Annotated in this window: 56 protein-coding genes, 4 tRNA genes and 1 pseudogene (1 of these 61 running past the window's edge); 21 read left to right on the top strand and 40 right to left on the bottom strand. The window is 67.8% G+C overall.

From position 1 onward, the window contains the following. The 7 genes from ACXDF8_RS03010 to yajC form a co-directional block, all read right to left on the bottom strand. Window positions 1–167 carry the beginning of a wax ester/triacylglycerol synthase domain-containing protein gene (locus ACXDF8_RS03010; RefSeq protein ID WP_457221768.1) on the bottom strand. 1,039 nt of this gene lie to the left of the window's left edge, so only the first 167 of its 1,206 coding nucleotides appear in the window; its start codon is at window positions 165–167; its stop codon lies beyond the left edge, outside the window. 445 nt (window positions 168–612) lie between these two features. Continuing rightward, window positions 613–2,961: a RelA/SpoT family protein gene (locus tag ACXDF8_RS03005; protein WP_457221767.1), complete on the bottom strand. Its 2,349-nt coding sequence runs from the start codon at window positions 2,959–2,961 to the stop codon at window positions 613–615. A 34-nt stretch (window positions 2,962–2,995) separates the two neighbouring features. Then, the gene (locus ACXDF8_RS03000) at window positions 2,996–3,511 is read right to left on the bottom strand and encodes an adenine phosphoribosyltransferase (RefSeq protein ID WP_457222045.1); all 516 of its coding nucleotides are present in this window, start codon (window positions 3,509–3,511) and stop codon (window positions 2,996–2,998) included. Window positions 3,512–3,552: 41 nt separating this feature from the next. Further along, entirely contained in the window at window positions 3,553–5,214 is a 1,662-nt protein-coding gene (locus tag ACXDF8_RS02995) for an ABC transporter substrate-binding protein (protein ID WP_457221766.1), read from the bottom strand. Window positions 5,215–5,220: 6 nt separating this feature from the next. Beyond that, window positions 5,221–6,501, bottom strand: coding sequence for a protein translocase subunit SecF (gene secF, locus ACXDF8_RS02990; RefSeq protein WP_457221765.1), 1,281 nt, complete (start codon window positions 6,499–6,501; stop codon window positions 5,221–5,223). A 4-nt stretch (window positions 6,502–6,505) separates the two neighbouring features. After that, on the bottom strand, window positions 6,506–8,341 hold the full coding sequence (gene secD / locus ACXDF8_RS02985; RefSeq protein ID WP_457221764.1) for a protein translocase subunit SecD: 1,836 nt from the start codon (window positions 8,339–8,341) through the stop codon (window positions 6,506–6,508). Window positions 8,342–8,425: 84 nt separating this feature from the next. Further along, entirely contained in the window at window positions 8,426–8,782 is a 357-nt protein-coding gene (gene yajC / locus ACXDF8_RS02980) for a preprotein translocase subunit YajC (protein WP_457221763.1), read from the bottom strand. Between the two features lie 164 nt (window positions 8,783–8,946). Between yajC and ACXDF8_RS02975 the strand changes: the two genes are divergently transcribed. The 3 genes from ACXDF8_RS02975 to ACXDF8_RS02965 all read left to right on the top strand — a co-directional run bounded on the left by ACXDF8_RS02975 (window position 8,947) and on the right by ACXDF8_RS02965 (window position 12,582). Continuing rightward, window positions 8,947–9,630 (top strand): nitroreductase family protein, encoded by a 684-nt coding sequence (locus tag ACXDF8_RS02975; RefSeq protein WP_457221762.1) that lies wholly within the window; start codon window positions 8,947–8,949, stop codon window positions 9,628–9,630. 161 nt (window positions 9,631–9,791) lie between these two features. Continuing rightward, window positions 9,792–11,132, top strand: coding sequence for a 4-aminobutyrate--2-oxoglutarate transaminase (gene gabT / locus ACXDF8_RS02970; RefSeq protein ID WP_457221761.1), 1,341 nt, complete (start codon window positions 9,792–9,794; stop codon window positions 11,130–11,132). Between the two features lie 13 nt (window positions 11,133–11,145). After that, window positions 11,146–12,582, top strand: coding sequence for a gamma-aminobutyraldehyde dehydrogenase (locus ACXDF8_RS02965; RefSeq protein ID WP_457221760.1), 1,437 nt, complete (start codon window positions 11,146–11,148; stop codon window positions 12,580–12,582). 8 nt (window positions 12,583–12,590) lie between these two features. Here the strand turns inward: ACXDF8_RS02965 and ACXDF8_RS02960 are convergent, their stop codons facing one another. Continuing rightward, window positions 12,591–13,502: a TIGR03564 family F420-dependent LLM class oxidoreductase gene (locus ACXDF8_RS02960; RefSeq protein ID WP_457222044.1), complete on the bottom strand. Its 912-nt coding sequence runs from the start codon at window positions 13,500–13,502 to the stop codon at window positions 12,591–12,593. 138 nt (window positions 13,503–13,640) lie between these two features. After that, window positions 13,641–14,339 carry a hypothetical protein gene (locus tag ACXDF8_RS02955; RefSeq protein WP_457221759.1) on the bottom strand — a complete coding sequence of 233 codons (699 nt, stop codon included), beginning with the start codon at window positions 14,337–14,339 and terminating at the stop codon, window positions 13,641–13,643. A 234-nt stretch (window positions 14,340–14,573) separates the two neighbouring features. On the opposite strand from ACXDF8_RS02955, the gene car reads away from it, so the two are divergent. Together car and ACXDF8_RS02945 are read left to right on the top strand one after the other, a co-directional pair. Then, window positions 14,574–18,092 (top strand): carboxylic acid reductase, encoded by a 3,519-nt coding sequence (car, locus tag ACXDF8_RS02950; RefSeq protein ID WP_457221758.1) that lies wholly within the window; start codon window positions 14,574–14,576, stop codon window positions 18,090–18,092. A gap of 92 nt (window positions 18,093–18,184) precedes the next feature. Then, window positions 18,185–19,285: a GGDEF domain-containing protein gene (locus ACXDF8_RS02945; protein ID WP_457221757.1), complete on the top strand. Its 1,101-nt coding sequence runs from the start codon at window positions 18,185–18,187 to the stop codon at window positions 19,283–19,285. A 9-nt stretch (window positions 19,286–19,294) separates the two neighbouring features. Here the strand turns inward: ACXDF8_RS02945 and ACXDF8_RS02940 are convergent, their stop codons facing one another. The 5 genes from ACXDF8_RS02940 to ACXDF8_RS02920 all read right to left on the bottom strand — a co-directional run bounded on the left by ACXDF8_RS02940 (window position 19,295) and on the right by ACXDF8_RS02920 (window position 22,357). Beyond that, complete coding sequence (locus ACXDF8_RS02940) at window positions 19,295–19,678, bottom strand: DUF1304 domain-containing protein (protein WP_457221756.1); 384 nt, start codon at window positions 19,676–19,678, stop codon at window positions 19,295–19,297. A 10-nt stretch (window positions 19,679–19,688) separates the two neighbouring features. After that, a complete protein-coding gene (gene ruvB, locus ACXDF8_RS02935) occupies window positions 19,689–20,765 on the bottom strand; it encodes a Holliday junction branch migration DNA helicase RuvB (protein WP_457221755.1) in 1,077 nt (358 codons plus the stop codon). Next, window positions 20,762–21,355 (bottom strand): Holliday junction branch migration protein RuvA, encoded by a 594-nt coding sequence (ruvA, locus tag ACXDF8_RS02930; RefSeq protein ID WP_457221754.1) that lies wholly within the window; start codon window positions 21,353–21,355, stop codon window positions 20,762–20,764. Before ruvA ends, ruvB begins: the two co-directional genes overlap by 4 nt. Further along, on the bottom strand, window positions 21,352–21,927 hold the full coding sequence (gene ruvC / locus ACXDF8_RS02925; protein WP_457221753.1) for a crossover junction endodeoxyribonuclease RuvC: 576 nt from the start codon (window positions 21,925–21,927) through the stop codon (window positions 21,352–21,354). The genes ruvA and ruvC overlap by 4 nt, the downstream gene beginning before the upstream one ends. Before the next feature lie 115 nt (window positions 21,928–22,042). Then, entirely contained in the window at window positions 22,043–22,357 is a 315-nt protein-coding gene (locus tag ACXDF8_RS02920; RefSeq protein WP_457221752.1) for a hypothetical protein, read from the bottom strand. Window positions 22,358–22,399: 42 nt separating this feature from the next. Here ACXDF8_RS02920 and ACXDF8_RS02915 point away from each other — a divergent pair, with 42 nt between their 5' ends. After that, window positions 22,400–24,388: a molybdopterin-containing oxidoreductase family protein gene (locus tag ACXDF8_RS02915; protein WP_457221751.1), complete on the top strand. Its 1,989-nt coding sequence runs from the start codon at window positions 22,400–22,402 to the stop codon at window positions 24,386–24,388. Between the two features lie 2 nt (window positions 24,389–24,390). On the opposite strand, the gene ACXDF8_RS02910 is transcribed toward ACXDF8_RS02915, so the two are convergent. From ACXDF8_RS02910 to ACXDF8_RS02845, 14 genes are all read right to left on the bottom strand, one after another. After that, window positions 24,391–25,143 carry a YebC/PmpR family DNA-binding transcriptional regulator gene (locus ACXDF8_RS02910; protein WP_457221750.1) on the bottom strand — a complete coding sequence of 251 codons (753 nt, stop codon included), beginning with the start codon at window positions 25,141–25,143 and terminating at the stop codon, window positions 24,391–24,393. 43 nt (window positions 25,144–25,186) lie between these two features. After that, on the bottom strand, window positions 25,187–25,393 hold the full coding sequence (locus ACXDF8_RS02905) for a hypothetical protein (RefSeq protein WP_457221749.1): 207 nt from the start codon (window positions 25,391–25,393) through the stop codon (window positions 25,187–25,189). Between the two features lie 52 nt (window positions 25,394–25,445). Further along, window positions 25,446–25,589, bottom strand: a complete 144-nt coding sequence (locus ACXDF8_RS02900; protein ID WP_457221748.1) for a hypothetical protein — start codon at window positions 25,587–25,589, stop codon at window positions 25,446–25,448. A 248-nt stretch (window positions 25,590–25,837) separates the two neighbouring features. Then, window positions 25,838–26,431 (bottom strand): pyridoxal 5'-phosphate synthase glutaminase subunit PdxT, encoded by a 594-nt coding sequence (pdxT, locus tag ACXDF8_RS02895; RefSeq protein ID WP_457221747.1) that lies wholly within the window; start codon window positions 26,429–26,431, stop codon window positions 25,838–25,840. Beyond that, a complete protein-coding gene (gene tesB / locus ACXDF8_RS02890; RefSeq protein ID WP_457221746.1) occupies window positions 26,428–27,273 on the bottom strand; it encodes an acyl-CoA thioesterase II in 846 nt (281 codons plus the stop codon). The genes pdxT and tesB overlap by 4 nt, the downstream gene beginning before the upstream one ends. Beyond that, window positions 27,274–28,203 (bottom strand): pyridoxal 5'-phosphate synthase lyase subunit PdxS, encoded by a 930-nt coding sequence (gene pdxS / locus ACXDF8_RS02885; RefSeq protein WP_457221745.1) that lies wholly within the window; start codon window positions 28,201–28,203, stop codon window positions 27,274–27,276. A gap of 99 nt (window positions 28,204–28,302) precedes the next feature. Then, a complete protein-coding gene (locus ACXDF8_RS02880; protein WP_457221744.1) occupies window positions 28,303–29,343 on the bottom strand; it encodes an NUDIX hydrolase in 1,041 nt (346 codons plus the stop codon). Beyond that, window positions 29,340–30,476: a glycosyltransferase family 4 protein gene (locus ACXDF8_RS02875; RefSeq protein WP_457221743.1), complete on the bottom strand. Its 1,137-nt coding sequence runs from the start codon at window positions 30,474–30,476 to the stop codon at window positions 29,340–29,342. The genes ACXDF8_RS02880 and ACXDF8_RS02875 overlap by 4 nt, the downstream gene beginning before the upstream one ends. Next, window positions 30,476–31,408 (bottom strand): phosphatidylinositol mannoside acyltransferase, encoded by a 933-nt coding sequence (locus ACXDF8_RS02870; protein WP_457222043.1) that lies wholly within the window; start codon window positions 31,406–31,408, stop codon window positions 30,476–30,478. The genes ACXDF8_RS02875 and ACXDF8_RS02870 overlap by 1 nt, the downstream gene beginning before the upstream one ends. Window positions 31,409–31,425: 17 nt before the next feature. After that, window positions 31,426–32,106 (bottom strand): phosphatidylinositol phosphate synthase, encoded by a 681-nt coding sequence (gene pgsA / locus ACXDF8_RS02865; protein WP_457221742.1) that lies wholly within the window; start codon window positions 32,104–32,106, stop codon window positions 31,426–31,428. After that, the gene (locus ACXDF8_RS02860; protein WP_457221741.1) at window positions 32,103–32,660 is read right to left on the bottom strand and encodes an ATP adenylyltransferase; all 558 of its coding nucleotides are present in this window, start codon (window positions 32,658–32,660) and stop codon (window positions 32,103–32,105) included. Before ACXDF8_RS02860 ends, pgsA begins: the two co-directional genes overlap by 4 nt. Next, the gene (gene thrS, locus ACXDF8_RS02855) at window positions 32,653–34,716 is read right to left on the bottom strand and encodes a threonine--tRNA ligase (RefSeq protein WP_457221740.1); all 2,064 of its coding nucleotides are present in this window, start codon (window positions 34,714–34,716) and stop codon (window positions 32,653–32,655) included. Before thrS ends, ACXDF8_RS02860 begins: the two co-directional genes overlap by 8 nt. Window positions 34,717–34,800: 84 nt before the next feature. Beyond that, window positions 34,801–35,247, bottom strand: a complete 447-nt coding sequence (locus tag ACXDF8_RS02850; protein ID WP_457221739.1) for a TIGR02611 family protein — start codon at window positions 35,245–35,247, stop codon at window positions 34,801–34,803. Then, window positions 35,244–35,876, bottom strand: coding sequence for a PaaI family thioesterase (locus ACXDF8_RS02845; RefSeq protein WP_457222042.1), 633 nt, complete (start codon window positions 35,874–35,876; stop codon window positions 35,244–35,246). Before ACXDF8_RS02845 ends, ACXDF8_RS02850 begins: the two co-directional genes overlap by 4 nt. A gap of 199 nt (window positions 35,877–36,075) precedes the next feature. Between ACXDF8_RS02845 and ACXDF8_RS02840 the strand changes: the two genes are divergently transcribed. Then, window positions 36,076–36,573: a DUF1990 domain-containing protein gene (locus ACXDF8_RS02840; protein ID WP_457221738.1), complete on the top strand. Its 498-nt coding sequence runs from the start codon at window positions 36,076–36,078 to the stop codon at window positions 36,571–36,573. Here ACXDF8_RS02840 and ACXDF8_RS02835 read toward each other — a convergent pair. After that, entirely contained in the window at window positions 36,545–37,633 is a 1,089-nt protein-coding gene (locus ACXDF8_RS02835; RefSeq protein ID WP_457221737.1) for a hypothetical protein, read from the bottom strand. The two genes, ACXDF8_RS02840 and ACXDF8_RS02835, sit on opposite strands and share 29 nt — an antisense overlap. A 56-nt stretch (window positions 37,634–37,689) precedes the next feature. On the opposite strand from ACXDF8_RS02835, the gene ACXDF8_RS02830 reads away from it, so the two are divergent. From ACXDF8_RS02830 to ACXDF8_RS02810, 5 genes are all read left to right on the top strand, one after another. Further along, the gene (locus tag ACXDF8_RS02830) at window positions 37,690–38,400 is read left to right on the top strand and encodes a GAF and ANTAR domain-containing protein (RefSeq protein WP_457221736.1); all 711 of its coding nucleotides are present in this window, start codon (window positions 37,690–37,692) and stop codon (window positions 38,398–38,400) included. Window positions 38,401–38,575: 175 nt separating this feature from the next. Beyond that, entirely contained in the window at window positions 38,576–39,301 is a 726-nt protein-coding gene (locus ACXDF8_RS02825) for a glycosyltransferase family 2 protein (RefSeq protein ID WP_457221735.1), read from the top strand. Next, a complete protein-coding gene (locus ACXDF8_RS02820; RefSeq protein ID WP_457221734.1) occupies window positions 39,298–40,233 on the top strand; it encodes an acyl-CoA dehydrogenase middle domain-containing protein in 936 nt (311 codons plus the stop codon). Before ACXDF8_RS02825 ends, ACXDF8_RS02820 begins: the two co-directional genes overlap by 4 nt. Continuing rightward, window positions 40,230–40,997: a PIG-L deacetylase family protein gene (locus ACXDF8_RS02815; RefSeq protein ID WP_457221733.1), complete on the top strand. Its 768-nt coding sequence runs from the start codon at window positions 40,230–40,232 to the stop codon at window positions 40,995–40,997. Before ACXDF8_RS02820 ends, ACXDF8_RS02815 begins: the two co-directional genes overlap by 4 nt. Further along, a complete protein-coding gene (locus ACXDF8_RS02810) occupies window positions 40,994–41,617 on the top strand; it encodes an SAM-dependent methyltransferase (RefSeq protein ID WP_457221732.1) in 624 nt (207 codons plus the stop codon). Before ACXDF8_RS02815 ends, ACXDF8_RS02810 begins: the two co-directional genes overlap by 4 nt. Window positions 41,618–41,626: 9 nt before the next feature. On the opposite strand, the gene ACXDF8_RS02805 is transcribed toward ACXDF8_RS02810, so the two are convergent. Next, on the bottom strand, window positions 41,627–43,339 hold the full coding sequence (locus ACXDF8_RS02805; RefSeq protein ID WP_457221731.1) for an Hsp70 family protein: 1,713 nt from the start codon (window positions 43,337–43,339) through the stop codon (window positions 41,627–41,629). A 68-nt stretch (window positions 43,340–43,407) separates the two neighbouring features. Beyond that, a complete protein-coding gene (locus tag ACXDF8_RS02800; RefSeq protein ID WP_457221730.1) occupies window positions 43,408–44,091 on the bottom strand; it encodes a TetR/AcrR family transcriptional regulator in 684 nt (227 codons plus the stop codon). Window positions 44,092–44,272: 181 nt separating this feature from the next. On the opposite strand from ACXDF8_RS02800, the gene ACXDF8_RS02795 reads away from it, so the two are divergent. Further along, the gene (locus ACXDF8_RS02795; protein WP_457222041.1) at window positions 44,273–45,478 is read left to right on the top strand and encodes a thiolase family protein; all 1,206 of its coding nucleotides are present in this window, start codon (window positions 44,273–44,275) and stop codon (window positions 45,476–45,478) included. A gap of 2 nt (window positions 45,479–45,480) precedes the next feature. Further along, window positions 45,481–45,891 (top strand): Zn-ribbon domain-containing OB-fold protein, encoded by a 411-nt coding sequence (locus ACXDF8_RS02790; RefSeq protein ID WP_457221729.1) that lies wholly within the window; start codon window positions 45,481–45,483, stop codon window positions 45,889–45,891. A gap of 12 nt (window positions 45,892–45,903) precedes the next feature. Here ACXDF8_RS02790 and ACXDF8_RS02785 read toward each other — a convergent pair whose 3' ends face one another. The 4 genes from ACXDF8_RS02785 to ACXDF8_RS02770 all read right to left on the bottom strand — a co-directional run bounded on the left by ACXDF8_RS02785 (window position 45,904) and on the right by ACXDF8_RS02770 (window position 47,695). After that, window positions 45,904–46,374 carry an ATP-binding protein gene (locus tag ACXDF8_RS02785; RefSeq protein ID WP_457221728.1) on the bottom strand — a complete coding sequence of 157 codons (471 nt, stop codon included), beginning with the start codon at window positions 46,372–46,374 and terminating at the stop codon, window positions 45,904–45,906. A gap of 31 nt (window positions 46,375–46,405) precedes the next feature. Continuing rightward, the gene (locus ACXDF8_RS02780; RefSeq protein WP_457221727.1) at window positions 46,406–46,795 is read right to left on the bottom strand and encodes an STAS domain-containing protein; all 390 of its coding nucleotides are present in this window, start codon (window positions 46,793–46,795) and stop codon (window positions 46,406–46,408) included. 157 nt (window positions 46,796–46,952) lie between these two features. Next, entirely contained in the window at window positions 46,953–47,498 is a 546-nt protein-coding gene (locus ACXDF8_RS02775) for a PP2C family protein-serine/threonine phosphatase (protein ID WP_457221726.1), read from the bottom strand. Beyond that, entirely contained in the window at window positions 47,495–47,695 is a 201-nt protein-coding gene (locus ACXDF8_RS02770; protein ID WP_457221725.1) for a hypothetical protein, read from the bottom strand. The genes ACXDF8_RS02775 and ACXDF8_RS02770 overlap by 4 nt, the downstream gene beginning before the upstream one ends. A gap of 277 nt (window positions 47,696–47,972) precedes the next feature. Here ACXDF8_RS02770 and ACXDF8_RS02765 point away from each other — a divergent pair. Continuing rightward, window positions 47,973–48,518 (top strand): annotated as a pseudogene (locus tag ACXDF8_RS02765) (cytochrome P450). On the opposite strand, the gene ACXDF8_RS02760 reads toward ACXDF8_RS02765, so the two are convergent. The 3 genes from ACXDF8_RS02760 to ACXDF8_RS02750 all read right to left on the bottom strand — a co-directional run bounded on the left by ACXDF8_RS02760 (window position 48,512) and on the right by ACXDF8_RS02750 (window position 50,622). Continuing rightward, the gene (locus tag ACXDF8_RS02760) at window positions 48,512–49,657 is read right to left on the bottom strand and encodes a GTP-binding protein (RefSeq protein WP_457221724.1); all 1,146 of its coding nucleotides are present in this window, start codon (window positions 49,655–49,657) and stop codon (window positions 48,512–48,514) included. The pseudogene ACXDF8_RS02765 and the gene ACXDF8_RS02760 overlap by 7 nt on opposite strands. A gap of 43 nt (window positions 49,658–49,700) precedes the next feature. Further along, window positions 49,701–50,453, bottom strand: a complete 753-nt coding sequence (locus tag ACXDF8_RS02755) for a 5'-methylthioadenosine/adenosylhomocysteine nucleosidase (protein ID WP_457221723.1) — start codon at window positions 50,451–50,453, stop codon at window positions 49,701–49,703. A 94-nt stretch (window positions 50,454–50,547) separates the two neighbouring features. Next, window positions 50,548–50,622, bottom strand: a tRNA-Val gene (locus ACXDF8_RS02750). Between the two features lie 171 nt (window positions 50,623–50,793). Here ACXDF8_RS02750 and ACXDF8_RS02745 point away from each other — a divergent pair. The 3 genes from ACXDF8_RS02745 to ACXDF8_RS02735 all read left to right on the top strand — a co-directional run bounded on the left by ACXDF8_RS02745 (window position 50,794) and on the right by ACXDF8_RS02735 (window position 51,054). Beyond that, window positions 50,794–50,866, top strand: a tRNA-Gly gene (locus ACXDF8_RS02745). A 28-nt stretch (window positions 50,867–50,894) separates the two neighbouring features. Continuing rightward, window positions 50,895–50,965 (top strand) — tRNA-Cys (locus tag ACXDF8_RS02740). 14 nt (window positions 50,966–50,979) lie between these two features. Next, window positions 50,980–51,054: transfer RNA gene (locus ACXDF8_RS02735), tRNA-Val, on the top strand. A 131-nt stretch (window positions 51,055–51,185) separates the two neighbouring features. Here ACXDF8_RS02735 and ACXDF8_RS02730 read toward each other — a convergent pair. Further along, a complete protein-coding gene (locus ACXDF8_RS02730) occupies window positions 51,186–51,737 on the bottom strand; it encodes a hypothetical protein (protein WP_457221722.1) in 552 nt (183 codons plus the stop codon). Between the two features lie 134 nt (window positions 51,738–51,871). Here ACXDF8_RS02730 and ACXDF8_RS02725 point away from each other — a divergent pair, with 134 nt between their 5' ends. The 3 genes from ACXDF8_RS02725 to ACXDF8_RS02715 all read left to right on the top strand — a co-directional run bounded on the left by ACXDF8_RS02725 (window position 51,872) and on the right by ACXDF8_RS02715 (window position 54,548). Continuing rightward, window positions 51,872–52,264 (top strand): hypothetical protein, encoded by a 393-nt coding sequence (locus ACXDF8_RS02725; RefSeq protein ID WP_457221721.1) that lies wholly within the window; start codon window positions 51,872–51,874, stop codon window positions 52,262–52,264. Between the two features lie 1,037 nt (window positions 52,265–53,301). Continuing rightward, window positions 53,302–54,231 carry a hypothetical protein gene (locus ACXDF8_RS02720; protein WP_457221720.1) on the top strand — a complete coding sequence of 310 codons (930 nt, stop codon included), beginning with the start codon at window positions 53,302–53,304 and terminating at the stop codon, window positions 54,229–54,231. Window positions 54,232–54,275: 44 nt separating this feature from the next. Next, window positions 54,276–54,548, top strand: a complete 273-nt coding sequence (locus tag ACXDF8_RS02715) for a hypothetical protein (protein ID WP_457221719.1) — start codon at window positions 54,276–54,278, stop codon at window positions 54,546–54,548. 549 nt (window positions 54,549–55,097) lie between these two features. Here ACXDF8_RS02715 and ACXDF8_RS02710 read toward each other — a convergent pair. Then, a protein-coding gene (locus tag ACXDF8_RS02710) for an IS3 family transposase (RefSeq protein WP_457221718.1) occupies window positions 55,098–56,236 on the bottom strand; the annotation gives its coding sequence in 2 pieces (ribosomal slippage) (window positions 55,098–55,966 and window positions 55,966–56,236; 1,140 coding nt in all). Window positions 56,237–56,276: the final 40 nt, after the last annotated feature.

Raw genomic sequence — 56,276 nt, 5'->3', positions numbered from 1 at the left:
AGCGCCTTGAGGACGTCAACGGCTTCGCGAACCTCTCCGGTGGTCAGCGGACCGTCGAGGACGAGGACGTAAGACAACGCAACGTTACGGCCCCCATGCGTCTCCAAGTCGAGAAACATCTGCGAGGGGGGCGCAATGGCACTCTCGCCCGCGGCCATACTGGTCATCGGCTTCGCCGCCTTTCGAATATGGGAACCCGGGGTTCTGCGGTGTTTGGACACACGACAGCGGTCTGCAAATAAGCATTCCGGGTGAGAATATCATCGCGACCTGACATCGGAATGCCCTCAGGCACAGGTTGTTTGGAGTCCGCCAAAGCGGGAGAATCGGATAAATTTGGACGATTATTCCGGTTTTGATACCGCCACGCGGCTGAAGCCCGATTGCCGCGCTCCTCCCCCGGACTCGTCCCTCCCCCGGCATCGGTCACGCGGCTGAAGCCCGATCGCCGCGCTCCTCCCCCGGACTCGTCCCTCCCCCGGCATCGGTCACGCGGCTGAAGCCCGATCGCCGCGCTCCTCCCCCGGACTCGTCCCTCCCCCGGCATCGGTCACGCGGCTGAAGCCCGATTGCCGCGCTCCTCCCCCGGACTCGTCCCTCCCCCGGCATCGGTCACGCGGCTGAAGTCACCCGGTAGACGTCGTACACGCCCTCGACGTTGCGTACCGCGTTGAGCACATGCCCGAGATGCTTGGGGTCGCCCATCTCAAAGGTGAAGCGGCTGATGGCCACCCGGTCATTGGATGTCGTGACCGACGCGGACAGGATGTTGACCCGTTCGTCGGCCAGCACCCGAGTCACGTCGGACAACAACCGGTGCCGGTCGAGTGCCTCCACCTGAATGGCCACCAGGAACACCGATGTCGGCGACGGCGCCCAATGCACCTCGATGATGCGCTCGGACTGTTGTTGCAGCGAACCGGCATTGGTGCAGTCGGTGCGATGCACGCTGACCCCACCACCCCGGGTGACGAATCCCATAATGTTGTCCCCGGGAACCGGCGTGCAACACTTGGCCAGCTTGGTCAGGGTGCCCGGGGCACCAGGCACGGCGACACCGGTGTCGTCGGTGCTGCGGTGGCGCACCGGCATGGTCGCCGGCGTGGAGCGTTCGGCCAGTTCGTCTTCAGCGCTGTCGGCGCCACCGAGCTGGGCCAACAGACGCTGCACGACGTGTCGCGGCGAGACATGCCCCTCACCGACGGCGGTGTAGAGCGACGAGACGTCGGCGTAGCGCAGTTCCTGGGCCAGCGCACCCATCGCGTCGCCGGTGACCAGTTTCTGCAACGGCAGGCCGCCGCGGCGGACCTCACGGGCGATCGAGTCCTTGCCCGCCTCCAACGCCTCCTCGCGGCGTTCCTTGGCGAACCACTGCCGGATCTTGGCCTTGGCACGCGGGGACACCACGAAGGTCTGCCAGTCTCGCGACGGCCCGGCATTGGGCGCCTTGGAGGTGAAAACCTCCACCACTTCCCCGTTTTCGAGCTTGCGTTCCAACGCGACCAGGCGGCCGTTGACGCGAGCGCCGATGCAGCGATGCCCGACCTCGGTGTGCACGGCGTAGGCGAAGTCCACCGGGGTGGACCCGGCGGGCAGGGTGATCACGTCACCCTTGGGGGTGAACACGAAGATCTCCTGGACGGCAAGGTCGTAGCGCAGCGACTCGAGGAACTCGCCGGGGTCGGCGGCCTCACGCTGCCAGTCCAACAGCTGGCGCATCCACGCCATGTCGTCGATCTCGGCGGCGGTGCCCGGGTGCGGAACACCGTTGCGGCCCTTGGATTCCTTGTACCGCCAGTGCGCGGCGATACCGTACTCGGCGGTGCGGTGCATGTCGCGGGTGCGAATCTGCACCTCGAGCGGCTTGCCCTCCGGGCCGACGACGGTGGTGTGCAGCGACTGGTACACCCCGTAGCGGGGTTGGGCGATGTAGTCCTTGAACCGGCCGGGCATCGGTTGCCACAGCGAATGCACCACGCCCACAGCGGCATAGCAGTCACGGATCTCGTCGCACAGGATGCGAACACCGACCAGGTCGTGGATGTCGTCGAAATCGCGGCCCTTGACGATCATCTTCTGATAGATCGACCAGTAGTGCTTGGGCCTGCCTTCGACGACCGCACCGATCTTCATCCCGGACAGCGCGCTGTTGATCTCGGCACGCACCTTGGCCAGATAGGTGTCGCGCGACGGCGCCCGGTCGGCGACCAACCGCACGATCTCGTCGTAGCGCTTGGGGTGCAGGATCGCGAACGACAGATCCTCCAGCTCCCATTTGACGGTGGCCATTCCCAGCCGATGAGCAAGTGGAGCAATGACTTCCAACGTCTCGCGGGCCTTGCGGGCCTGCTTCTCCGGCGGCAGGAACCGCATGGTGCGCATATTGTGCAGCCGGTCGGCGACCTTGATGACCAGCACCCGCGGATCGCGCGCCATCGCGATGATCATCTTGCGGATCGTCTCACCCTCGGCGGCCGTACCCAGCGCGACCTTGTCGAGCTTGGTCACCCCGTCGACGAGGTGGGCAACCTCCTCGCCGAAGTCGGCGGTCAGCGCCGCCATGCTGTAGCCGGTGTCCTCGACGGTGTCGTGCAGCAGAGCTGCCACCAATGTGGTGGTGTCCATCCCGAGTTCGGCCAGGATGTTGGCGACCGCCAGCGGGTGAGTGATGTAGGGGTCGCCAGAGCGGCGTAGCTGGTCGGCGTGCTTGGCCTCGGCGACGTCGTAGGCGCGTTGCAGGAAGGCCAGATCGGCCTTCGGGTAGATCTGGCGGTGCACGGCCACCAGCGGCTCGAGCACGGGGTTGAGCGTGCTGCGCTGCGAGGTCATCCGCCGAGCCAGTCGCGCGCGGACCCGCCGCGACGCGCTGCTGGTGGCCTTGGGGGTCTCCACCCGCGGTTCGACGGGCGGAATCTCGGCGATCGGCAGCGGGGCCGTGCTTGTTCCCGGATCCTCCGCCATGGTCACCTCCTAGCCGTACCGCGAGGATATCGCCTCAGATAGTGTGCAAGCTGCGCACCGCCAGCGGGGCGACCTTCGCGCGACCGGCCAGCGCCGGCAACTCCAGCACGACCGCCGCAACCGGCACCTCGGCGCCGGCCATCAACAACAGCTCATGAGCGGCGGCGACGGTGCCGCCGGTGGCCAGCACGTCGTCGATGATGACAACACGCCGCCCGGCCAGATCGATACCGTCGGCGGGGATCTCCAGGGTCGCGGTGCCGTACTCCAGGGCGTAGGTCTGGCTGAACACCGGCGGCGGCAATTTCCCGCCCTTGCGGATCGCCAGCACTCCGATCCCGAGCCGGTTGGCGACCGCCCCGCCGAGCAGAAAACCGCGGGCGTCGATACCGGCGACCAAGTCCGCGCCGTCGGCGATCTCGGCGAGCGCATAGGTGACCGCGGCCAGCCCGCGGCTGTCGGCCAGCACCGGGGTCAGATCCTTGAACTGGATGCCCGGCTCGGGGAAGTTGGGCACCTCCCGGGTCAGTGCGGCGATGACGTCAGCCACCGGGTCTTGCTGCCGCCGGCCGCCCGGCTCAGAAAGTCCGGTCACTTCTCGAACACCCACCTGTCCATGTTCCAGCCCGCGCCCCACTTGGTGGGATTGCCTTCGACGGCGTACATCTTCTTCGACGCCATGACCGTGCGCTGCTGACGGTACAGCGGCAGGGTCGGCATGTCCCCCCACAGGATCGGCGAGCTGTCCCCGAGCAGGCGGGCCCGCTCCTTGGCGTCGGTGGTCACCACCAGCGCGGAGATGATGCCGTCGATCTGAGGGTTGGAGTACCCGGGCAGGTTGTTGCCGTCGCCGGTGAACAGTGTGTAGGCGTCCAGGGCGGAGGAGCCGGTGGACCCGCTGCCTGTCGCTCCCCCGGTGCTCGCCAGCAACACGTCGAGCTGGCCGTCGCGCAACGCTTGCGGCCCGGCGGCGTCCGACGTGGCGTCGACGACGGTGATCCCCGCGGGCGCACAGGCCTTGGTAATCGCCCCGACGGTGGCGGCGAGCCGGGGGTTGGGTGCCTGATAGCCCATCCGCACGGTCAGCGGCTGGCCGCCGAGCGCGTCGCGGGCGGCGTCGGGGTTGGCCGGACCGAACTGGCCGGCGACCGCGACGCCCTCCATCCCGCTGAACGCGTCGTCGCCGGCAGGGTTGAGCCGGCTGTTGGAGATCGGCGTCTCCGCGTTCAGCGCGATCAGGTCACGCGGTGTGCACAACGCGACCGCCCGGCGGGCTTGCGGTGCGGCCAGCGGACCCTGAGGCGCGAAAATGAGCTGCTCGATACCACCGGACGGGATCTGCCGGCTGGTGTAGTCGTCGGGAGTGGTCAACGTGCCCGACGAGCCGGTGGCGACATCGATCACCTGGAACGTGCCGTTGTTGAGGCGGTCCTGAACGTCGACGCCGCGGGGCCACACCGTGATCCGCTTGGTGATCGGCTTGGCCCCCCACCAGCGGTCGTTGGCGGTGAGCACCACCGCCCCCTCGGGCAGCACCGAGTCGATCTTGTAGGGGCCGGACGACGGGAAGCGTTTGAGATCGTCGGCACTCAGACCGGGTTTGAGGTCCCAGATGGTGTTCCAGGACTGCGCTATGCGGTCGATCGCCGCCGGATCGCCGGACTGGATGGAGCGGGTCACGTCGATGCCCAGCGCGTCTCCGATGACATGCGACGGCATCAGCGACGTTGCGGTGAATAACTGCAGGTAGTCGGTGATGGCGCGGCCCGGCGCGAAACTGACCCTGGCCTTCTTCTGCCCCGGCTGGCAGTCGACGGCCGCGACGTCGATGTAGCCGGCGTGACTGGCCGCGTCGAAAGCCGGGTACCGGCCGGACTGGGCGGCCCACGCCAGAACCATGTCGTCGCAGGTCACCGGCTTGCCGTCGGAGTACACCGCGTTGTCGGCGATCTGATAGTCCAGGACCAGCGGATCACGGCCCACCACCGAGACCGTGCCGAAGTCGTGGTCGGCGAGGACCTGGCCGTCCGGGCCGTGGAGATTGAACCCGGTCAGCACGCGGGCGAAGGCCTGCGGCCCGGCCGATGCGGCCCCACCGACCGTGTTGGTGTTGTAGCTGATCAACTGGCCGTCGACGGCGTAGTTGATCTGGTCGGCGGGGCTGCCCGAGCAAGACGCCAGGACCGACGGCGCGAGTACCGCGAGGACAGCCGCAACCGCAAGAGCGGCCGTGCGCCGGCGCCGGGCAGTCATGGGCTGCTATTGCCCTCGGGCGCTGCGCTTGCCCGTCGGCCGGGTGGGGCGCGAGCTCGACGGACGAGCGGGCTTGGCGCCGGGCGCGGGCTTGTTGCCCACCGCCGGGGTTCCGCCGATCGCCGACTCGGCCGGCACGGACTCGGCGGCCTGGCCGAGTTCCGCGCCGCTGACGCCGGCGGCCGACGCCGCCTTCGCGGCAGCCGGCTTACGTCGATTGAGCACCCGGCGTGTGTGAGTGCGCACCAGGTCGGTGCGCTCCCGCAGCGTCACCAGCAGCGGGGTGGCGAAGAAGATGGACGAGTAGGTGCCCACGATCACGCCGACCAGCTGCACCAGGGCCAGGTCCATCAAGGTCCCGACGCCCAGCAGCCAGACCGCCACCACCATCAGCGCCACGATCGGCAGCACCGAGATCAAACTGGTGTTGATCGACCTCATGAAGGTCTGATTGACCGCCAGGTTGGCCTGCTCGGCGAACGTTCGGCGGGTGGTGTGTTCGAAGCCGTGGGTGTTCTCCTCGACCTTGTCGAACACGATGACCGTGTCGTACAGCGAGAAACCCAGAATGGTGAGCAGCCCGATGACCGTCGCCGGGCTGACCTCGAATCCGACGATCGAGTACACCCCGGCGGTAACGAGCAGGTCGAACACCAGCGTCGCCAGAGCCGAGATCGCCATGTACTTCTCGTAGCGGAACGTGATGTAGATGGCGGCCAGCACCAGGAACACCCCGAGCGCCAGCAGCGCCTTCTTGGTGATCTGATCGCCCCAGGTTTCCGAGACCGCCGAGTCGCTGATCGTCTGCTTGCTGGGCTGGCCGTCGGCGCCCTTCGGCTTGAACGCGTCGTAGAGCGCGTCGCGCAGCTGTTCGGTCTCCTGGTTGGTCAGCGCTTCCGAGCGGATCTGGACCGTCGCCGACGATCCGTTGCCGACGAGCACCACCGATTCGGGGTTCTTGCCCAGCGCCTTGCTGAAGACGTTCTCCACCTGCTGGGTGGTGGCGGTCCCGTTCTCGCCCGCGGTGGGCATCGAAACCTTGGTGCCGCCTTCGAAGTCGATACCGAAGGTGAAGCCCTTGATCACGATGCTCGCGATGCAGGCAAGCACGATCAGGCCGCTGATCCCGTACCACATTTTGCGCCGGCCGATGACCTCAAAGGCCCCGGTGCCGGTGTAGAGCCGGACGAAGAAGCCGTGCCGAGGTGTCGCGGCGGACTCCAGATCGGGTGCCTCGACCGCCGCCGATTCGACGTCTGCCTGGTCGTCTGTCGTGTTCTGGGCCATCCCGTTATCCCCGTCCCGTCGCAGTGGCCGCGGCGCGCCGCTCGCGGGCGATCTGCTGCACCGCACCGAGCCCGTTGAATGCCGGTTTCGCCATCGTCTGTGACTTCGACGCCAAGTAGATCAGCGGCCAGGTCACCAGGAAGACCACCACCACGTCGAGAATCGTGGTCAGGCCCAACGTGAACGCAAAGCCCTTGACCTGGCCGACGGCCAGGAAGTACAGCACCGCGGCGGCCAGGAAGGTGACCGCGTTGCCGGACAGGATCGTCTTGCGGGCACGGGCCCAACCGCGTGGGACCGCCGAGCGGAACGAGCGGCCTTCGCGGATCTCGTCCTTGATGCGTTCGAAGAACACGACGAACGAGTCCGCCGTCGTTCCGATACCGATGATCAGACCGGCGATACCGGCCAGGTCAAGGGTGTAGTTGATGTATCTGCCCAGCAGCACGAGGATGCCGAACACCATGGCACCGGAGGCCACCAGCGACAGCGCCGTCAGCAGTCCCAGCACCCGGTAGTAGAGCAGCGAGTACACCAGCACCAGCGCCAAGCCGATCGCGCCCGCGATGAGGCCGGCTCGCAGCGAGGCCAGGCCCAGTGTCGCCGACACCGTCTCGGCCTCCGAGGACTCGAACGACAGCGGCAGCGAGCCGTACTTGAGGACGTTCGCCAGCTGTTTGGCGCTGTCGGCGGTGAACGGCGGGTTGCCACCACTGATCTGCGTGCGCCCACCCGGGATGGCCTCCCGGATCTGCGGAGCGCTGACCACCTCGGAGTCCAAGGTGAAGGCGGTCTGGGTGCCGATGTTGGCGGCAGTGAAGTCCGCCCATGTGGTGGCAGCCTGATCCTTGAACGACACGTCGACTACGAAGGCGCCGCTCTGCTGGTCGAAGCCCGACGACGCGTCCTTGATCTGGTCGCCGCTGATGATCGACTTGTCCAGGACGTAGATATATTTGTGGTCCTGGGAGCAGGTGACCAGCGGCAGGTTCGGGTCGTCGTTACCGGCGAGCACGTCGGGCTGGTCGCATTTGCCCGCCATGTATTGCACCGCGATCAGCAGCAGGTTCTGGTTGCTGCTCTGGCGCAGCTCCTTCTCGAACTTGATGCGCGCGGCCAGATCCTTACGCGGATCCGGCGGGGCGGGCGCCGCGGGCGGCGCCGGCTGGCCGGGCGCGGGTGGGGCCGGGGCGGCGGTCGGCGGTGCGGATTGGCCCGGCGCGGGCTGAGCGGGGCTCGGTGTCGGCGTGGGCGCCGGCTCGGCCGGGAACGGGCGCGGCTGAGGCGCTGGCGCTTCAGGATTGGCCGGTGCGGCCGGTGCGGCCGGCGCGGGGACCTCGGGGTTCGCCGGAGGGGCCGGGTTGCCCCCTGGGGGCGCGGCCGGCGCGCCCGGCGCGGGCGCACCGCCCGGTGGCGGAGCGCCCTTCTGGGCGTTCAGCTGCTCTTTGATGGCTTCTACCGGGATGGGCTGACCGATCACCGGACGGATGAACAGCCGCGCCGTCTGGCCAAGGTTGCGGGCCTCGTTGCTGTCGTTGCCAGGCACCGTGATGACGAGATTGTCGCCGTCGATCACCACCTCGGATCCCGACACGCCCAGGCCGTTGACGCGGGCGCCGATGATCTGCTGCGCCTGATTCAGCGCGTCCCGGGTTGGCCGGGAGCCGTCCGGGGTGCGCGCGGTCAGGGTGACGCGTGTTCCGCCCTGCAGATCGATGCCCAGCTTCGCGTCCGCCCGCTTGTCGCCGGTGAGGAAAACGAGCAGGTAGACCCCGATGAGCAGGACCAAAAACAGCGTCAGGTAGCGGTACGGATGCACCGGCGCCGAAGACGATGCCACGTTGTTGTTTCTCCTAGGTTTGTGCCGCGATCCGCTCAGCGGTCCTCTGGGCTCCCGCTAGAGGGTACGTGGCGTGCCTGGCGGTCAGTCTTTGGTCAGGCGGTCCGCGTCGGAGGGGGTGATCTCGGTCGCCGGTGCTGCGGCCGTCTCAGGCCCGTCGGCGACGTCGGCCTCGTCCGGCTCGTCGGCTTCGATCCGGTCGCGGATCGCCAGCTTCATCCAGGTGGTCACCACACCGGGAGCGATCTCCAGGTCGACGGTGTCGTCGGTGATACCGGTGATCGTGGCCTGCAGGCCGGAGGTGGTGTGGACACGGTCACCGACCAGCAGCGACTCGTGGAGGTCGATGGTGGCCTGCATGGCCTTGCGCTGGCGGCGGGAAGCGAAATACATGAACGCCCCCATGATGATGATCAGGGGCAGGAAAACGAGCAGATCCATGACGGCACGATTCTTTCGTATCGGGTGCGGGGTCAACGCGGCGCGACCGGCGGGCCGCGGGGTTCATAGCTGCCTAGTCTGCCATTGGCCGGGCCCCGGTTTGACCGGCACCATCGCGGGGCGACGCCCGGGACCGCATGAACGGCGTCGGCGAGAATGGCCGGATGGACCTGATCGACACCCTGCGCAGCACCGGCGCGGTGCGGGAGTTCACGGGCGAACCGGTCGACGATGCCGCACTGGCGCGGGTCCTCGACACCGCCCGGTTCGCCCCCAGCGGGGCTAACGCCCAGGCCTGGCGTGTTGTGGTGGTCAATGATCCCGACATCCGGACAAGGCTGCGTGACCTCTATCTACCCGGCTGGGTGGACTACCTGACGTTGAGCGCGGCAGGTTTGCGCCCGTGGTCGCCGGTCAACGACCGCGCCGCCGAAGCGACCGCCCTGGCCGCCGGGTCCGACGACATCCGCGCCGCGGCGGCGCAGGGATTCGCCGCCCATCTCGACGAGGTGCCGGTGCTGCTGGCGGTGTTCGCCGACCTCGCGCAGCTGGCTGCCGTGGACCGCGACCTCGACCGCTATTCACTGGCCGGCGGTGCGTCGGTGTACCCGTTCGCCTGGAGCATCCTGCTGGCCGCCCGCGCCGAAGGTCTGGCCGGTGTACTGACGACGATGCTGATTAGGGCTGAAGACGAGGTCAAGGAGCTGCTCGGCGCCGAGGATCCGTTGGTACTGGCGGCGGTGATCGCGCTGGGTCATCCCGTGCGGCAACCGCGGCGGCTGACCCGCCAGCCCGTCGATTCGTTCACCACGATCGACCGGGTGGACGGCGCACCGTTCCCCGCTTGATCGGCACGAGTCTCAACCGATTACGTCGTACCTGGGGCTCGATACGACGCAATCCATCAGTATTAGCACCGCCAGCCCAGGTTTTCAGTTGCATTGAGCCGTCACCCGACTAGGCTCGGATCGCCCGCTTCATGTAGTGCCGCCTCGTCTAGGAGAAGAACGTGACCACCCTCGAGCAGAGCCGCAAGCTCGTCACCGACATACCCGGCCCCGGATCGATCGAACTGGGCAAGCGGCGCGTGGCCGCGGTGTCCCGCGGCGTCGGCGTGACCATGCCGGTCTTCGCCGCGCGGGCTGCCGGCGGGATCATCGAGGACGTCGACGGCAACCGGCTGATCGACCTCGGCTCGGGCATCGCGGTTACGACGATCGGCAACTCCTCCCCCCGCGTCGTCGATGCGGTGCGCGCACAGGTCGCGGACTTCACCCACACCTGCTTCATGGTGACGCCCTACGAGGAATACGTCGCCGTCGCCGAGCACCTGAATCGCCTGACCCCCGGCTCCTACGAGAAGCGGTCGGCGCTGTTCAACTCCGGCGCCGAGGCGGTGGAGAACGCCATCAAGATCGCCCGCGCCTACACCCGCAAGACGGCGGTGGTGGCCTTCGACCACGCCTACCACGGCCGCACCAACCTGACGATGGCGCTGACCGCCAAGTCGATGCCCTATAAGAGCGGGTTCGGGCCGTTCGCGCCGGAGATCTACCGCGCGCCGATGTCCTACCCCTACCGCGACGGGTTGATCGACAAGGAGTGGGCCACCGACGGCGAGCTGGCCGCCGAGCGTGCGCTGACCGTCATCGACAAGCAGATCGGCGCCGCCAACCTGGCGGCGGTCATCATCGAGCCCATCCAGGGCGAGGGCGGTTTCATCGTCCCGGCTCCCGGCTTCCTGCCCACGCTGCGCGCGTGGTGCTCGGAGAACGGTGTGGTGTTCATCGCCGACGAGGTGCAGTCCGGATTCGCCCGCACCGGTGCGATGTTCGCGTGTGAGGACGAGGGCATCGAGCCCGACCTCATCGTGAGCGCCAAGGGCATCGCCGATGGCCTGCCGCTGGCGGCGGTGACCGGGCGCGCCGAGATCATGGACGCCCCGCACGTCTCCGGTCTGGGCGGCACCTACGGCGGCAACCCGGTGGCGTGCGCGGCGGCGCTGGCCACCATCGAGACCATCGAGCTCGACGGGATGCTCGACCGGGCCAAGCACATCGAAAAGGTCATGAAGGACAAGCTCGGCCGCATGCAGGCCGACGACGACCGCATCGGTGACGTGCGCGGCCGCGGCGCGATGATCGCGGTGGAGCTGGTCAAGTCCGGCACCGCCGACCCGGATGCGGATCTGGCTAAAAACCTTGCCGCCAAGGCCCATTCACAGGGTGTGCTGGTGCTGACCTGCGGCACGTTCGGCAATATTCTGCGCTTCCTGCCGCCGCTGTCGATCAGCGACGAGCTGCTGACCGAGGGGCTCGACGTGCTGGCCGCCATCCTGCGCGAACTCTGATCCGGCCCCAGCGATGACCACGGTCAAAAACTTCATCGACGGTCAGCAGGTCGACTCCGACAGCGGCGCCACCATGGCACTGGTCGATCCTTCGACGGGTGAGAAATACGGCACCGCACCGGTTTCCAATGAGCACGACGTCGACCGCGCCTACGCCGCGGCGCAGAAGGCCTTCACCGACTGGAAGCGCACCACCCCCTCGCACCGGCAGAAGGCGCTGCTTGCGTTCGCCGATGACGTGGAGAAGGCGGCAGCGGACCTGGTTGCCGCCGAGGGCCGCAACACCGGCAAACCCAACCACGTGACGCTGGCCGAAGAGATCCCCCCGATGCTCGACCAGATCCGGTTCTTCGCCGGCGCGGCCCGGATCCTGGAAGGCAAGTCGGCCGGGGAGTACATGGAGAACCACACCTCCTGGATCCGCCGTGAACCGGTCGGGGTGATCGGCCAGGTGGCCCCGTGGAACTACCCGATGATGATGGCGATCTGGAAGTTCTGTCCGGCGATCGCGGCGGGCAACACCGTGGTGATCAAGCCCAGTGACACCACCCCGGTGACCACCGTCATGCTGGCCGAGATCGCCGCCGAGCACTTCGGGCCCGGCGTGCTCAACGTGATCTGCGGTGACCGAGTGACCGGCGCGGCGGTCGTCGCGCACCCGACGCCCCAGATGGTGTCGATCACCGGATCGGTGGCCGCCGGCCGGGCCGTCGCGGTCAGCGCCGGCGGGCACCTCAAACGCACCCACCTGGAACTGGGCGGCAAGGCGCCGGTAATCGTGTTCGACGACGCCGACGTCGCCGCGGCCGCCGAGGGAATCGCGGTCGCCGGGTTCTTCAACGCCGGCCAGGACTGCACCGCTGCGACCCGGGTGCTGGCCCACGCCGGGATAGTCGAGAACCTCACCGCCGCGCTGGCCGAGCAGGCCAAGGGTGCGGCCACCACGTTCGGTCGCGCCTCCGACGACGAGGACGCCTGGGTGCCGCCGGTCAACAACCCCAACCAGCTGGAGCGGGTGCTCGGCTTCCTGGCCGACGTGCCATCACACGCGACGGTGGCCGCCGGCGGAAACCGCCAGGGCGACAAGGGTTTCTACGTCGAACCGACCGTCATCGGCGGACTGGCCCAAAACGACCGGCATGTCCAGGAGGAGATCTTCGGCCCGGTGATCACCGTGCAGTCGTTCGCCGACGAGGCCGAAGCGATCACCTGGGCCAACGGTGTCGAATACGGGTTGGCGTCCTCGGTGTGGACCAGGGACGTCTCCCGCGCGATCCGCGTCTCCAACGCGCTGGACTTCGGCTGCGTGTGGATCAACACCCACATCCCGCTGGTGGCCGAGATGCCGCACGGCGGCTACAAGTCCTCCGGGCACGGCAAGGACCTGTCGATGTACGGCTTCGAGGACTACACCCGCATCAAGCACGTGATGGCCTACACCGGCGGCTGACGCACCGGTCAGGGGTGGTAGGCCCGCAGCAGCGCGCGGGTGCGCGCCCGGCCATCCGGGGACGGATCGAACGTCGCAGCGACGTACTCGTCGACGCCCGCGGCGCGCAGTTCGTCGAGCCGGCCGCGCACGGTGTCCTCGTCGCCGATGATGGCGGCGTCCTCCGGCCCGGCGTAGCCCTCGCGGTCGAGCATCGCGCGGTAGGAGGGCAGGTGTCCGTACATGGCGAACTGTTCGGCGGCCTGCTTTCGGGCGCCGTCGACGTCGTCGGTGACGCTGATCGGCAACGACGCGGCGACCCGCACCCCGCCGCCGCGGCCGGCGTCGACGGCCGCCTGGCGCAGGGTGGGACCGACATGTTCGGCCAGCGTCCGGGGACCGGTCATCCAGGTGCAGGTGCCCGAGGTTCGGCGCCCGGCGATCTTGAGCAGCTGCGGGCCCAGGGCCGCGATGTAAACGTCGGGTTTGGCCGCCCCGGGGATCATCAACGCGCCCCGGGTGGTCACCGTCTCACCCTCCGCTTCGGCGGGTTCGCCGGCCAGCAGGGGCAGCAACCCGTCGAGAAATTCGTTGAGCCGGCGTACCGGCTTATCCCACGGGATGCCCCACATCCCTTCGGTAACCGCCCGGTGGGTCATGCCCAGCCCGAGGGTGAAGCGCCCGCCGGAGGCCAGGCTCAGCGTCAGCGCGCGCTGCGCCATCTGCATCGGATGCTGGTTCTGGATGGGCACGACGCCGCTAGCCACCTCGATGGTGTCAACCTCGTGCAACGCGATGCCCAGGACCATCAATAGATCGGGCTCGTAAGGCAATTGGCTCATCCAGATGCGCTTGAAGCCTTCGTCGCGCAGCATCGCGAGATTGGCGATCGTCGCGTCGATCGGCGACTGGCCACCCGATCCGCTGAGTTGCCCGAACATACTGATCTGCACTACCGGCACTCCTCTGCTCGCTCCCGCGCGGGAGGGTCTCGTTCATCATGCGCGCCGCGCACCCACACCACGCCGAGGGGCCACCCGCACGCCGGTGCGCGGCGGATGGCCCCCGGGAACCTCCGGTCAGTGCGCAACGGGTGTCCGGCGACGCGAGCCACCGAACATGCCGCGCCACCCGCGGCCACGGCCGGTCTCCCCGACCGGCGCGTCCACGCTCCGGTCGTCGGCGACGACCGGACCGTTGGTGGTGACCGTGGCGGGCTCGGCCATCGCAGGCTCGACGACGTCGGGCTCACTCACGGCAACCGGACGCTGCGCGTAGCGGATGTCGCGCAAGCTGCGCACCGACACCCGGCCCAGGGCCATGGCGCCCAGGAAGATGATCAGCGCGCCCAGGCCGCTGAAGAAGGTCAGTTCGAGGGCGATCTGTTCGCTGACGGTGCTGGCGACTGGAGCGCCGGAGTCACCCAGACCCCAGGGCCCGGCGAACAGCCGGCCGACCACGAACCACGCCCCTGCCACGACGGTGAGCCACCCGCCGAACACTGCGGTGGCCCGGTTGCGTGACATCAGCAGCAGCAGGCCGCCGAGCACGGTCACCAAGCCGGGCAGCACCTCGAGCCAGCCGCGCCCGGAGGTCCAGGCCCACGGGGTGTCCGGGTCGTAGGCGAAGTCGAAGTAGGGCCCGACGAACGGGATCAGCGCTCCCCACAACCCCAGCACGACCAGCAGGAAGCCGCTGGCAGCGCCGCGGCTACGCGGGATCTGCATCCGTCCCGCCCGGGTGTTCACGTCGGTCAACCGGGTGTCTGTTTCTCTCATGGCCCCTCCTCGGGCAGCGGGGTGAGTTCCCCGTGGTGGGGTTCGGGTACCCGCGTCACGCAACCGCCTAACGGCACCCACTGGATGCGCGTGCGCCCATCGAGAGCAAGTTCACAGGCCCCCGTCCTGGCGACTGGGCCTCTCCGCGGAATACGGTTAGTTTCGCTAACGTAGTTTCTTGTGGGCGCAACGGAGCCCCACTCATATTCATCGTCACTTGTCTGGAGTCGCGTCATGCCGACTGATACTCGCGAAGCCCGGTTCGAGCAGCGCCTCGCTCACCTCTATGCGACGGATCCGCAGTTCGCCGCCGCCGCGCCCGACCCCCACGTCACCGCGGCCGCCGACGACACCACCCTGCGACTGCCGCAGATCATCAAGACCGTCTTCGACGGTTACGCCGACCGCCCGGCGGTGGGCCAACGCGCGGCGCGGCTGGTTCAGGACCCCGCCACCGGGCGCACCACTACAGAACTGTTGCCCGCGTTCGAGACCATCACCTACCGACAACTGTGGGATCGCGTGCAGGCCGTCGCCCACGCGTGGGCCGCCAACCCGGTGGCTCCCGGTGACCGGGTGGCCATCCTCGGCTTCACCAGCACCGACTACACCACCATCGACGTCGCGTCGGTCCTGCTCGGAGCCGTGTCGGTGCCACTGCAGACCAGCGCCGGCGTCAACTCGCTGCGGCCGATTATCACCGAGACAGAACCCACCCTGATCGCCTCCAGCATCGACTATCTCGACGACGCCGTCGAATTGGCGCTGGGCGGTCCCGCACCGAAACGGTTGGTGGTCTTCGACTTCCGGCCCGAGGTCGACGATCAGCGTGACGCGCTTGCCGATGCACGGGCGCGGCTGGCAGGCACCGGAGTCACGGTGTCGACGCTGGTCGACGAATTCGAACGCGGCACAAAACTTTCCGTCAACATACCGGGAACCGACGAGGACGACCCGCTGGCCCTGCTGATCTACACCTCCGGCAGCACCGGCGCGCCGAAGGGTGCAATGTACCCGGCCAGCAAGGTGGCCGACATGTGGTCGGCGGCGGCCGCGCACTGGGACGACCGGCACGGCGCCTTCCCGGCTATCGTCTTGAGCTTCATGCCGATGAGCCACGTGATGGGCCGAGGTGCCCTGTATGGCGCGTTGAGTACCGGCGGCACGGTGTATTTTGCTGCCCGCCCGGACCTTTCGACCTTCCTCGAGGATCTGGCGCTGATCCGGCCCACCCAGCTCAACCTGGTGCCGCGGGTCTGGGACATGATCCACCAGGAGGTGCAGAGCGAGGTCGACCGTCGCGTCGGAGCCGCCGGGTCGGCCGCTGTCACCGCCGAGGTGCTGGCCGAGAAGCGCCGCAGCCTGCTCGGTGACCGCTTCGTCGCCGCGATCACCGGTTCCGCGCCGATCGCGCCGGAACTGCGGGCGTGGGTCGAGGACTTCCTGGACATGCACCTGCTCGAAGCCTACGGCTCGACCGAGGCAGGCGCGGTACTCGCCGACGGCGTCGTGCGCCGGCCTCCCGTCACCGACTACAAGCTTTGCGACGTACCGGAATTGGGATACTTCTCGACCGACCTGCCGCACCCCCGCGGCGAGTTGCTGATCAAGTCCACACAGCTGTTCCCCGGCTACTACAGGCGTCCCGACGTCACCGCCGAGATGTTCGACGCGGACGGGTTCTATAGCACCGGCGACATCGTCACCGAGATCGGACCCGATCAGCTGCGCTACGTCGACCGACGCAACAACGTCCTCAAGCTGGCGCAGGGTGAGTTCGTCACGGTATCCAAGCTCGAGGCGGCCTTCGGCCACAGCCCGCTGGTGCACCAGATCTACCTGTACGGCAACAGTGCTCGGCCGTATCTGCTCGCCGTCGTGGTGCCAACCGCCGAGGCCCTCGCCGGCCACGACGCGACCGAACTCAAGGCGCTGATCACTGAGTCGATGCAGGAGATCGCCCGCGAAGCCGGGCTGCAGTCCTACGAGATACCCCGCGACTTCCTCATCGACCCAACGCCGTTTACCGTCGAGAACGGATTGTTGACCGGTATCCGCAAGCTCGCCTGGCCGCGGCTGAAGGAACGTTACGGCCCCGCGCTCGAGCAGCTCTACGTCGACCTCGCCGAAGGGCAGGCCGACGAGTTGCGCGCACTGCGCCGCAGCGGAGCCGATGCCCCCGCGTTGGAGACCGTCACCCGCGCCGCAGGCGCGCTCCTGGGTGCCGCGGCCGCGGACCTGCACGCCGACGCCCGCTTCACCGATCTCGGTGGAGACTCCCTGTCGGCGCTGACATTTGCCAACCTGCTGCAGGAGATCTTCGGCGTCGAGGTGCCGGTCGGCGTCATCGTCAGCCCGGCCAACGACCTGGCGGCGATCGCCACCTATGTCGACACGCAGCGGACCTCGGGCAGCAAGCGACCGACGTTCGCCTCCGTGCACGGCGCTGGCGCGACCGAGGTCCACGCTCGCGATCTCACCCTGGACAAGTTCATCGACGCCGCGACATTGGGCGGCGCGGCGCAGCTGCCCGCCCCGAGCAGCGAGATCCGCACCGTTCTACTCACCGGCGCAACCGGATTCCTGGGTCGTTATCTGGCCCTGGAATGGCTGGAGCGGATGGACCTCGTCGACGGCACAGTGATCTGTCTGGTCCGGGCGCGTTCGGACGCCGACGCGCGACGCCGGCTCGACGACACCTTCGATAGCGGTGACCCCGCCCTGTTGGAGCACTACCGTGCGCTGGCCGCCGATCACCTCGAGGTGATCGCCGGCGACAAGGGCGAAGAGAACCTCGGCCTGGACGACGCGACCTGGCAGCGCCTGGCCGACACCGTCGACCTCATCGTCGACCCGGCCGCTCTGGTCAACCATGTGCTGCCGTACCGAGAACTGTTCGGCCCCAATGCCGTCGGCACCGCCGAGCTGATCCGCATTGCGCTGACCACCAAGCTCAAGCCATTCGTCTATGTCTCGACGATCGGTGTCGGCGCGGGCGTCGCCCTCGGGCAGTTCGTCGAGGACGGTGACATCCGCGCGATCAGTGCCACCCGCGCCGTCGACGACTCCTATGCCAACGGCTACGGCAACAGCAAGTGGGCCGGCGAGGTGCTGCTACGCGAGGCCAACGACCTGTGCGGTCTGCCGGTGTCGGTGTTCCGCTGCGACATGATCCTGGCCGACACTACCTACGGCGGCCAGCTGAACCTGCCGGACATGTTCACCCGGATGATGCTGAGCCTGGTGGCCACGGGCATCGCGCCGGCGTCGTTCTACGAACTCGACGCCGAGGGCAACCGGCAGCGCGCCCACTACGACGGTCTGCCGGTGGAGTTCATCGCCGAGGCCATCTCCACGCTTGGCGCCCACGTCGCGCAGGAGGGTGACGGTGCGTTCGAGACCTACCACGTGATGAACCCCTACGACGACGGCATCGGGCTCGACGAGTTCGTCGACTGGCTGATCGAGGCCGGCTATCCGATCCAGCGGATCGCCGACTACCAGGGGTGGCTGCAGCGGTTCGAGACCTCGATGCGGGCGCTGCCAGACCGCCAACGCCAGTACTCGCTGCTGCCGCTGCTGCACAACTACCAACGGCCCGACCATCCAGTCCGCGGATCCATCGCGCCGACTGACCGGTTCCGCGCCGCGGTGCAGGACGCAAAGATCGGACCGGACAAAGACATCCCGCACGTCACCCCTGCGGTCGTGGTGAAGTACGCCACCGACCTGAAGCTGCTCGGTCTGCTGTAGGCCAGCCCCTGAGCTGACTGGTTGCCTGAGCAAGTATCATCCGCTCAGGCAGCCAGCTCTCAGGGGACGAGCCGCGCCGGTCGGGAGCAGAGATGGTGGGCGTTTCGGCGTCGGTACGGCAGTGGTGGCGACGCCCGGACCAGTACGACGCCGTGTCGGCCTATCTGGATTCGAGTCGCCTGCAACGGCCGACACGCTACACAATTGCCGCGGTAATGGCGGCGTTCGCGTTGGTTCCTCCGATCATGCTGGCCAGCCCATCCGGCCCCAAGGGTATGAAGGCTGTCGTGGTGTCGTTCGGCATCACCGCCGCGTGCGCTGCGCTGGCCGCCCTCTGGGCGACCCGGTGGCCCACCGAACGTCAGTCGGCCGCCTTCACGATCGCGGCGACAGCCTGCATCGTCGCCGGAGGCTCGATTGCCGTCGATCCCGCCGCCGGCGTCTTCGGGGGCATGGCATTCGCACCGCTGGCCGGCTACCTGTCGTTCTTTCATTCGGGTCGACTGTCCACCGCGCTGCTGGCCGCGGCCGCCGTATCCACCGTCGTGGTGTGCTTCCAGGTTGCTCCTGGCGATCCGATGATGGCGATCGGCCACAGCGTCGGCGCGCTCGCCACCATGGTCATGGTTCCGCTCGTCGTACAAGCCCTGCTGCACATGTTGACCGCCGACGCGCACCGTTCCTTCACCGACCCGCTGACCGGCCTGCGCAATCGTCGTGGCTACTACCAGTCGGCGATCCAACTCATCGGCGCGGCGGACAGGTCGCAGACCCGATTCCTGATCGTGGTCATGGTCGATCTCGATGGGTTCAAACAGATCAACGACCGCCACGGGCACCACCGCGGTGACGCCGTCCTGGTCGCGGTGGCCGACAATCTGCGCCGCGCCAGCGCGATGAATGCTGTGGTCGCGCGCCCCGGCGGCGAGGAATTCCTCATTGCCGAATTATGGGAATCGGCCGAGCTCACGGCCGGCGCCGAGCGGTTGCGGATGGCGGTCGCGGCCACGCCGGGTGGTGTGACAGCAAGCCTCGGGGTCGCCTCGGTGGCGATCTCCGAGGTCGACCCCGCCCGCGCCAGAGAGGTTCTCGACGACCTGGTACACGCGGCCGACACCGCGATGTACGAAGCCAAGCGCGCCGGCGGCGACCGCGTCCACTACTGGTCGCCATCGACGACAGCCAGGTCCTGAGGCCGACACTCAGAGAACGGCGATCACCACCAGCACGACCGCGATGAGCGGGAAGGTGCCCTGGGTGAGCGCAGCGCGCGCCTTGTCCGGTGACGACGCCAGCAGCACCACCGCGGCGGCGAGCATCGAGCCGACGCCGGCGAGGATCAGCGCGACTCCGACGGCCTGATGGCCCATGGCGATCCCGACGATCCCGGCGGCGGTGACGACCGCGAGAAACAAGTTGTAGAAGCCCTGGTTGAAGGCGAGTGCCTTGGTCATCTCGGCCTCTTCGGCGCTGGTGCCGAAGACCGCGCGGGTGCGGGGCGTGGTCCAGGTGAGCGACTCCATGACGAATATGTAGACGTGCAGCAGGGCGGCGAGCCCGGCGACGATCAAACCCGCGGTGAGCATCGCACTCCCCTCATTCGAAAAGGCCTGTCTGCCCCAAGCCGCTGGCGCGCGGTGGCGCAACCAAACCGAGGTGGGTCCAGGCTAGCGGCGTGGCGACCCGGCCGCGGGGGGTCCGCGCGATCATCCCGGCCCGCACCAGGAACGGCTCGCACACCTCCTCCACCGTGGTCGGCTCCTCGCCGACCGCGACGGCCAGCGTGGACACCCCCACCGGCCCACCGCCGAAACTGCGGGTCAGAGCGGACAACACCGCCCGGTCCAGCCGGTCGAGGCCCAACTCGTCGACGTCGTAGACGGCCAGTGCGGCCTTGGCGATGTCGCGGGTGATCACTCCGTCGGCGCGGACCTCGGCATAATCGCGGACCCGGCGCAGCAGCCGGTTGGCGATCCGTGGTGTACCGCGCGAGCGGCGGGCGATCTCCGACCCGGCCTCCGCACCCAACTCGATGCCCAGAATGCCGGCCGAGCGGGACAGCACCCGCTCCAGTTCGGTGGGCTCGTAGAAGTCCATGTGCGCGGTGAACCCGAAGCGGTCGCGCAGCGGCCCGGTCAGCGCGCCCGACCGGGTGGTCGCGCCAACCAGGGTGAACGGCGCCACCTCCAACGGGATCGACGTTGCCCCGGGACCTTTGCCGACGACGACGTCGACCCGGAAGTCCTCCATCGCCAGGTACAGCATCTCTTCGGCGGGCCGGGCGATGCGGTGGATCTCGTCGATGAACAACACGTCGTGCTCGACGAGGTTGGACAGCATCGCAGCCAGGTCGCCGGCACGCTCGAGCGCCGGCCCGGAGGTGACCCGCAGCGAGGTGCCCAGTTCGGCGGCGATAATCATGGCCAGCGACGTCTTGCCCAGCCCCGGCGGCCCGGACAGCAGGATGTGATCCGGTGTACCACCGCGGTTCTTGGCGCCCTCGAGCACCAACTGCAGCTGTTCGCGGACCCGGGGCTGGCCGATGAACTCGCGCAGCGACCGGGGCCGCAGGCTGGCGTCGATGTCCCCCTCGCCGACGGTCAGCGCCGGCGAGACGTCGCGTTCCAGTTCCTCCTCTCCGGCGGCGTCGTCGTCGGCGTCGAACCGGCTCACTTGGTCTTCCCCAGCAGCGACAGCGCGGCCCGCAGCGCACTGGACGTGGTGGCCTCAGGGTCGGCGGCCAGCACCTTGTCGGTGGCTTCCTCGGCCTGCTTGAGCGCAAAGCCAAGTCCGACAAGGGCTTCCACCACCGGCGAGCGTACGGCGTGGCCGGTGGCCGCAGCGAGGCCTGCGCCACCGGTCACCGGGCCGATCTTGTCGCGCAGTTCCAGCACCAGCCGTTCGGCACCCCGCTTGCCGATCCCGGGCACCCGGGTCAGCGCGGTCACGTCACCATCGGCCAGCGCCTGGCGCAGTGCGGTGGCGTCGTAGACCGCCAGGGTGGCCAGGGCGATCTTGGGACCAACGCCGGAGACCCCGAGCAGCGTCAGGAACAGATCGCGGGCTTCGGAATCGGCGAAACCATAAAGGGTTTGGGAATCCTCACGCACGATCATCGCCGTGATCAACCGCGTCTCGCTGCCCCGGCGCAGCGTCGCCAGGGTCGACGGTGTGGCCATCACCTTGTAGCCGACACCGGCGGCTTCGATGACGGCGTGGTCGAGGGCGATGTCGATGACTTCGCCGCGCACCGAGGCGATCATTTTGCTGCCTTGAGCCGGGCCGGCGCGGCCTTCAGTCGGGCCTGGTAGGCCCGCTTCTGCTCGGCCGCCATCGCCTCGGCCTTGGCCATTCGGGCGATCATCGGGGCGCGCCAGCAGTGACAGATCGCCAGCGCCAGCGCGTCGGCGGCGTCGGCAGGGGTCGGTTTTTGCTGTAACTGCAGGATTCTGGTGACCATCGCGGTGACCTGCGCCTTGTCTGCCCGGCCGTTTCCGGTGACGGCGGCCTTGACCTCGCTGGGGGTGTGGAAATGCACGTCGATGTCGCGGCGGGCGGCTGCCAGCGCGATCACCCCGGCGGCCTGGGCGGTGCCCATCGCGGTGTTGGCGTTCTGGTTGGCGAAGACCCGTTCGATGGCGATGACGTCCGGAAGATGGGTGTCCATCCAATGGTCGACGGTGTCGCTGATGGTGAGCAGTCGGTGTTGCAGCGGTTCGTCGGCCGGGGTGCGCACCACGTCGACGTCCAACGCGGTGACCTGGCGACCACCCCGGCTCTCGATCACCGAGAGGCCGCACCGCGTCAACCCTGGGTCGACACCCATCACCCGCACGGATCGCCTTTCGACTACGAACAGTTGTTCGATACCTTAGCGGGGGACGCGGACAAGGTCAGTGAGGACACGCGGTAGCGCGACTCAGTTCTACCGGGGTGAGTGAGCCCGCTGATCACGTCCCGGTCTTGAACTCCGTCAGCGTCCCGGCTTCGATCGCGGCGGCGATGTCGGCCATCCGCTCACCCGACTGGCGCCAGCCCTTCACCCGCTCGCGGCCGACTTTCTCTCCGTCCCGACTGATCACGATTGTCCAGGGCACGCCGAGCCACTTGGCCAGCAGCCAGATCGGCCACATCAGCATGAACGGCAGCATCACCAACAGGATCAGTGCATCGATGGTGCCGAAACCCGTCTCCCAGGGCACTGTTCGCCACCACCACCGGCGCACCGACCACGTCACTCCGTCAGGGTCGGTTACATCGGCCATTCCCACCTCCGTTTCGTTCGGTCGCAGCGTACGGTCTTCGGCATGGTGGCGGGCAGCGTGCGTTCGGTGCGCAGTTTCTGCCGGGTCTGCCCTTCGGTGTGCGGGATCCTCGTCGATGTCGACGGTGATGAGGTCGTGGCCGTCCGCGGCGACGGCGAGCATCCCTTCTCCGGCGGCTACACCTGCCCGAAAGGCCGTGCGCTGCCGCTGATCCACCACCACCCGGATCGGCTCGAGCACCCGATGCTGGCCGTCGACGGGCGGCTGACCGAGTCGACCTGGGAGGCTTGCCTCGACGATCTCGGCGACCGACTGCGCGCGATCATCGCCGAACACGGGCCCGCCGCGGTGGCGATCAACTTCGGCACCGGCATCGGGATGGACGCGGCAGGCTATCGCCTCGCCGAAGCTCTGCACCGAGCGATCGGAACGCCCGCCAAGTTCAGTCCGCTGACCATCGACGGCACCGCCAAGGTGCTGATCGCGGAGTTGATGGGCGGGTCGTCGGCACTGACCGGCCGTCCGGACTATGCCGGCGCCGAGCTGGTCCTGCTGATAGGCAGTAATCCTGTTGTCTCCCATGGCCATACGATCGCGATGCCGAATCCCCGGGGGGCGCTGCGCGAGCTGACCGGCCACGCCGAGTTGTGGGTGCTCGACCCGCGGCACACCGAGACGGCCCGCCTGGCGACGCGCCACCTGGCGCCGCGGCCGGGCACCGACTACGCGGTGCTGGGCTTTCTCGTCCGCGAGATCCTGCGCGACGGGATCCACAGCGGCGTCGCGGTGCAGGATGCCGATGCGCTGGCCGCGGCGGTCGAGCCGTTCACCGGCGAGCACGCCGCGCGGATCGCCGACGTGTCCGAGGCGGACCTGGCCGATCTGCTGGCCACGGTGCGCCGGGTCGGACGGCTGGCGATCGACATCGGCACCGGAGTGACGATGTCGTCCGGTGCCAATGTCACCCAATGGCTTTCGTGGTCGCTGATGATCCTCACCGATTCGATGAACCGTCCCGGCGGGCTCTGGTTCCATCCCGGTTACGCCTACCAGCTGGAGGCATTCGAACTGCCGATCGCGCCGCCCGAGGGCAAGTCGCGCCCGGGGCCACGCAGCCGCCCGGAGACCAAGGCGTTCATGCGGGAGTGGCCATGCGCGACGCTGCCCGACGAGATCGAGGCCGGCAACATCCGTGCGTTGATCAACCTCGGCGGCAGCTTGCTCACCGGTTTTCCCGACACCGATGCAACAGCGGCGGCGCTGCAGAAGCTGGACGTGCTGGTCACCACCGACATCCGACCGAATCAGACGACCGCGGTGTCCACCCACGTGCTGCCGACCAAGGGCCAGCTCGAACGGCCGGATGTCACATTGTGGGACCTCCTGAGCCCGCGGATCTCCGCACAGCACACCGAGGCGGTCGTCGGCCCCGTCGGTCAGCGGCGCTCGATGTGGTGGGTGCTGGCCGAGATCGGCCGCCGGCTCGGCCACGACCTCGCCGACACCTCAATGACCGACGAGCAGATGCTGGCCCGCTTCGCCGGGGGCGGCCGTTGCGGTTACGACGAGCTGGTCGCCGACGGCTTCGTGCAGGCCGAGCGCGACCTCCCCGCACCGTGGGTGGACCGCCACGTCGAACGACTCGGGGGCTGGCGGCTGGCCCCGCAGATCCTCATCGAGCAGCTGGCCGCCCCGCCAGCCGCGGACGGCCTCGTGCTGGTGCCGCGGCGCCAGATGCGAAGGCTCAACGCACAATTGGACTTCCTCGGCGAGACGCCGGAGGTGTTCCTTCATCCCGACGACGCGGCCGCGGCCGGAATCGCCGACAACCAGGCGATGGTCGTGCGTACCGCGCACGGCGAACTCGGCGGCATTGCGAAACTGGATCCGTTGCTACGAACCGGGGCGGTGTCGGTGCCGCACGGACACACCGGCACCAACGTCAATCGGCTCACCAGCAAGGACGACATCGACCCCGCAACCGGGATGACGCGCTACTCCGGGGTGCCGGTCAGTGTGCACCCCGCCTGAGCTCACTCCTCGAGCTGGGCCAGGACCTCGTCGGGGATGTCGGCGTTGGTGTAGACGTCCTGCACGTCGTCGCTGTCCTCGAGCGCGTCGACGAGCTTCATGATCTTGCGGGCGCCCTCGGCGTCGACCGGCACCGTCACCGACGGCTGGAAGCTGGCGTCGGCGGAGTCGTAGTCGATGCCGGCGTCCTGCAGCGCGGTGCGCACGGCGACCAGGTCGGTGGGCTCGGAGATGATCTCGAAGCTCTCGCCGAGGTCGTTGACCTCTTCGGCGCCGGCCTCGAGGACGGCGAGCAGCACGTCATCCTCGGTGAGCCCGTTCTTGTCCAGGATCACCACGCCCTTGCGGGAGAACAGGTAGGAGACCGAGCCCGGGTCGGCCATGTTGCCGCCGTTGCGGGTCATCGCGACGCGCACTTCACCGGCGGCGCGGTTGCGGTTGTCGGTCAGGCACTCGATGAGCACGGCCACCCCGTTGGGGCCGTAGCCCTCGTAGGTGATGTTCTGCCAGTCGGCACCGCCTGCTTCCTCGCCGCCACCGCGCTTGCGGGCCCGTTCGATGTTGTCGTTGGGCACCGAAGACTTCTTGGCCTTCTGGATGGCGTCGTACAGGGTGGGGTTGCCCGCCGGGTCACCGCCGCCCACACGTGCCGCGACCTCGATGTTCTTGATCAGCTTGGCGAACATCTTGCCGCGCTTGGCGTCGACGACGGCTTTCTTGTGCTTGGTGGTCGCCCACTTGGAATGGCCGCTCATCGGGTCCTTCTCATTCTTTCCGTTCTGGCGTAACCCGACGAGTCTACTGGTCCGGGCGAAGTCTCCCGGATACCCATGCGGGCGTGGCCGCGCCGCCACCGAGCGAGCCGTCGATGTTGCGCTGCAGGTTCGGCGCCACAGCTGCGACAAGCTCGTCGGCGCCCAGCTGTGAGACTCCCATCAGCTGGCTCTCGACGATCCTGCGCAGCTTCTCACGCGTACTCACCTCGTGGGCGGCGGTCTGCAGCACCGCGCACTCCAGCTCACGGCTGCTGCTGCCGATGAGCCGACAGCGCTCGCGCTCAGAGCGCGCGCCACCAGCCGACCGGCCGCACGGCCGATTCGCTCTGCCAGGCCGGACGGCCCATGCCCGCCGCCGATACAGCTCGGGCCGCGATGATGTGGTGGAGCGCCTGACGTGCCCGCCGACTCAACCAGTCGATCATGTCGATCTCCTTCCGCGGCGGGCTGTGTCCGCTGATTATGGACAACGCCGCAGGCAGATCTGGGTCTGCCTGGATTGCGGGAAGTTAAACGTCGGACGACGATTTGGCACTGGGCGGCCACTGAGCCACCGAGCAACAGATACAGGCCGGTGAACGTGTAGGCCACGCCCGGACTGACGACATCAGTGCCCGCTACCGCCGGTTTCTATTGACCGGGTTACGAGCTTCGTGCCGCAGGTGGCGTGGGGTCAGGCCGCGCCGGCGACGATGTCGACGAACAGCTTGTGCACCCGCCTGTCACCGGTCATCTCGGGGTGGAATGCGGTGGCCAGCACCGAGCCTTGCCGGACGGCGACGATGTGGCCGTCGGCGCGGGCCAGGATCCGCACGGCCGGCCCGACCCGCTCTACCCAGGGCGCGCGGATGAACACCGCGTGCGCCGGTCCGTCCAGACCTTCGAAGTCGATGTCGCCCTCGAAGGAGTCCACCTGCCGGCCGAACGCGTTGCGCCGCACGGTCATGTCGATGCCGCCGAGTGGCAGCGCTTCACGCCCAGGCACCCCAGCGTCGAGGATTTCGCTGGCGAGCAGGATCATCCCGGCGCACGAGCCGTAGGCGGGCAGACCGTCGGCCAGGCGCTGCCGCAGCGGCTCGAGCAGCTCGAACTCCCGCAGCAGGTGACTCATGGCCGTCGACTCCCCTCCCGGGATCACCAGCCCGTCGACGGCGTCGAGTTCCGCGCGGCGGCGCACGGTCGACGCCTCGGCACCGGCTTCACGCAACGCGGCCAGGTGCTCGCGAGTGTCGCCCTGCAATGCCAGGACACCGATCCGAACGGTCATCGTTTCCCGGCGTAGCCCCGCTGGTAGCGGGTCAGGCCCTCCTGCATGACGGCGGCGACCATCTCGCCGTAGCGATTGAAGATCTTGCCCTGCGTGAGCGAGCGGCCGCCGCATGACGACGGCGAGGACTGGTCGTAGAGCAGCCACTCGTCGGCACGGAACGGGCGCATGAACCACATGGCGTGGTCCAGGGAGGCGACCATCAGGTGCTTGCGTTCCTCGACGTGGTTGACCTGAGCCGACCCGAGCAGCGTCAGGTCGCTCATGTAGGCCAGTGCACAGATGTGCAGCACGTGGTCGTCGGGCAGCGGGTCGCGGTGGCGGAACCACACCTGCTGCTGGGATGCCATGCCGGGCAACAGCGCAACCTGGTCGCGCGGCACGATGCGCACATCCCACTCGGCGAACTGGGAGAAGCCGGCGTCGTCGAACGCCCCGCCCCGGGAGGTGAAACCCGGCAGGTTGTCCGGGGGCGGCGCGGCGGGCATCTCATCCTGGTGCTCGATGCCGCTCTGGTCGGTCTGGAACGACGCCGACATCGAGAAGATGCTCTCGCCGTGCTGGACGGCGTTGACCCGGCGGGTGACGAACGACCCGCCGTCGCGCAGCCTCTCCACCAGGTACACCGTGGGGGCGGTGGCGTCCCCGGGGCGCAGGAAGTAGCCGTGCAGCGAGTGCACCTGGAACCTGGGGTCCACGGTTCGCACCGCCGACACCAGCGACTGGCCGGCTACATGACCTCCGAAAGTCCTTTGCAGGAACCCGGATTCGGGGCTGAACACCCCGCCGCGGTAGATATTGACCTCGAGCTGTTCCAGGTCGAGGATCTTTTCGATCGCCATCTACCAGCCGCGCTGTGCGAGTCGATGCGGCTCAGCGATCTCCTCCACGTTGATTCCGACCATCGGCTCACCCAGCCCGCGCGAAACTTTCGCCAGCACGTCGGGATCGTCGTAGAAGGTGGTGGCCTTGACGATGGCTGCCGCCCGCAGCGCGGGGTCGCCGGACTTGAAGATGCCGGAGCCGACGAAGACGCCCTCGGCGCCGAGCTGCATCATCATGGCCGCGTCGGCCGGGGTGGCGATGCCGCCCGCGGTGAACAGGGTGACGGGCAGCTTGCCGGCCCGGGCCACCTCGACGACGAGGTCGTAGGGGGCCTGCAGGTCCTTGGCGGCGACGTAGAGCTCGTCCTCCGACAGCGACGACAGGCGGCGGATCTCGGCGCCGATCGAGCGCATGTGGGTGGTCGCGTTGGAGACGTCGCCGGTGCCGGCCTCGCCCTTGGACCGGATCATCGCGGCGCCTTCGGTGATACGGCGAAGAGCCTCACCGAGGTTGGTCGCACCGCACACGAACGGCACGGTGAACTTCCACTTGTCGATGTGGTGGGTGTAGTCGGCGGGGGTGAGCACCTCGGACTCGTCGATGTAGTCCACCCCGAGGCTCTGCAGGATCTGCGCCTCGACGAAGTGCCCGATGCGTACCTTGGCCATGACGGGGATGGTGACCGCCGAGATGATGCCCTCGATCAGGTCGGGGTCGCTCATCCGCGCCACGCCGCCCTGGGCGCGGATGTCGGCGGGGACGCGTTCGAGCGCCATCACCGCGACCGCGCCGGCGCCTTCGGCGATGCGTGCCTGCTCGGGGGTGACGACGTCCATGATGACGCCGCCCTTGAGCATCTCGGCCATGCCGCGCTTGACCCGGGCGGTACCGGTCTGCGCGGGGCCACCCGAGCCGTTGAGGTCGGATGCGCTAGTTCCGGTTACCACTGTCGATCCCTTCGTTTGATACGGATCCAGTCTAAAGGGCGACCTCAAACTGAATTTCTCCACCGGTGGGCGGGCACTGCGTAACGGGGGGCAACGGGTTCAGCGGATGGATTTCAACTCCGTCGTCGCCCCGCCGACATGCCCGTCGGCCAGCAGGTTCGCCTCGGCGAGCAGCTCCCCGAGCTGCAGCGGATACACCGTCTCCCCCGCGGCGGCCAGCTGAGCGATCGTCGCGCAATCACACCAGCGGTGGCCGTGAATGTACCGCAGTTCCAATTCGGTGCGCCCGCCCGTGGCCGGTTCGAACCGGGTGGTGCGGTGCAGGAAGTAGAACTCCTGGCTGTCGATGACGGTGGCGTTGAAATCGATCATGGAATCACGTCGCCAGACCGGTCCGACCATCGCGGCAGGGTCCACCTGCAAACCGGTCTCCTCGGCGATCTCCCGAACGGCCGCGTCGACGAGCCGCTCGCCCGGCTGGGCGTGACCACCGACGGTGAACCACCAGCGCGGTGCGGCGCCGCCGGTCTTCGCCGGGTCCGTGCCGCAGAAGAGCAGCACCGCGCCGTGCTCGTCGAGCAGCACGACCCGTGCGGAGGTGCGCCGCTGCGCCGGCTCCGCATCGGGCTGCTCGGCTGCGGAAGCCCGCTCGGCGATCTCGAAGTAGCTCGGCAGCGGCGCCGTCCCGCCCAGCCGCAACCAGCGCACCGGCCGTCGCTCCCGCAGCGCGAGCGTGTCGCGCACCGCGTCATTGTGGAATCGGCGGGCCAGCAACACCCGGGCCTCGGCGTCGGCGAGCTCGGCGACCAGCGCCACCGGCATGGCGGTGGGATCGACCGTCGCCAACGCCGCCGACAGCTCGTTCTCGGCGGCCTCGCGCCCGGAGCGCGGCGCCCGCTCGGCGGCGTCGGCCAGGGCGGCCAGCCGCTTACCTTCGGGTCGGCCCCGGTAGGTGTCGGCGGCCACCGCACGGGCCACGACCGCGCGCCTGCCCAACGCCCCGTCGAGGGCCTGCCAGGACAGGTCGTAGCGCACGTGCAGCCGGTCCAGCCGGTTGGCGGTCTGGTAGGCCCAGACCGCAGTCAGCACCAGGACGAACACCAGCAGCGCGGTCAGCGACCAGTACAGCAGCGGGTTCACCGGTTCGACTCCCCAGCGACCGAGACCTTGGTGCCCGATCCGGCCACCGTCTCGTAGACCCGCATGATCTGGTCGGCTACCACCGACCAGTCGTACCGGCGCACCGCGACGTCGGCGGCCGCCACGTAGCGGTCCCGCAACGCGGCGTCGTCGAGTACCTCGATCAGTGCCCGCGCCATCGCCTCGGAATCCTCGACGGGCACCAGCCGGCCCGCCTTACCGTCGAGCAGCACCCGGCGGAACGCGTCGAGGTCGCTGGCCACCACCGGGGTGCCCGCGGCCATCGCCTCCACCAGCACGATGCCGAAACTCTCACCGCCGGTGTGCGGTGCGCAGTAGACGTCGGCGCTCTGCAACGCGGCGGCCTTCTCGGCGTCGTCGACCTGCCCGAGGAACCTCAGGTGATCGGCCAGCTCGCCGGCCTTCTCCCGCAGCTCCTGCTCGTCACCGCGACCGACGATCAGCACCTCGATGTCGGCGAAGCGCTCCACCAGCCGGGGCAACGCGCCCAACAGCACCGCCATGCCCTTGCGCGGCTCGTCGAACCGGCCGAGGAACAGCACCGCCTTGCCCGCTCGCGGATACCCCGGTAGCGGTGCTGCGGTGGCCAGTGACGCGACGTCGACGCCGTTGGGGATCTCCACGGCGTCGGATCCCAGCGCCTCCATCTGCCAGCGCCGCGCGAGATCGGAGACGGCGATGCGGCCGACGATCTTCTCGTGGTAAGGCCGCAGGATGCCCTGGAACACACTGAGCGTCAACGACTTCGTGGTCGAGGTGTGAAACGTTGCGACGATCGGCCCCTCGGCTGCCTGCAGAGCCAGCATCGACAGGCTCGGGGCGTTGGGCTCGTGCAGGTGCAGCACATCGAATTCGCCTTCGATGAGCCACCTTTTCACCTTGCGGTGGGTCGCCGGGCCGAACCGTAACCGGGCCACCGAGCCGTTATAGGGAATCGCGACGGCCTTGCCGCCGGAGACGACGTAGTCGGGCAGCTTCACGTGTCGCGACGCGGGCGCCAGCACACTGACGTCGTGCCCGCGCTCGCGCATGACCGCGGCCAGTTGCAGCACGTGCGACTGCACCCCACCGGGAACGTCGAACGAGTACGGGCAGACCATGCCGATGCGCATCAGCTCCCGTTCTCCAGACGGGCCCGCCTTTCTGCGGGCAGGTCTGCCAGCCATTGCGGCTGCATCATGTGCCAGTCCTGCGGATGCGCGGCGATGTTGGCCCCGAAGCGGTCGGCCAGTGCCTGGGTGATGATCTGCACGTCGCCGCTGGAGCAGTCGAGCGGCGCGAAGAGGTCGACGACGCAATCCTCGCCGCGGTAGTAGACGTGTGCGGGCAGCAGCGCGGCGCCGGTCTCGATCGCCAGCTTGGCCGGACCGGCCGGCATCCTCGTCGGCTCGCCGAACAGGTCGACCTGCACACCGGATCGGGTGAGGTCGCGCTCGGCCATCAGGCACACCGCCCGGTTGGCGCGCAGCCGCTCGGCGAGCACCTCCATCGGTGGGCGTTGCCCGCCGTTCAAGGGGAGCACCTCGAAACCCAAGCTCTCCCGGTAGTCCAGGAACCGGCGGTAGAGCGACTCGGGTTTGAGCCGTTCGGCGACGGTGGTGAAGGTGCCGCTGTGGTGCACCAGCCACACGCCGGCCATGTCCCAGTTACCGCTGTGCGGAAGCGCCAGCACCACACCGCGGCCGGCGGCGAACGCGGCGTCGACGTGTTCGGCACCCTGCACGACCGCGTCGAGTCGCTGCGCCAGAGCCGGCAGGTCCATGGTCGGCAGCCGGAACGCCTCCCGCCAGTAGCGGGCGTAGGACGCCACCGAGGCGCGCATCAGCGAGTCCGGCACGTCGGCGGGTGTGGTGCCGATGGCCCTGGCCAGGTTCTTGCGCAGCTGTTCGGGGCCGCCGCCCTGCGCGGCATACCAGGCGCCGGCGTCGAAGGCGTTGCGTGCCAGGACCTCCGGCAAGGCGCGCACCAGGCGCCAGCCGGCGGCATAGCCCCAGTCGCTGAGCCTCTCCCGCCGGGGGATCCGGTCGCGGCCCGAGCGCAGCACCTGGGCGGGGGTAGCGATCACGGGTCGGCGCTTTCCTGGTCGTCACCGGCCGGCGTGGCGTCGGCGGGCGCGATTTTGTCCATGGCGCCTGGGCTGCAGCGCACCGAATGCACCCGCTGCCCGACCGTCACCAGGCTGGTCAACGCCAGCAACCACATTGCGATGGGCAGCACCACCGGCATCGGAAAGAACGGTAGGTCGGAGAACCCGGCACCGGCCAGCACGATGACCAGCCGCTCCGGGCGCTCGATCAAGCCGCCGCCGCCCTCGAGCCCGCTGGCCTCGGCGCGAGCCTTGATGTAGGAGATCACCTGCGAGGTGACCAGGCAGATCAGCGTGGCGACCACTAGCGGGGAGCTGCGCAGGTCGAACGCCACCCACCACAGCAACCCGCAGAAGATCGCGCCGTCACTGATCCGGTCACAGGTGGCGTCGAGGACCGCACCGAACCGGGTGCCGCCGCCGCGTTGACGGGCCATGGCGCCGTCGAGCATGTCGGCCAGGACGAAGACGAACACCGCCACCGAACCCCACCAGAGTTGCCCGATCGGGAACATGATGAGCGCGGCCAGCACCGAGCCCGCGGTACCGATGATGGTCACCATGTCCGGCGTCAGGCCTACCTTCAGCGCGCCCTTAGCGAGCGGGGTACTGAGCTTGGCGTAGGCCGCGCGGGTCATCAGGTAGAAGTCGCTCACGACTGGGCCGTCCATTCGGCGGCCAGCAGCGCGCGGGTATCTCGCAGCAGCTGCGGGATGACCTTGGTCTCGCCCACGATCGTGATGAAGTTGGCGTCACCCGACCAGCGCGGCACCACGTGCATGTGGAGGTGTTCGGCCAACGAGCCGCCCGCGGACTTACCGAGGTTGAGACCGACATTGAACCCGTCCGGGTTCGACACCGCCTTGATCACGCGAATGGCCTTCTGCGCGAACGCCATCAGCTCGGTGCTCTCAGGCCAGGTGAGGTCTTCGAGCTCGGAAACCCGGCGGTAGGGCACCACCATCAGGTGGCCGGGGTTGTACGGGTAAAGGTTGAGCACCGCATAGACCTGCTCGCCGCGGGCGATCACCAGACCGTCCTCGTCGGGCATGGTGGGGATGTCGGTGAAGGGCGCCGACGGCCCCGCGGCTCGTCCTTTTTGCTTGGGCACCTCGACGATGTAGCTCATCCGGTGCGGCGTCCAGAGCCGCTGCAGGCGGTCTGGCTGCCCCACTCCCCTGTCCACGATCGCGTCGCCGTCGTCAGCCACCGTCGACCTTCACCAGTTCAGCTGTGGGGGCCGCGTTTTCACGATCGGCGATCCACTTGAGGATGGTCTCGACGGCCTGCTGGCGCGAGACGCCGTTGATCTGGCTGCGGTCGCCGAAGCGGAAGCTGAGGGCGCCGGCCTCGACGTCGCGGTCGCCGGCGAGCAGCATGAACGGCACCTTCTGGTTGGTGTGGTTCACGATTTTCTTGGCCATCCGGTCGTCACTGGCGTCGACCTCGACCCGGACCCCGCGCGAACGGAGTTCGGCGGCAACGTCTTCCAGATAGGCGACGTGTCCTTCGGCGACCGGGATGCCGACCACCTGCACCGGAGCCAACCAGGCCGGGAACGCACCGGCGTAGTGCTCGGTGAGCACCCCGAAGAACCGTTCGATGGAGCCGAACAGCGCGCGGTGGATGAGCACGGGCCGCTGACGCGATCCGTCGGCGGCGGTGTACTCGAGCTCGAAGCGATCGGGCATGTTGAAGTCCAGCTGGATCGTCGACATCTGCCAGCTGCGCCCCAGCGCGTCTTTGACCTGCACCGAGATCTTGGGCCCGTAGAACGCCGCACCACCCGGGTCGGGCACCAGATCCAGCCCGGAGGCCTCGGCCACCTCGCGCAGCGTCTCGGTGGCCTCCTCCCACACCTCGTCGGAGCCGACGTACTTCTGCGGATCCTTGGTGGACAGTTCCAGATAGAAGTCGTCCAGGCCGTAGTCGGAGAGCAGGTCGAGCACGAACTGCAGTAGCCGGGTCAGCTCGTCGCGCATCTGTTCACGGGTGGTGTAGATGTGCGCATCGTCCTGGGTCATGCCGCGCACCCGGGTCAGGCCGTGGATGACGCCGGACTTCTCGTAGCGGTAGACCGACCCGAATTCGAAGAGCCGCAGCGGCAATTCGCGATACGACCGCCCGCGGGAGCGGTAGATCAGATGGTGCATCGGGCAGTTCATCGGCTTGAGGTAGTAGTCCTGGCCGGGCTTGCGCAGCGTGCCGTCCTCGTTGTATTCGGCGTCGATCTGCATCGGCGGGAACATGCCATCGGCGTACCACTCCAGGTGCCCGGAGGTGATGTAGAGGTTCTCCTTGGTGATGTGCGGGGTGTTGACGAACTGATAGCCCGCCTCGCTGTGCTTACGCCGCGAGTAGTCCTCCAGCTCCTTGCGGATGACACCGCCCTTGGGGTGGAAGACGGGCAGGCCGGATCCGAGTTCGTCGGGGAAGCTGAACAGATCGAGTTCGACGCCGAGCTTGCGGTGATCGCGGCGCTGAGCCTCCTCGATCAGCTCCAGATGCCGGTCCAGGGCCTCCTGCGATTCCCATGCGGTGCCGTAGATGCGCTGCAGGCTGGCGTTGTTCTGATCGCCACGCCAGTAGGCCGCCGAACTACGGGTGAGCTTGAACGCCGGGATGTAGCGGGTGGTGGGGATGTGCGGGCCGCGACACAGGTCGCCCCAGATGCGTTCGCGGGTGCGGGGATTGAGGTTGTCGTAAGCGGTCAGTTCGTCATTGGAACCAGGGGGGCCGACCTCCATGATGTCGGCGTCACCGGACTTGTCGTCGACGAGTTCGAGTTTGTAGGGCTCACCGGCCAGCTCGGCGCGTGCCTGGTCCTTGGACTCGTAGACACGGCGAGCGAAGAGCTGCCCGTCCTTGACGATCTTGGCCATCCGCTTTTCCAGCTTGGCCAGATCGTCGGGCGTGAAGGCCTCGGGAACGTCGAAGTCGTAGTAGAAGCCGTCGGTGATCGGCGGGCCGATGCCGAGTTTCGCCTGCGGGAAGAGTTCCTGCACCGCTTGGGCCAGCACGTGGGCCGCCGAATGGCGGATCACGCTGCGGCCTTCGTCGGTGTTGGCCGCCACCGGGGTGACGTCTACGTCATGCTCGGGGGTCCAACTCAGGTCGCGCAGCTTGCCCTCGGCGTCACGCACGACGACGATCGCGTCGGGTTCACCGCGACCGGGCAGTCCCGCGTCGCGCACCGCAGCGCCCGCGGTAGTCCCGGCAGCCACCCGGATCAGGGCTGCTGGGGCGGGGTGTGCGGGGGCGGTCATCGCTGGCCTCTTTCGGCTGATGTGGACACAGAGCACCGCCGCAAGGGCTCGCGGACGGTCGCGACCATGCTATCGGGGCGCTGGTCAGGCGCCGAGGCCGATGGGGCTGTCCAGAGCCGGATAGTCCAGCCCGAACAATCCCGCCGTCCAGCCGACCGCGCCCAACAGCCACAGGGTCCCCACCACGACCGCGGCGGTGAACACCGCTCCCAGCGCCTGCACCCACCACCCTTGCCTGCCGAACCATGCCATGGTGCTGTCATAGCGGTCCTTGGTGAACGACAGGGTGCGGTGCGCCCAATAGAACTCGGTGGCCAGGATCGCCAGGCCCAGGAACACGATGGCCCAGCCCGGGCCCGGGTATGGGATGGCGGCGATGCCGACGACGAGCACGGCCAGCCCGACCACGCCGACCACCGCCCGGTAGACGAAGTCGGCGACCGGCCGGTTGCGCAGCCGCTCGCGCCGGTGCGACCACTTGTGTTGGAGCCGGCCCCAGGGAGGCTTCGCTCCCGGCCGCCGAGCAGTCACGGTTGCCCCGGTTTGAGCAGCACGAACAGTCCCTCTCCGTCGGCGAGCACGTCCGGACCGTCGCAGAGGCGGACCTCGACGAAGATCTTGCGGCCCTCGGCTCTCAGTACGCCGGCCTCGACCTGAAGTTCCTTGTCGATGGGCACAATCTTGCGGTAGTTCACGTGCAGGTAGGCGGTGCGCTGGTAGGGGCCACCGGTCAGCAGGAACGACGTCTTGCCCAGCACCGAATCGAAGAGGTGCGCGATCAGGCCGCCGTGCACCGCTCCGTTGCGGCCGAGGTGGAAGCGCCGAAAGCGGGCCCAGCCGCGCAGCCGCCCGTCCTCGCAGGGGTCGACCTGATTGGGGATGCTCAGGATGTTGCCGCGCATCGGCAGGTCGGTGCGGCGGCCCGACGGCGTGGTCCACTCGTCGGCGTCGTAGGGGGCCAGCAGCGCCGAGACCCGTTCCAGCAGGTCAGCCGCTTCGGTGATGACCTCGTCGGGGGCGTCGGCCGCGCGGGCATGGTCTTGGACGTCACGCACTGCTTCGATGAACCGCCCGTAGTCCGGTCCACCTCTGCCGGTGGGCACGGGCGGGTTGAACCCACCGCCGGGATGGATCGCCGCGGTGTCGCCGACCACCGTCATGTCCTCTGCCACCTGATCACCGTAAGCCGCCGAATGCGAGACCTCTGCTTCGACAGTAGTGGCGCCAGTGAGCGCGCCAACGACGACGCAGAACGAGGCACGAGTGATGAGGAGGAGTGGCGCCAGTGAGCGCGCCAACGACGACGCAGAACGAGGCACGAGTGATGAGGAGGAGTGGCGCCAGTGAGAAGGTGGACGGGTGAAGCTCAGCGACCTGGCCGGACGGCCGTTGACGTACACCGAGGTCGGTGCGACCGCGGCGGACCTTCCCGCCGGGTACCACCACGTCCGCTTGTCTGCGCGGATCGGCAGCGGCCGGGCCCGCTTCGAGCAGGCCGCCGCCGCCGTCATGCACTACGGGATGCTGCGCGGGGCGGGTCTGCGGGTGAGCGCCACCACCGAGACCGCGCAGGTGGGGACCGAGGTGCTGGGCAGGCTCGGCCCGTTCGCCGCGCCGTGCCGGGTGGTGTACGTGGTCGACGAGCCGAACCGGCGGGGATTCGCCTACGGCAGCCTGCCCGGGCATGCGGTCAGCGGCGAGGAGATGTTCGGCGTGAGCTTCCGGCCCGCCGACGAGTCGGTGCACGCCGAGGTGGTGGCATTCTCCAAGCCCGCGACGTGGTGGAGTCAGGTCGGGGCGCCGGTCGCCGCTCTGGTCCAGCGGGTGGTCACCCAGCGCTATCTGTCGGTGGTGTAGTCGGCGTCGGCGGCTGGATCTTCCGGGCCCCCTGGTCGATCTGATACGACAGGATCGCCAGCCCGAACAGGCCGATCGAGAAGTTCGCCAACGCCGCGAAGCCGAGCGTGGCGAAGTGCACGAGGGCGTTGAGGAACACGAAGACCAGCGCGGCGCTGCGCAGCAGCCGTAGCGGCCACAATGCGCTGGTCCGGGTGCGGGCCAGCATCGCCGGCAGCGCCATTGCCAGCGTCAGCGCGGCGCTGACCAGCAGAATCACCGACGCCGGACCATCGCCCAAGGCGGCGGTCTCGGGCAGCCGGCTCAGGAATGACGTGCGACCCAGCACCATCCCGAGCATGTGGAAAACCAGCGCGAACACCGCACCGGCCACCAACGACCAGCCCACCCACGGCACCCATCGGGGGCTGCGGAACACCGCCGGGATGAGCCGTGGCGCCCACTGCTGGAGGCGGTAGAGCCGGTCGGAGGCGCGGCCCGCCGAGACCATGAGGGCGCGAACGTGTTCGACGTCGGGCGCAGGCGCTCCCCCGGCGCACGCCTGCTCGAGCAGCCGAAGACCGATCTCACGGCGGTGGTCGGGCAGTCCGCGGGCGACCCCGTCGGCGGCGATCGTCGCGGCCGATGCCAGGCACTCGCAGGCGCTCAGTGGCCGAACCACCCGGAGTAGGCGAGCGCCCACCAGGATCAGGCACACCAGGACATACATGATTTCGGCGGACGGGCCGTAGAAGTAGTCGTTGGTCTTCGTGACGAACTTGCCAACTTCGTCGAGGAACAGCCCGAAGCCGATGCCGCCCAGCAGCACGGCCAGCACCCGGGCGCCGAACCCGAGCACCATCCAGCCGGTCAGCAGGGCCAGCATCATCAGCGCACCGCCCCACAGCGCGTGCGCGATGTGCAGGTCGCCGCCACCGATCTGCGGGTAGCCGGTCAGCCGCAAATACAGCCGGGTCAGCAGGATCGTGGTGATCGCGATGATCACGAAGGCCTCCGCCGACGTCAGGCCGACGGCGTTGCGCGCGATCAGCCCGCGCCGCCGTCGAGGATGGTCAACCATCGGGTCTCCGCTCGCAGATATGTTGGGCCACACTATGTGGCGGGTATGGCAATGCCATGCTGCTCGATGATGACGCCGATCTCGGCGATGCGCCTAACCGCATCGCCGAGATCGCGCGGCGGCTCTACGAGCGCCGCCGCTCCGATGCTGAAGTCGTGGCCGAACTCGTCGAGCACGCCGTCGCGGAGTTGCCGGGTGTCGACTACGCCAACGTCACGGTGATCTCGGGTCGTCACGGCATCGCCACGCCCTCGGCCACTCACCCGTGCGCGGTGCGCATCGACGACATCCAGCGCCGCCACCGTCAGGGGCCTTGCCTGTCCTCGGCCTGGCACCGCAAGACCATCCGGGTCGACGATCTCGAAACCGACACCCGCTGGCCGAAGTTCCGCACCGAGGCACTGTTGAGCACTCCGGTGCGCAGCATCATGGGGTTTCAGATGTTCGTCACCGACACGTCGATGAGCGCCCTCAACGTCTTCGCCGAGCGGCCCAAAGCGTTCGACGACGCGACCCACCGGCTGGGAGTTCTGTTCGCCACCCAGTCGGCTCTGGTGTGGGACGCCGCCCGCCGCGAGGCACAGTTCCGCGAGGCATTGGCCAGCCGCGACATCATCGGCCAGGCCAAAGGCATGATCATGGAGCGCTACAGCACCGACGCCGATCAGGCTTTCGACATGCTGCGCCAGCTGTCCCACGATGCCAACGTCCCCCTCACGGAGGTGGCCATCAGGATCGTCGACGCGGCGAGGTCGAATCCCCGCTGAGCGATTCGGCTTGTCCTGCGCGGGTACTCACGTCGGCCAGCGCGATTTTCGCGACGAGCTTGGCTCAGTTGTTCGCCCCATCCTGGGGCCCCCGCGCCGGTTACAAAGTGGTGACCATCCGACGACGGGAGTCACGGCCCCGATTGAAAACTGACCGTAGCGGCTATGTAGTGGCGTGACGCCGACGAGGTTCGACCAGGCCGTGGTGGTAGTTCCCGCCCATAACGAACTGTCCGGCCTGCCGTCATGCCTGCGGGCGATACGCAGCGCTGCCGAGCAGGTGCCGGTCCCGGTGACCGTGGTGGTGGTGCTCGACGCCTGCGACGACGGCAGCGCCCAACTGGCCCGCGAATACGGTCCCGACGTGCGTTTCGTGCCGGTCGAGGAACGCAATGTAGGCGCGGCGCGGGCCGCCGGATTCGCCTACGCCCGCGAGCAGGTGCACAGCGATCGGGCCGAGTCAGAAGTCTGGTACGCCACCACCGATGCCGACAGCCGTGTCGACCCCAACTGGTTGGTGCGCCAGTTCGCGGCGCAGGCCGAGGTGGTCCTGGGGGTGGTCCGGGTCAGCAATTGGCGCCGCATCCCCGCCGATGCCGCCCGGCGCTACCTGCGCGCCTATCACGCCAAGATCCGCCCAGGCCGCGGTGGCCACAACCACATCCACGGCGCCAACATGGGTTTCACCGCCGCGAGTTACTGGCAGGTGGGCGGATTCGCCGCGCAGCAGACCGGTGAAGACGTCGACCTGGTACGTCGCTTCGAATTGTCCGGATGCCGCATCCACCGCGACCCGGCGCTGTGGGTGTCCACCTCGGCGCGGCGGATCGGGCGCGCCCCCAACGGTTTCGCGGCCCATCTGCGTTCGGCGCTGGCCGGGCGCACATCGGATGCGGTATGACGCTGGTGCAGCGTTGGCTGGATACCGGTGAGCTGAGCCTGCCGCTGCCCGGCAGTGGGCAGACTCTGGCCCGCTGGGAGAAGCTGGCCGCGCTGTGCGAAACCGATGTGGTCGCCGGCCGACTCGCCGAGGCACACACCGATGCGGTCGCGATCCTCGCCGAGTTGGGCGGACCACCGCCCGGGGCGGATCGGCTGTGGGGTGTGTGGGCGGCCGAGGCGCCCGACGCGACCGTGCAGGCCGACCACGACCATGGCTCGGTGTCGCTCACGGGCACCAAGGCGTGGTGCTCGGGCGCCGGGCTGTGTTCGGGGGCATTGGTAACCGCGCGCACCGCGGCCGGGGAGCGCGGCCTGTACGCCGTCGACCTGCGGGGTCCGGGCGTGCGAGCGCTGCCGAGCAGCTGGCGCAACGCCGGCATGGCGGACTCCGACACCCGTGCGGTGCAGTTCAGCGCCGCACCGGCCGTCGCGGTCGGCGCACCGGGTGAGTACCTGCGCCGACCGGGCTTCTGGCACGGCGCGGCCGGGGTCGCCGCCTGCTGGCTGGGTGCCGCACGGGCGGTGGCCGCACCGCTGTATCGGTTTGCGGCACAGACGAACTCGGGTGGCAGGCCGGACCCGCACGCCGCCGCGCACCTCGGTGCCGTCGACGCGGCGCTGGCCGCGGCGCACGCCCTGCTCGTCGACACCGCCGCCCAGGTCGACGCCGCACCGTTCTCCCCCCGCGGCGAGGTGGCCGCCCGACGCCTGCGGGCGGTCGTCGAGGTGGCGGTCGAGCAGGCCATCGGACGGACCGGCCGCGCGCTGGGTCCGGCGCCCTTGGTCCTGGACGGTACCCACGCCCGACGGGTGGCCGATCTGTCCATCTACGTCAGGCAGAGTCACGCCGAGAAGGACCTGGCGGCGTTGGGCGATCTGGTGGCCGGATGAGCACCTCGACGCCGGGCAACGTGGCGCGGTTCGCCGGCGCACCGATCGACGCCGGTGGCACACCGGCCGAAGCGTGGTTGGCGTGGGGGCAGGCGTTTCCCGTTCTGCCGCTCGACGAATGCCCGGCCCTGGTGGTGGTGGCACCCCATCCCGACGACGAGACGCTCGGCGTCGGCGGAGCAGCCGCAGCGGTCGCGGCCCGTGGAGTACCGGTGCACACCGTCATCACCAGTGACGGCGGCGCGGCTTGGCCCGGACTGTCCCCCGCGGAGCAGGCTCGGCTCGAAGCGGACCGCCGCCACGAATCCCGCTGTGCAGCAAACCTACTGGGGCTGACTCCCCCGACGTTTCTGGGCCTGCCCGACGGTAGGCTGGCCGAGCACGAGGGGCAGTTGGCCGACATCCTCACCGGTCTGCTGTCCGAGCAGGTGGCGGGCACCTGGTGCGCGGCGACGTGGCGTGGTGACGGCCACCCCGATCACGAGGCCGTCGGCCGGGCCGCCGCCACGGCCACCTCGCGCACCGGTGCGGTGCTGCTGGAGTACCCGGTGTGGATGTGGCACTGGGCAGCGCCGGAGGACCCCGACGTCCCGTGGCACCGCGCGGCCCGGGTGGACCTCAGCGCCGCTGCAACAGAGCGTAAATGGGCGGCCAGCACGGTGTTCGAGAGCCAGATCGAACCGCCGGGTCCGGGCCGGGAACCGATCCTGCCCGCGTTCGTGCTGAGGCGCCTGCGCCAGGTGGGAGAGGTGGTGTTCCGGTGAGCCCCGGCCTGCCCGACGGATACTTCGACGCGCTGTACGAGGCGTCGGACGATCCCTGGGAACTCGCGGCCCGGTGGTACGAACGGCGCAAGTACGCGATCACCCTGGCGCTGCTGCCCGACGAGCGCTACCGGCATGCCTTCGAGCCGGGCTGCTCGATTGGGGTGCTGACCGACCAGCTCAGCTCCCGGTGTGCCCACGTGACCGCTACCGACGTGGCCGAGGCGGCACTGGCACGAGCCGATGCGCGGCTGCGCGGGTCGGGACGCCGCGACGGCGTGACCCTGCTGTGCCGATCATTCGATATGCCATGGCCGGCAGACGATTTCGATCTCATCGTGATCTCCGAGATCGCCTATTACTTCGACGGGCCGGCCTTACGGGCGATCGCCGACCGGGAGCTGCCCCGGCTACGACCCGGCGCCACGGTGCTCACCGCGCACTGGCGCCATGCGGTGGCCGACTATCCCCTCACCGGCGACGAGGCCACCGCGATCATCGGCGCCACCCCCGGACTGCACCGGATCGGCGGTTATCAGGACGACGACGTCGTCATCGAGGTGTTCGATACCGCAGCGGCGTGGTCGGTGGCCGCGCGCACCGGGGTACCGGGCGCCTGAAAGCGGCGCTCAGCCGGCACTGATCCGCGGCAGCGGCGGCAGGCCCGGGATCGACGGCGGTGTCGGCAGGAACGGGAAGAGCCGTTCCCTGGTGGTGCTCGTCGTGGTCTCCCAGGGATCGGTGGTCGTCGGCGCCGTGGTCGTCGTCGGCGCCGTGGTCGTGGTTGTCGTCGGCGCAGTCGTGGTCGTGGTGGTCGTCGACGCCGTGGTCGTTGTGGTGGTGGGAACCGTGACGACGGTGGTCTCCACGGTGACCGTCTGGGTCTGTGGCGGGGGCGCCTGCTCGGTGATCGTCCGGATCGGTGGATTGGTCGCCGGAACCGTCTCGGTGGGCGACGGTGGCGGTGGCGCGGGGGTGTTGGCGGCCGTCGTCACCCCGGTCGCCGCGGTCGCCGGAACCGGTGTCACCGCAGGGGTGCTGGGCGTGCTCGACCCGGTCAGCGTGTAGGCGAAACCGCCCACCGCGACGGCGGCCACCGCAGCAGCCCCACCGATCAGCAGCGGCACACTGCGGGCCACCCCCGACCCCCGCCGTGCCGGCTGATCGGGCGTGACGATGGTCAGATCGTCGTCGTCGCCGTACCCCCGGTAGTCGTCGTACCCCCGGTAGTCGTCGTAGCCGGCGGCGTCATAGGGTGCCGGCTCGTCGGAGGTGTCATCGCGGGACCAGGCCAGGGCCGCCGCCATCGTCGCCGATTGGGGGTTGGCATCATCCGGTGTGATCAACGGAGCCGGCGCCAGTCCGGTAGGTGCGTCGGCGGCGACTTGTCGCGCCGCCGCGAGTGCGGCGCCGAGCGCCGCGTCACATCCCGGCTGCCCGGAGACCACCAACGGAAGATTCAGGTGCTCAGAAAGACGCTGCTGTACAACGGGAATCGCGGCACCGCCACCGATGGCCGCGACAGCGCTGATGTCGCCAGCGGTGAGCCTGGCGCGCCGCAGGGTGTCGTCCAATTCCCGCAGGAACCCGTCGACCGCCGCAGTGATCAGCGAGGAGAATTCCGCACGGGTGAGCCGGCGCTGCTCACCGCCGACGGCCACCGTGGTCTCCTCGAACGTCGAGAGCCGTTCCTTGGCCAGGCGGCAGTCATCCCGCAGAGAGGCCAGCGAGCTCACCGCCGCGGTACTTTCCGCCGCCCCCTGCGGCTGATCGGTCTCGAGCACGTGCGCCAGCAGCAGTTGGTCGAGGGCGTCTCCGCAGAACTCGACCGTGCGGCTGGTCTCGCCTATCTGGCGGTAGTCCGCGCCGCCGTCGGCCAGGGTGATGTCGGTTCCGCTCGCGCCGACGTCGCAGACCACAACCACGCCGTGGCGCGGCAGCCCCGGTGCCTGCTGCAGGGCGCGCAGGGCCGCGGTGGCGTCCGATACCAATACCGGTGGGGCCGGTGCGGTGGCCAGGGCGGGAAGGCTCCATAGCGCATCCCGCAGCGCGTCGCGGCGGCCGGGGCCCCAGTGCGAGGGCACCGCGATGCCCCCGACGGCATTCAGGCCGCCGCCGGCGGCGTCGGCGAGGTTGGCCAGCGCCGCGGCCAATAGCTGCTCGGCGCGGTGAGCGGTGCCAGCGGTGCCGATCAACGGCACCGGGTCGCCGACGCGGTCGACGAACCCGGTCCAGCGCTCGTCGCCGATCGTCAGGTCGGCGGGATACCGGAGCGGGGCCACCCCGGCGCACGCGGCAACCAGACCGGCCGTGCCCACGGAGAGGCCCAGGGGTTGCGTCATCCGATCATGATCACCACCGGATTAACACCGAGTCACTCAGGCGCGCCGATTCGCGACGAAGCTATGACCTAACTGTGACTGTGCCTGGTGCGCTTATCGTTTGCGGCGTGCTGGTCGGCATGTAGGTCCAGGTAGGCGCATATCACGTCGACCAGCGCGGCTAACTCACGGCTGGGGTCCAGCGGGACGGCCATGACCAGCTGGGCGATGACCAGACCACGCATGGTGGCCCAGATCAGGTCGCTCACCGCGGCGGCGTGCGGGCTGTCCAGGCCTTCGGCGATATCGGCACTGAGATCGGTTATGGCCATTTGCAATTCGATGAGATGTCGGGTGGCGCGTTTGTCGCGCATGGCGCGGGTGGCGATCAGGATCTCCAGCGCGGCCCGCGAGGTCGGATTGGAGAACACCCCCCACGCTGCGTGGACCACCAATTCCACCCGGGCGCGGATGTTCTGCGACCCGGCCGGGGGCGGCAGCCGCCGCAGCGAGTCTAGGAGCTCGGCAAATCCCCGGTCGACAACCGCCATCAACAGCCCGTCGCGGTCGCCGAAGTGGTACTGGACCACACCCCAGGTCACGCCGGCTCGTTCGGCGATGTGCCGGGCGCTCGCGGCGGCGAAGCCCTCCTCGATCACGCAGCGGACCGTCTCGTCGAGCACCGCCTCCCGGGTGCGCTCGGCGCGCTGCTGGCTCCCCCCGGGCGGACGCCGGGGTGTGGCCCGTGGCGGTGCCGAATCCGAAACGGGCACGAGTGAATTCGGCGTCGTCATGGCCGCGGCCGCAGCAGGTCGCAAAGACGGTGATCGCGGTGGCCCGCTCGACAACATGCCGTCACGGTGAGCACCCCTTTCCGGCGAGTCCATTTTCATTGAGCGCTCAATATGATTACATGCTCAATGTTCTTGGGCAATGACGACGAAGGGCAGCGGCATGGGTCTTCGCGGAGAGGCCGCGATCGTCGGCTACACCGAGCTTCCATCGGTCAGGCGGCCCAGCGGCCCGCTGGAGTTCACCCTCGAGCAGTGGGCCCGGCTGGCGGCGGCGACGCTGGACGACGCCGGATTGACCGCCGCCGACGTCGACGGGATCTGCACCACGCATGTGCAGGAGTCCCAGATCTTCGTCCCATCAACGGTCATCGAATATCTCGGTGTGAAAGCCAATTTCGCCGAGATGGTGGACCTGGGCGGCGCCAGCGCGGTGGCGATGGTGTGGCGCGCGGCGGCGGCGATCGAACTGGGAGTGTGCCAGGCGGTGTTGTGCGTGATCCCCGCGACGCCGTTGACCCCGATGACGGAGAAGAAGCCGCCGGACTTCGGCGACATGCTCTATTTCGGGGCGTCGAGCAACCGGTATGGCTCGCCGCAGGCCGAATTCGAGATTCCCTACGGCAACCTTGGGCAGAACGGCCCCTACGGCCAGGTCGCCACGCTCTACGCCGCCACCTACGGCTACGACGAACGCACCATGGCCAAGATCAGCGTCGATCAGCGGGTCAACGCCAACCACACGCCCGGCGCGATCTTCCACGACACCCCGATCACCGTCGACGACGTGGTGAACAGCCCGGTCATCGCCGCGCCGCTGCACATGCTGGAGATCGTCATGCCGGTGATGGGCGGCGCCGCGGTACTGGTCACCAACGCCGAGCTGGCCCGCCGCTCGGCTAACCGCCCGGTGTGGGTGAAGGGATTCGGCGAACGGGTGCCCTACAAGACCCCGACCTATGCCCAGGATCTGCTGCAAACCCCGATGATCAAGGCGGCCCGGTCGGCGTTCTCGATGGCCGGGCTGACCCCGGCGGACATGGACATGGTGTCGATCTACGACTGCTACACCATCACCGCGCTGCTCAGCCTGGAGGATGCCGGCTTCTGTCAGAAGGGCAAGGGCCTGCAGTTCGTCGCCGAGCACGACCTGACGTTCCGCGGCGACTTCCCGATGAACACCGCCGGCGGCCAGCTCGGATACGGGCAGGCCGGCACCGCAGGCGGCATGCACCACGTGTGTGACGCCACCCGCCAGATCATGGGCCGCTCGGGAGCCACCCAAGTGGCCGACTGCAATCGGGCGTTCGTCTCCGGAAACGGCGGCATCCTGTCCGAGCAGACCACTCTCGTGCTGGAAGGCGACTGACGATGGGTGACTTCGACAAGCCGATGCCCATCCCGACGCCGACGACAGCGCCGTTCTGGGATGCGTTGAGCGAGCATAAGATTCGCATCCAGTATTCGCCATCGGCGGGTCGCTACGTGTTCTACCCGCGGGTGCTCGCACCGGGCACATTGGCCGACGATCTGGAGTGGCGCGAGATCTCCGGGGCCGCCTCGCTCTACACGTTCACCGTCGCCTATCGGGCGGTGGCGCCGCATTTCGCCGCCGACGTACCGCAGATGTTGGCAGTGGTGCAGTGGGATGAGGGTCCGCGGTTTTCCACCGAGATCGTCGACGCCGAGCCGGCGGACTTGACGGTGGGTATGCGGCTGCGGCCGGTGTTCGTCGATTATCCCGATGACGGGGTGACGATGCTGCGGTACGCGCCGGCCTGATCCCGGCCTGACTCAGCCGACGGAAGCCGCGTCGTCGGCGCGCTGCGCGGACTGCACGTTGTCGAAGCGCAGACATACCGTGGTGCCCAGCGCCGAGGTGTCGATGGTGACTTCGTCGGTGAGGGCCCGCATCAGCGGGATCCCGCGCCCGCGGCTGCGGCTGCAGGTCGCCGAGCTGGGCTCACGCCAAGAGCCCTGGTCGGCGACCGTAACGGTCAGGCTGGTGCCATCGCGGATGGCTTCCACGTCCATGGTGCCGACGCCGCCGTGCTGCAGATAGGCGAATTCGGCGGCGTTGGCCAGCGCTTCATTGACCGCGAGGATGACATCGCTGAATCGCACCGGGTCCAGCCCACCCTTGTTTCGGAGCCAGGCAGCAATATCTTCGCGGATGGTGGCGGCGTTATGAGCGTCGGCGACAACATTGTTGCGGATGAAGCGCGCACCGTCGGGGTGGGCGTTCGAGTAGCTCGGTGTTGTCATGGCGAAAAGGCGTATACCCAACTTCCGGCGATTACTCACCCAATGCGGCGCGTGCCTCTTCCAAGGTGGCGTAAAGACCGATGATGTCGGCCAGGCCGACGAGCTTGAGCGGACGGCTGGTGGCCGGCCCGCTGGCGACAACGCCGAAACCGATGTCGGCGGAGGCCTTGTCGCGTGCTGCGACCAATACACCCATTCCAGCCGAGGCAAGGAAGTCGACATCGCTCATGTCGACGATGATCGCTGTCGGGTTCTTCTCGATGGCATTCGCGATGCTGGTTTCCAGCTGCGGCGAGGTGAGCATGTCCACGACGCCGGCCGCGGAGATGATGACCGTGCGGCCGAACCATTCCTCATTGATCTGGCAGCCGGTGTTGGCAGTGGCCGTCACTCCGGCGATGGCAGCGGCTTGTTCGTCCAAGATTCACCTCACTAGCGCGCCCGAACGGCGCGCCTTGTCTTCACGTCATGCATGCAAGGCTGCCGTCTGAACCTGCAAGAAGTCACAATCAGGTTTGCGTCGATTTGCTTGCGACGCGTGCCGCGGCCGGAAAAATCCCCGGCACGACTCTTCCAGGCTAACCTACTCCGCTGTCGCATGTGGGATCGGCGGTTAGCGCAAGTAGGGCCACGTCGTCGTCGGGCCGCAGGCTCGACACCAGATCGGCCAGCTCAGCTACGAGCCGGGTGGCGGGCAGTCCGACCCGCTCGGAGAGGAACAGCCGCAGCGCCGACTCACCGAAGGTGGTGGTGCCGTCGGGACGCGCTTCGACCACACCGTCGGTGTACAGCAGCAGGGTCTGCCCGGGCGTCAGCAACATCTCGCACGCCTCGAAGCGGGCGTCGCGGAGCGCGCCGATCAACATTCCACCCACCGAGCGCACCGGATGCACGGATCCGCTGTCGCGGTCGAGCAGCAGGGCGGGCAGATGGCCGCCGGTGGCCAGCCGTACGTGGAAGCCGCCGGCCTCGGGTCTGGCGGACAGTGTGCCGAACAGGACGGTGCAGAACCGCCGCTCGGTGGAGTCGGCGATCAACGCGGCGTTGAGTTCGCTCAGCCCGTCGGTGGGATCGTCGTGGTGCAGGGCCGCGGCCCGCAGGCTGTGGCGCACCAGGGCGGTCACTGCGGCGGCGGGGCACCGTGGCCCTCGACATCCCCCGGGATGGCCGCAAGCGCCAACGGTAGCAGCGCCCGTTGCAGCACGGCGGCGTAGTCCGCCACGGTGGCCCGGTCCCGTTCGGCGGTGTCACGCACCACGTCGGTCCGGCTGTCGCGGATCGCCAATGTGCACAGGCCGGCGTCGCGGGGAATCTCGGTCACGCCCTCGACACCGTGGACGGCTTCGAACCAGACGCGATCGTTACGGCCGCGACCGTCATTGACCCTTGCGTCGATTTCCCGGTCGATCGGATGCGTCCCCGCCACGCGAATGTGATTGCGGTGCGCGGTGTTCCACACGCGGTGCTCAGCGACGAAGATCGAAGCTCCGCCGCACGGTGTGCAGATCCCGCCCGTTGGCCGATGCGGGCTCCTATGCTGTGCCGATGCCCCCCCGCCGACGCCGCCGCCCGGTCCCCCGCTACCGGCCGTGGTCCAGATGGTCGCGATGATGCGCTCCTGACCACGGTTCGTGACGGCCTGCCGGCGCCGCTACGGACACACCTTCACCCTGCGGGTTCCCGGCGTGGGCACCACGGCGTACCTCGACGACCCGGTCGCCATCAAGACCGTCTTCGCGGGTGATCCAACCACTTATCATGCGGGCGAGGACAATTCGATGCTCACCGGCCTTCTCGGGCCGGCATCGGTGCTGGTGGTCGAGGCTGACGAGTATCTGGACGCGGTGGCCAAGGAGACGCTGCGGATCCGGCCGGTGGTGTTCGACGTCGGACGGGTGCTGACCAGGCCGGTGGAGATCGCCGGATACCGGCTGCCCGCCGGAGTCCTGGTGGTGCCGGGGGTGGGACTGGCGCGCGAGGTGTTGTGCCGTGCCGAGTTGGCGACGACCAGCGAGCGCGGCGAACGACAGAAGGTCAAACACGTCATCCCGATCCCTCAGCGCGGAGCACGAACCACACTGCGGCGCAACGGGTTCCCGCGCCCATTTCACGGGGTGACCTCGCAGCCAGAGGTAGCTCAGTGATGACTGTGCGTCACCGACCACGCCGGGAGCGGGTCCGGGTAGGTCAGCCATTCGCTGAAGCCGCCGCTGACTTCGGCCTCGGTCAGCAGGGCTGTCTCCAATAACGTCTGTAGGCGCTGCTTTTCGAGCCGAACACCGATGAACACGATCTCCTGCCCAGGCGGGATGTCGGTGCTCGACCAGAATTGCGCCGGCTCGATGACGAGGTTGGGCCCGGCCTGCGACCAGATGGCCGCGATGGTGGGCCGCGTTGCGATCCAGCAGAAACCCTTGCTGCGCAACAGCCCCTTCACCTGGTCCAGCGCGTCGGCCAATCGCTGCGGGTGAAAGGGCCGGCCGGCGCGAAACGTCATGCTGCCGATGCCATATTCCTCGGTCTCGGGCGTGTGCCCGTTGGCGATCTCTTCGTCCCAGCCGGGGGCTTGGGCTGCCAGCTCGGGGTCGAACAGGCCAGTGGCCAAGACGGTGTCCAACGGCACGACACCGTGCGCGGTCCGCTCGATGCGTGCGCTCGGGTTGAGTCGGCGCACCACGGTTTCCACAGTGGCCGTGGCTTTCTCGCTGACCAGATCGGTCTTGTTGAGCAGGATGACGTCGGCGAACTCGATTTGGTCCACCAGCAGGTCGGCGATGTTGCGCGCGTCGCCCTCGGTGGCGGCGAGTTCGCGTTGAGCCAGGGCTTCACCGCGGGCCAGTTCGGGCAGAAAGGTCGACACGTCGACGACCGTCACCAGCGTGTCGAGCCGGGCCAGACTGCTCAGCGCGAAGCCGTCGTCGAATTCCCAGTCGAAGGTGGCAGCGACCGGCATCGGCTCGGAGATTCCGGTGGACTCGATGACGATCTGGTCGAAGCGCTGCTGGCGGGCCAAGTTCGCGACGGCGGTGATCAGGTCTTCGCGCAGCGTGCAGCAGATGCAGCCGTTGGTGAGTTCGACGAGTTTCTCTTCGGTGCGGTCCAGGTGACCCTGGCCGGCGATCAGGGCGGCGTCGATGTTGACCTCGCTCATGTCGTTGACGATCACCGCCACCCGGCGACCGTCGCGGTTGGCCAGGATGTGGTTGAGCAGGGTGGTCTTGCCGGAGCCGAGGAAGCCGGACAAGACGGTGACAGGGACGCGTTCAGCGGAGAGGGTGGACATGAACGCTAATGATAATGATTTTCAATAACAATGCCAGTGGGCATCAGAGCACGGGGAGGATGGCCCGCAGGATCGCCACCGACGAGGCCGCCGCCTCGCCGACGAACGCGGTGAAGTCGAAGTGCGAGTCGTGGCCCGCCAGATCTGACAGTGCACGGATCACCAGCCAGGGCAGCCCGAAGGCCTCGGCCACCTGCGCCACTGCCCCACCTTCCATCTCGGCGGCCAGGCCCGTGAACTCGGTGTGCAGACGCGCCCGGGTGACCTCGCTGTGGACGAACTGGTCACCGGAGACGATGGTGCCCAGCGCGATTCGAGGTGGCTGTCCGCTGCCACCGGCCGAGGCGGACAGCGGCGGGAGCACGACGTCGTCGAGCAGGACGGCGACGCGGGCCAGCAGGTCGGTGTCGACGTCGAACCCGAAGCGCTCGGTGGGATTGATGAACGGCACGTGCCCCGCTTGGTAGGTGACCAGGCCGTCGTCTTCGAGGACGCCTGCGTCGTGCTGGACGATCCGCTCGGCGATCACCACGTCACCGACCGACAGGGCGGGATCCAGGCCGCCGGCGACCCCGGAGAACACGATCGCCGAGCAGCCGAAGCGGTCGGCCAGGACGGTGGCCACCACGGCGCTGTTGACCTTGCCCATGCCCGAGCCAGCCAGGACGACGTCGCGGCCGTCCAGGGTGCCGGCCAGGAAGTCGGTGTGGGCGACCCGCACGGGGTGGGGGTCGACGAGCAACGCCTGCACGTGGGCGAGCTCCTGGGGAATCGCGCTGATCACTCCGATGGGCACGCCACAGTGTGACGATCAAAGGGCGACGGCGCCAACCTGATCCGGTGCGGGATGCGCCCACCCGGGCGCGGGAGCGCTCCGGGGATTGCCAAGGTGGTGGTCCCGGCTGGGATCGAACCAGCGACCTTCCGCGTGTGAAGCGGACGCTCTTCCACTGAGCCACGGGACCGGGTGGCGGACACACCGTATGGGCGACCACGCCGAGGAGGAACACTAGCACGACAACGCCTTCGGACCGCCAATGGGCCCTTGACCGGGCGTGATCATCGGGATTTGTGTGGCTTCGGTCGATTGGACTATTGTCGTCCTTCGCAGCGGGTGACGATCTCACCCGAAGCACGCGGATGTAGCGCAGTTGGTAGCGCATCACCTTGCCAAGGTGAGGGTCGCGGGTTCGAATCCCGTCATCCGCTCGAAGGTGCAAACGGCATCAGACCCAACGGTGGAGTGGCCGAGTGGTGAGGCAACGGCCTGCAAAGCCGTGCACACGGGTTCGATTCCCGTCTCCACCTCCGAGTTTTGCCCCGCGCGATTAGCTCAGCGGGAGAGCGCTTCCCTGACACGGAAGAGGTCACTGGTTCAATCCCAGTATCGCGCACCAGTGTTTATGCAGTTCAAAGGTACTCGTTAGAACTCCTTACTAGACCGTGTGCGACATTCGTGCGACTAGCCGTCCCGCGTCATAACAAGAATGGACTCGCGCCGACCCACGCTTGTTGCGCGCTTGGGGGATCACGGCAACTCGATGCGCTGGGTCTTCAACGGCTGTAAGTAGTTGTCCTCGCCGAAGCTACGCTTGGTCGCGCGCTTCGTGTCGGTCCGCCACCGCACGGTAATCGTCCGATCCTCTGTCTGTGCAACCACGTACAGGTCAAGCCACTTCGATTCGTGTCCATCGATTTCGCCGAGGTCGACGGACTCGCAGCCCGTGCCGCCCCTCACCGGCTCCCCCTCGATGCTCACCGTGTACTTCGGCGCGGTGGTCGTGTTGACGAGATGCCAGTCCGCTTCGCCGCCGCCACGGTCTTCGACGCGCCATGGTTTGTCCTCAGCGTCCGAGAACCCGCGCTCCATCGCATCCGCGACCCGCGTACTGGCGTCCGCCGTCTGCTGGTGAGCCGTTGCGGCCTTTTCTGCCGCCGTAGTCGCGCGGTTCGCTTGGTTGGTCGCCTCCGACTTTGCCTCCTTCGACTGCCGAGACGACCACCAAGACATCCCCGAAAACACCACGGAGATCACAGCAGCCCCGGCCGCGACCGACGCAGCCCACTCGCCTGCATACATGGCTCAGAACGGTAACTGGTACCCCGATGCGGACATCCGGCTACCAGCAGAGGTTGGCCAGGACGGAGGAGCAGCAGCCCAGGCACGGCTAAAGTGGTGTGCGGTGATCTACCGGGGCATGGAAAGCGAAGCTGATGGCTGACGAACTGCCACCAGACATTCTGGTGATCATCGACTACCTCGCCGAAGAGGCGAGTCACTACAAGCGAATTAACGCGAGGCCGGGCGACCCAGGCAGGTTGCATTGGCAAGAGGAGCACGAGTTCAAGAGCGACCTGATGAAGCGCGGTGAGCGCTGGGCGCGTGACCGGGTGCCACTCCAGCTCTTCCGAGATGCTTGCCTCGCGGCCAACCTGGACGAGACTGATACCAAAAAGCTGGCCGATCATCTCGCCAAGAGGCAGGCGGGCAAGCGGCTGGTCGTCGACCGAGCCCGCAAGGGATTCACCTTCGACAGAATTCTGGAGCTTCATGGCCAAGATCCCGATGCGGATCTCGACATGGGAAAGCCGTCCGAAGACTTCTAACGAAACGCAAAACCTTCGTTGGACCTACGTGCCTCAAAGGCACTTTTCATCACGATGACCACGGGGAGAGAAAGATTCCTGATAACGTCGCCACGTCATTGACGGCGCGAAGATTTGACCCCCCTCCCTCAACGGAATTCAGGAATCGAACGTCAGCACATCCCGGAAAGCGTTGCAGTGGAACGAAATTTCGCCTTCGTTAGCGAGCAGCAACATCAACCAATTCGAGCGACTGATTCGATGCGAACGCTAAACGACGGCGTGCGTTGCCAGACAGAAATTCGAGGAATCGCGTTTGTTATTCAGATGCCTGCGTCGCCGGGGAACGTGGTTGTCTTGTCACAGACATGCCGGCGAACCTAGCCCACGCACGTAAGTATTTGCCGAGTGAATGCTTGGTCCCGGCTGCCCACTCGGCCGACATTGCATCTGCCACAACTTGTCCGACCTCCGCAGGTGGCGCGTCGGGCCTCTGCTCAAGAAGCGTCAACCCGGCGGCAACGCCAGGGACTCGCGATAGCAAATCTCGAAGCACCGGCGAGTTCAGTTGTCCATCGCGCACAAGGTCGTGTTGTACGACGAAATGGCCCGCTTCGTCAGGACGAATTGCGTCGATGTCAAGTAGCGGTCGCAGGGCGCTTCTTCTGTGCGATACATCTATGGCCCCGTTGGTAGCCAGTTCCATTAGCAACGTGACGCTCGGCCCAGGAGCGTCGTGCGGAAAGCCGCCGAAGGTCCTACGACGAAGTGCCGCACCAAGTAGTTTGCCAACTCCATTGGACCCCTCTGGGGCCGACACCCAGAGTGTCGGAGATGCCATAGTCGCTAGACCGGCGTACTCGAACCATCTTAGGAAGACCCGTCCGTAGCTGTTCCAGGTGTTCTGTGTGACTTCGATTGCGGGAAAGGCCGACGGCAGTTCAGATGCGAATGCACTAACTGTCACGGTGCCCGGCCAGCTGGACCACCAAACGGGTCCCCCTCACTATGGCCGGTCATCGGCCAATTAGCCGCGCTTCTGAGGCGCTTGGCACGCCGTGACGCGCGAGAGCGCGCAACGCCTCATCGACGCCGAACTGGGCCGACGAGCGCGGGCCTCACCAATGATGTCGGCCGTCGGCATTAGCGTCCATATGATGAGCACTGGAAATGGCGGCTTTCGAGGCTTGTTGGCCAGCGCCAGGCGTTCCCGGTGGGCCGCCGCTGCGGTGGTGCTGGGAAGCGCGGCCGTCGCGCTGGCGGTGATAGACGCCGTGCTCACCGTCGCAGTCGTCAACGACCACCTACACATGCAATGGGGCACGCCATTCGACGCTTTCGCCGCTGTCGGCACAGTTGGGGCGTTAGCGGTTGCGCTGTGGGTGTTCTTTCACAGCGAGCGTGTTCGGCGCAGTGACGAGCGCAGCGAACAGGCTGAGCTGATTACCGGTTGGCTTATCCGGCATGTGACAAGTGTGTATGAGAAGAACCGCTTCAAGAAGAGCGATGAACCGGAAGAAGAGGACGAGGTTCACCATTACATCGAAGTTGCCCTGAGCAATGCTTCTGACGTAGTGGTTTACGACGTGCTGGTCGTTGTAACGGGCCAACCCGTTGAGCCCTTTCAAGGTCGAAGCGACGGCCGCCGGGTGGATACCAAAGCTCACGCTTTTGTGGCTGACACCGACCGGTTGGCGCGCCTTCGCCTCGCCGTTCTCCGGAATGGTCAATGGAAAATCCTTGTGGACCTTGCCCATTCATCGGTAATGGCAACAGATCTCGACGTGTTCTTTCGAGATCATCGCGGAGTCTACTGGCGGCGAAGTATGCGCGGTGGCCTCACACCCTTACCCATCTCGACTGCCCAAGCTGCCGCAGATCCTGATGCTGTTGTCCGTGCCGCCGAGAAGGATCTTGGGTACTCCGAAACTCCGTTTTTAACTACGGATATCGCGTATCTGAGGCCAATCGATGACGAACCTAGATAGCGTGTTCATCGCCAGTCAGAGATCGAAGATTCGAGGTGAACGGCTTGACAACATTCGGCGATATACCGTGGACGATGCGTCGTGATCGTAAGTGGCATGTCCTCATAATCAACGACAGCAGTGAAGGGCGCTACAACGTGAGCGTCGAGGGCGAACAAGTAACGCGCCCATGGGAATGGGAAGTGTTCGAGGCGAACGCTACCAAAGAAATCCGCGTGATGCACGGCGACGATACAAGTCGCGAGATCGAGATCACCTGGAATGACAGCGCAGCCGCCGGCAGTCCTCGGCGGCACTGGCGGGGCATACCCGCCTGACGTGTGGGTCGCGCACGCGATTCTCGACAACACCGCAGCGATGGTCCATCGACCAGCCCACGGTTCTCCCACGGTGACTGCTCTTCCCGGTCCGGTTCCATCCAGTGAATGTCAGGCGACCTCCGCGTGATCCGTCCATTCGAACGAGAACTGGAACCGGGGCTGCCATTCATGCTGGAAAGCATCGGACGATTCACTCAACGCGTCGGTGCCGCGTAGACGTAACCCAACCATCGGTGCCAACGCGAGACAACACATCTCTTCCCAAACCCGCGACTTTCCGGCGCTTGCGCCAGGGGTGGGGGCTGCGCCGTTGTTGAGCACATCCCCACTCCCCCAACCCAGTTCGTTGGCGACCCGCGCTCCGATCAGGAGGAGCAGTCCGCTGGCGCGGACGTGGGCGGTTCGGCTGGCAAGGTGTCTGGATCTTGCTTGAACGACGACCTCGAACCATGGACTTGGCCTACTTCCCTGGTCCGCAAAAGAAGAAGATCAAGACCAGGAACAGGACCGGACTTCTTGAGGGGGACCCGTTTGGTGGTCCAGCCGCTATGCGGCTTTCGGTTGGTGGGTCGTGGCCCACTGTAGGGCAAACTCGGCTGGGGTGAGTTCGCCGTGGGCGGTATGGGGCCGGTTGGCGTTGTAGTCGCGGCGCCAGTCCTCGATGATCACTTGAGCCTCCAGCAGGGAGTCGAAGCGCCATGAGTTGAGTAGTTCGTCACGGAGCCTGCCGTTGAACGACTCAATGAAGGCGTTCTGCCACGGTGAGCCGGGATCGATGAAAAGCGAACCGGCACTGTTGAATCGACACCAGTCAGCCTCAGCGTGGGCCACGAATTCCGGTCCATTGTCGAAGCGCACATAGTGCGGCACTCCGTGCGCCAGGGCGAGGCGGTCCAGAACGTCGACGACGCCGTCGGCGTCGATGGAGCGGTTGACCTCGATCGCCAGGGCTTCGCGGGTGAACTCATCGATGACGTTAAGCATCTTCAGTGTGCGACCGTCGGCGGTGGTGTCGAACTGGAAGTCCATCGCCCAGATCACGTTCGGGCGGATCGGTGACATCGCGCCTACGGCGACACCGATGCCGGTCAACCGCTTTTTGCGGCGCCGCTGGGGTACCCGCAGACCCTCCTCGCGCCACAGCCGGCGGATGCGCTTGTTGTTGACCTGCCAGCCCGCGCGGCGGGCCATCTTGGCAGCGCGGCGCCATCCCCACCGCGGCCGGTCGGTGGAGAACCGGCGCAGCCAGGAACGTAGTTCGGCTTCCTCGGTGGTCATCGGCGGCGGTGTCAGGCGCATCGTGGATCGGTGGATGTCCACCACGGTGCAGGCCCGGCGTTCAGACACCCCGAACCGCTCACGCAGCATGGTCGCTGCGCGGCGTTTGCGGTTCGGGGTCAGAAGTTTCCCGACCCAATCTCCTTGAGCATGTCGATGTCGAGGGCCTGGTTGGCGACCAGCTTCTTGAGACGGGCATTCTCGGCCTCGAGCTCCTTGAGCCGCTTGGCGTCGTTGGCTTTCATGCCGCCGTACTGGGCCACCCAGCGATGCCACGTCGATTCCGCGATCTCCAAATGCCGGCACACCTCGACCAGCTCCTGACCCGAGGCGAGCAGCTTGTTGCCCTCAGCGAGTTTGCGGATGATCTGATCCGGCGTGTGCCGCCGACGCCTGTTCGATGCCATGTCGTTGGTGATTCTTCCTGCCCAAACACTCCGGGCAACA

Source organism: Mycolicibacterium sp. CBM1 (assembly GCF_054073305.1).
The sequence above is the reverse complement of the archived record's forward strand: the minus strand, read 5'-3'. Positions and strand labels throughout refer to the sequence as shown.

Coding starts and splice junctions, on each gene's coding strand:
- ACXDF8_RS03005 (WP_457221767.1), bottom strand. CDS start 2,961: ATGGCGGAGGATCCGGGAACAAGCACGGCCCCGCTGCCGATCGCCGAG.
- ACXDF8_RS02995 (WP_457221766.1), bottom strand. CDS start 5,214: ATGACTGCCCGGCGCCGGCGCACGGCCGCTCTTGCGGTTGCGGCTGTC.
- secF (WP_457221765.1), bottom strand. CDS start 6,501: ATGGCCCAGAACACGACAGACGACCAGGCAGACGTCGAATCGGCGGCG.
- yajC (WP_457221763.1), bottom strand. CDS start 8,782: ATGGATCTGCTCGTTTTCCTGCCCCTGATCATCATCATGGGGGCGTTC.
- ACXDF8_RS02975 (WP_457221762.1), top strand. CDS start 8,947: ATGGACCTGATCGACACCCTGCGCAGCACCGGCGCGGTGCGGGAGTTC.
- ACXDF8_RS02965 (WP_457221760.1), top strand. CDS start 11,146: ATGACCACGGTCAAAAACTTCATCGACGGTCAGCAGGTCGACTCCGAC.
- ACXDF8_RS02960 (WP_457222044.1), bottom strand. CDS start 13,502: ATGTTCGGGCAACTCAGCGGATCGGGTGGCCAGTCGCCGATCGACGCG.
- ACXDF8_RS02955 (WP_457221759.1), bottom strand. CDS start 14,339: ATGAGAGAAACAGACACCCGGTTGACCGACGTGAACACCCGGGCGGGA.
- car (WP_457221758.1), top strand. CDS start 14,574: ATGCCGACTGATACTCGCGAAGCCCGGTTCGAGCAGCGCCTCGCTCAC.
- ACXDF8_RS02945 (WP_457221757.1), top strand. CDS start 18,185: ATGGTGGGCGTTTCGGCGTCGGTACGGCAGTGGTGGCGACGCCCGGAC.
- ACXDF8_RS02940 (WP_457221756.1), bottom strand. CDS start 19,678: ATGCTCACCGCGGGTTTGATCGTCGCCGGGCTCGCCGCCCTGCTGCAC.
- ruvA (WP_457221754.1), bottom strand. CDS start 21,355: ATGATCGCCTCGGTGCGCGGCGAAGTCATCGACATCGCCCTCGACCAC.
- ACXDF8_RS02920 (WP_457221752.1), bottom strand. CDS start 22,357: ATGGCCGATGTAACCGACCCTGACGGAGTGACGTGGTCGGTGCGCCGG.
- ACXDF8_RS02915 (WP_457221751.1), top strand. CDS start 22,400: ATGGTGGCGGGCAGCGTGCGTTCGGTGCGCAGTTTCTGCCGGGTCTGC.
- ACXDF8_RS02910 (WP_457221750.1), bottom strand. CDS start 25,143: ATGAGCGGCCATTCCAAGTGGGCGACCACCAAGCACAAGAAAGCCGTC.
- ACXDF8_RS02900 (WP_457221748.1), bottom strand. CDS start 25,589: ATGATCGACTGGTTGAGTCGGCGGGCACGTCAGGCGCTCCACCACATC.
- pdxT (WP_457221747.1), bottom strand. CDS start 26,431: ATGACCGTTCGGATCGGTGTCCTGGCATTGCAGGGCGACACTCGCGAG.
- tesB (WP_457221746.1), bottom strand. CDS start 27,273: ATGGCGATCGAAAAGATCCTCGACCTGGAACAGCTCGAGGTCAATATC.
- ACXDF8_RS02875 (WP_457221743.1), bottom strand. CDS start 30,476: ATGCGCATCGGCATGGTCTGCCCGTACTCGTTCGACGTTCCCGGTGGG.
- thrS (WP_457221740.1), bottom strand. CDS start 34,716: ATGACCGCCCCCGCACACCCCGCCCCAGCAGCCCTGATCCGGGTGGCT.
- ACXDF8_RS02845 (WP_457222042.1), bottom strand. CDS start 35,876: ATGACGGTGGTCGGCGACACCGCGGCGATCCATCCCGGCGGTGGGTTC.
- ACXDF8_RS02835 (WP_457221737.1), bottom strand. CDS start 37,633: ATGGTTGACCATCCTCGACGGCGGCGCGGGCTGATCGCGCGCAACGCC.
- ACXDF8_RS02830 (WP_457221736.1), top strand. CDS start 37,690: ATGCTGCTCGATGATGACGCCGATCTCGGCGATGCGCCTAACCGCATC.
- ACXDF8_RS02820 (WP_457221734.1), top strand. CDS start 39,298: ATGACGCTGGTGCAGCGTTGGCTGGATACCGGTGAGCTGAGCCTGCCG.
- ACXDF8_RS02815 (WP_457221733.1), top strand. CDS start 40,230: ATGAGCACCTCGACGCCGGGCAACGTGGCGCGGTTCGCCGGCGCACCG.
- ACXDF8_RS02805 (WP_457221731.1), bottom strand. CDS start 43,339: ATGACGCAACCCCTGGGCCTCTCCGTGGGCACGGCCGGTCTGGTTGCC.
- ACXDF8_RS02795 (WP_457222041.1), top strand. CDS start 44,273: ATGGGTCTTCGCGGAGAGGCCGCGATCGTCGGCTACACCGAGCTTCCA.
- ACXDF8_RS02790 (WP_457221729.1), top strand. CDS start 45,481: ATGGGTGACTTCGACAAGCCGATGCCCATCCCGACGCCGACGACAGCG.
- ACXDF8_RS02785 (WP_457221728.1), bottom strand. CDS start 46,374: ATGACAACACCGAGCTACTCGAACGCCCACCCCGACGGTGCGCGCTTC.
- ACXDF8_RS02760 (WP_457221724.1), bottom strand. CDS start 49,657: ATGTCCACCCTCTCCGCTGAACGCGTCCCTGTCACCGTCTTGTCCGGC.
- ACXDF8_RS02730 (WP_457221722.1), bottom strand. CDS start 51,737: ATGTATGCAGGCGAGTGGGCTGCGTCGGTCGCGGCCGGGGCTGCTGTG.
- ACXDF8_RS02725 (WP_457221721.1), top strand. CDS start 51,872: ATGGCTGACGAACTGCCACCAGACATTCTGGTGATCATCGACTACCTC.